42 protein-coding genes, 1 tRNA gene and 1 pseudogene (1 of these 44 cut by a window edge) are annotated in these 45,162 nt (G+C 59.5%); 19 read left to right on the forward strand and 25 right to left on the reverse strand.

The features are described from left to right. From GOX63_RS10790 to GOX63_RS10800, 3 genes are all read right to left on the reverse strand, one after another. Window positions 1-263: the start of a prephenate/arogenate dehydrogenase family protein gene (locus GOX63_RS10790; protein ID WP_170325968.1), read on the reverse strand. 658 nt of this gene lie to the left of the window's left edge; 263 of the gene's 921 nt are visible here — the first part of the coding sequence; the start codon lies at window positions 261-263; the stop codon falls past the left edge of the window. Next, window positions 260-1,345 carry a histidinol-phosphate transaminase gene (gene hisC / locus GOX63_RS10795; RefSeq protein ID WP_170325969.1) on the reverse strand — a complete coding sequence of 362 codons (1,086 nt, stop codon included), beginning with the start codon at window positions 1,343-1,345 and terminating at the stop codon, window positions 260-262. The genes GOX63_RS10790 and hisC overlap by 4 nt, the downstream gene beginning before the upstream one ends. Before the next feature lie 65 nt (window positions 1,346-1,410). Further along, complete coding sequence (locus GOX63_RS10800; RefSeq protein ID WP_170325970.1) at window positions 1,411-2,826, reverse strand: aminotransferase class V-fold PLP-dependent enzyme; 1,416 nt, start codon at window positions 2,824-2,826, stop codon at window positions 1,411-1,413. Between the two features lie 102 nt (window positions 2,827-2,928). Here GOX63_RS10800 and GOX63_RS10805 point away from each other — a divergent pair, with 102 nt between their 5' ends. Then, window positions 2,929-3,390 (forward strand): Lrp/AsnC family transcriptional regulator, encoded by a 462-nt coding sequence (locus GOX63_RS10805; protein WP_170545704.1) that lies wholly within the window; start codon window positions 2,929-2,931, stop codon window positions 3,388-3,390. A 3-nt stretch (window positions 3,391-3,393) separates the two neighbouring features. Here GOX63_RS10805 and GOX63_RS10810 read toward each other — a convergent pair whose 3' ends face one another. Continuing rightward, on the reverse strand, window positions 3,394-4,218 hold the full coding sequence (locus GOX63_RS10810; protein ID WP_170325972.1) for an SDR family oxidoreductase: 825 nt from the start codon (window positions 4,216-4,218) through the stop codon (window positions 3,394-3,396). Between the two features lie 162 nt (window positions 4,219-4,380). Here GOX63_RS10810 and GOX63_RS10815 point away from each other — a divergent pair, with 162 nt between their 5' ends. Further along, window positions 4,381-5,268 (forward strand): AraC family transcriptional regulator, encoded by an 888-nt coding sequence (locus tag GOX63_RS10815; RefSeq protein ID WP_170325973.1) that lies wholly within the window; start codon window positions 4,381-4,383, stop codon window positions 5,266-5,268. 54 nt (window positions 5,269-5,322) lie between these two features. Here the strand turns inward: GOX63_RS10815 and rpsD are convergent, their stop codons facing one another. The 3 genes from rpsD to GOX63_RS10830 all read right to left on the reverse strand — a co-directional run bounded on the left by rpsD (window position 5,323) and on the right by GOX63_RS10830 (window position 9,407). Further along, the gene (rpsD, locus tag GOX63_RS10820; RefSeq protein ID WP_170325974.1) at window positions 5,323-5,943 is read right to left on the reverse strand and encodes a 30S ribosomal protein S4; all 621 of its coding nucleotides are present in this window, start codon (window positions 5,941-5,943) and stop codon (window positions 5,323-5,325) included. A 194-nt stretch (window positions 5,944-6,137) separates the two neighbouring features. Next, window positions 6,138-6,569, reverse strand: a complete 432-nt coding sequence (locus tag GOX63_RS10825) for a hypothetical protein (RefSeq protein ID WP_170545706.1) — start codon at window positions 6,567-6,569, stop codon at window positions 6,138-6,140. 555 nt (window positions 6,570-7,124) lie between these two features. Beyond that, window positions 7,125-9,407: an adenosylcobalamin-dependent ribonucleoside-diphosphate reductase gene (locus GOX63_RS10830; protein ID WP_170545709.1), complete on the reverse strand. Its 2,283-nt coding sequence runs from the start codon at window positions 9,405-9,407 to the stop codon at window positions 7,125-7,127. 129 nt (window positions 9,408-9,536) lie between these two features. Here GOX63_RS10830 and GOX63_RS10835 point away from each other — a divergent pair, with 129 nt between their 5' ends. After that, window positions 9,537-9,968, forward strand: a complete 432-nt coding sequence (locus GOX63_RS10835) for a DUF1489 family protein (protein WP_170325977.1) — start codon at window positions 9,537-9,539, stop codon at window positions 9,966-9,968. Here GOX63_RS10835 and hisG read toward each other — a convergent pair. From hisG to hisS, 3 genes are read right to left on the reverse strand one after another with little or no spacing between them, the layout of a single operon-like run. Further along, window positions 9,965-10,654, reverse strand: a complete 690-nt coding sequence (gene hisG, locus GOX63_RS10840) for an ATP phosphoribosyltransferase (protein ID WP_170325978.1) — start codon at window positions 10,652-10,654, stop codon at window positions 9,965-9,967. The two genes, GOX63_RS10835 and hisG, sit on opposite strands and share 4 nt — an antisense overlap. Next, complete coding sequence (locus tag GOX63_RS10845; RefSeq protein WP_170325979.1) at window positions 10,651-11,739, reverse strand: ATP phosphoribosyltransferase regulatory subunit; 1,089 nt, start codon at window positions 11,737-11,739, stop codon at window positions 10,651-10,653. The genes hisG and GOX63_RS10845 overlap by 4 nt, the downstream gene beginning before the upstream one ends. 3 nt (window positions 11,740-11,742) lie before the next feature. Further along, entirely contained in the window at window positions 11,743-13,230 is a 1,488-nt protein-coding gene (hisS, locus tag GOX63_RS10850; RefSeq protein ID WP_170325980.1) for a histidine--tRNA ligase, read from the reverse strand. A 130-nt stretch (window positions 13,231-13,360) separates the two neighbouring features. On the opposite strand from hisS, the gene GOX63_RS10855 reads away from it, so the two are divergent. After that, a complete protein-coding gene (locus tag GOX63_RS10855; RefSeq protein ID WP_170325981.1) occupies window positions 13,361-13,555 on the forward strand; it encodes a SlyX family protein in 195 nt (64 codons plus the stop codon). A 10-nt stretch (window positions 13,556-13,565) separates the two neighbouring features. Continuing rightward, the gene (locus GOX63_RS10860; RefSeq protein ID WP_170545711.1) at window positions 13,566-14,252 is read left to right on the forward strand and encodes a hypothetical protein; all 687 of its coding nucleotides are present in this window, start codon (window positions 13,566-13,568) and stop codon (window positions 14,250-14,252) included. Between the two features lie 21 nt (window positions 14,253-14,273). Here the strand turns inward: GOX63_RS10860 and GOX63_RS10865 are convergent, their stop codons facing one another. From GOX63_RS10865 to dnaE, 3 genes are all read right to left on the reverse strand, one after another. Further along, window positions 14,274-14,642 carry a hypothetical protein gene (locus GOX63_RS10865; protein ID WP_170325983.1) on the reverse strand — a complete coding sequence of 123 codons (369 nt, stop codon included), beginning with the start codon at window positions 14,640-14,642 and terminating at the stop codon, window positions 14,274-14,276. Between the two features lie 14 nt (window positions 14,643-14,656). Next, window positions 14,657-14,881, reverse strand: a complete 225-nt coding sequence (locus tag GOX63_RS10870) for a hypothetical protein (RefSeq protein ID WP_170325984.1) — start codon at window positions 14,879-14,881, stop codon at window positions 14,657-14,659. An 85-nt stretch (window positions 14,882-14,966) separates the two neighbouring features. Further along, complete coding sequence (dnaE, locus tag GOX63_RS10875) at window positions 14,967-18,467, reverse strand: DNA polymerase III subunit alpha (protein ID WP_170545714.1); 3,501 nt, start codon at window positions 18,465-18,467, stop codon at window positions 14,967-14,969. 344 nt (window positions 18,468-18,811) lie between these two features. Between dnaE and xdhA the strand changes: the two genes are divergently transcribed. From xdhA to GOX63_RS10915, 8 genes are all read left to right on the forward strand, one after another. After that, the gene (xdhA, locus tag GOX63_RS10880; RefSeq protein ID WP_170325986.1) at window positions 18,812-20,170 is read left to right on the forward strand and encodes a xanthine dehydrogenase small subunit; all 1,359 of its coding nucleotides are present in this window, start codon (window positions 18,812-18,814) and stop codon (window positions 20,168-20,170) included. After that, the gene (xdhB, locus tag GOX63_RS10885; RefSeq protein WP_170325987.1) at window positions 20,167-22,569 is read left to right on the forward strand and encodes a xanthine dehydrogenase molybdopterin binding subunit; all 2,403 of its coding nucleotides are present in this window, start codon (window positions 20,167-20,169) and stop codon (window positions 22,567-22,569) included. The genes xdhA and xdhB overlap by 4 nt, the downstream gene beginning before the upstream one ends. After that, window positions 22,569-23,504 carry a xanthine dehydrogenase accessory protein XdhC gene (gene xdhC, locus GOX63_RS10890; RefSeq protein ID WP_170325988.1) on the forward strand — a complete coding sequence of 312 codons (936 nt, stop codon included), beginning with the start codon at window positions 22,569-22,571 and terminating at the stop codon, window positions 23,502-23,504. The genes xdhB and xdhC overlap by 1 nt, the downstream gene beginning before the upstream one ends. Beyond that, complete coding sequence (locus GOX63_RS10895; RefSeq protein ID WP_170325989.1) at window positions 23,501-25,018, forward strand: ABC transporter ATP-binding protein; 1,518 nt, start codon at window positions 23,501-23,503, stop codon at window positions 25,016-25,018. The genes xdhC and GOX63_RS10895 overlap by 4 nt, the downstream gene beginning before the upstream one ends. Window positions 25,019-25,053: 35 nt before the next feature. Next, complete coding sequence (locus GOX63_RS10900; RefSeq protein WP_170325990.1) at window positions 25,054-26,136, forward strand: ABC transporter permease; 1,083 nt, start codon at window positions 25,054-25,056, stop codon at window positions 26,134-26,136. 2 nt (window positions 26,137-26,138) lie between these two features. Beyond that, entirely contained in the window at window positions 26,139-27,059 is a 921-nt protein-coding gene (locus tag GOX63_RS10905; protein WP_170325991.1) for an ABC transporter permease, read from the forward strand. Between the two features lie 31 nt (window positions 27,060-27,090). Further along, window positions 27,091-28,164: a BMP family ABC transporter substrate-binding protein gene (locus GOX63_RS10910; protein WP_170325992.1), complete on the forward strand. Its 1,074-nt coding sequence runs from the start codon at window positions 27,091-27,093 to the stop codon at window positions 28,162-28,164. Between the two features lie 267 nt (window positions 28,165-28,431). After that, window positions 28,432-29,370, forward strand: coding sequence for a hypothetical protein (locus tag GOX63_RS10915; RefSeq protein ID WP_170325993.1), 939 nt, complete (start codon window positions 28,432-28,434; stop codon window positions 29,368-29,370). Between the two features lie 50 nt (window positions 29,371-29,420). On the opposite strand, the gene GOX63_RS10920 is transcribed toward GOX63_RS10915, so the two are convergent. Both GOX63_RS10920 and GOX63_RS10925 read right to left on the reverse strand, forming a co-directional pair. Beyond that, entirely contained in the window at window positions 29,421-30,653 is a 1,233-nt protein-coding gene (locus tag GOX63_RS10920) for an HlyD family secretion protein (RefSeq protein ID WP_170325994.1), read from the reverse strand. Window positions 30,654-30,656: 3 nt separating this feature from the next. Next, entirely contained in the window at window positions 30,657-31,061 is a 405-nt protein-coding gene (locus GOX63_RS10925; RefSeq protein ID WP_367646706.1) for a hypothetical protein, read from the reverse strand. A 119-nt stretch (window positions 31,062-31,180) separates the two neighbouring features. Between GOX63_RS10925 and GOX63_RS10930 the strand changes: the two genes are divergently transcribed. The 3 genes from GOX63_RS10930 (at window position 31,181) to GOX63_RS10940 (ending at window position 33,309) form a co-directional block, all read left to right on the forward strand. Further along, the gene (locus tag GOX63_RS10930; protein ID WP_170545716.1) at window positions 31,181-32,254 is read left to right on the forward strand and encodes an NAD(P)/FAD-dependent oxidoreductase; all 1,074 of its coding nucleotides are present in this window, start codon (window positions 31,181-31,183) and stop codon (window positions 32,252-32,254) included. Further along, entirely contained in the window at window positions 32,251-32,904 is a 654-nt protein-coding gene (locus tag GOX63_RS10935) for a DUF938 domain-containing protein (protein WP_170325996.1), read from the forward strand. Before GOX63_RS10930 ends, GOX63_RS10935 begins: the two co-directional genes overlap by 4 nt. A 69-nt stretch (window positions 32,905-32,973) precedes the next feature. After that, complete coding sequence (locus GOX63_RS10940; RefSeq protein WP_170325997.1) at window positions 32,974-33,309, forward strand: carboxymuconolactone decarboxylase family protein; 336 nt, start codon at window positions 32,974-32,976, stop codon at window positions 33,307-33,309. A gap of 45 nt (window positions 33,310-33,354) precedes the next feature. Here the strand turns inward: GOX63_RS10940 and GOX63_RS10945 are convergent, their stop codons facing one another. The 5 genes from GOX63_RS10945 to GOX63_RS10965 all read right to left on the reverse strand — a co-directional run bounded on the left by GOX63_RS10945 (window position 33,355) and on the right by GOX63_RS10965 (window position 41,663). Then, window positions 33,355-35,862: a GcvT family protein gene (locus tag GOX63_RS10945; protein ID WP_170545719.1), complete on the reverse strand. Its 2,508-nt coding sequence runs from the start codon at window positions 35,860-35,862 to the stop codon at window positions 33,355-33,357. 138 nt (window positions 35,863-36,000) lie between these two features. Next, window positions 36,001-37,287, reverse strand: coding sequence for a hypothetical protein (locus tag GOX63_RS10950; protein ID WP_254435923.1), 1,287 nt, complete (start codon window positions 37,285-37,287; stop codon window positions 36,001-36,003). 130 nt (window positions 37,288-37,417) lie between these two features. After that, on the reverse strand, window positions 37,418-38,824 hold the full coding sequence (locus GOX63_RS10955) for an FAD-binding oxidoreductase (protein WP_170326000.1): 1,407 nt from the start codon (window positions 38,822-38,824) through the stop codon (window positions 37,418-37,420). 12 nt (window positions 38,825-38,836) lie between these two features. Continuing rightward, window positions 38,837-40,630 carry a gamma-glutamyltransferase gene (gene ggt, locus GOX63_RS10960; protein WP_170326001.1) on the reverse strand — a complete coding sequence of 598 codons (1,794 nt, stop codon included), beginning with the start codon at window positions 40,628-40,630 and terminating at the stop codon, window positions 38,837-38,839. 46 nt (window positions 40,631-40,676) lie between these two features. Next, a complete protein-coding gene (locus tag GOX63_RS10965; RefSeq protein ID WP_170326002.1) occupies window positions 40,677-41,663 on the reverse strand; it encodes a 2-hydroxyacid dehydrogenase in 987 nt (328 codons plus the stop codon). A gap of 191 nt (window positions 41,664-41,854) precedes the next feature. Here GOX63_RS10965 and GOX63_RS10970 point away from each other — a divergent pair, with 191 nt between their 5' ends. Then, window positions 41,855-42,322, forward strand: a complete 468-nt coding sequence (locus GOX63_RS10970; RefSeq protein WP_254435936.1) for an SH3 domain-containing protein — start codon at window positions 41,855-41,857, stop codon at window positions 42,320-42,322. 38 nt (window positions 42,323-42,360) lie between these two features. Here GOX63_RS10970 and GOX63_RS10975 read toward each other — a convergent pair whose 3' ends face one another. Next, window positions 42,361-42,864: a ferritin gene (locus GOX63_RS10975; protein ID WP_170326003.1), complete on the reverse strand. Its 504-nt coding sequence runs from the start codon at window positions 42,862-42,864 to the stop codon at window positions 42,361-42,363. 420 nt (window positions 42,865-43,284) lie between these two features. Here GOX63_RS10975 and GOX63_RS10980 point away from each other — a divergent pair. Beyond that, window positions 43,285-43,359 (forward strand) — tRNA-Gln (locus GOX63_RS10980). A 161-nt stretch (window positions 43,360-43,520) separates the two neighbouring features. Next, window positions 43,521-43,700 carry a DUF6538 domain-containing protein gene (locus GOX63_RS24110; protein WP_367646708.1) on the forward strand — a complete coding sequence of 60 codons (180 nt, stop codon included), beginning with the start codon at window positions 43,521-43,523 and terminating at the stop codon, window positions 43,698-43,700. On the opposite strand, the pseudogene GOX63_RS10985 reads toward GOX63_RS24110, so the two are convergent. The 4 genes and pseudogenes from GOX63_RS10985 to GOX63_RS11000 form a co-directional block, all read right to left on the reverse strand. After that, a pseudogene (locus GOX63_RS10985) lies at window positions 43,637-43,957 on the reverse strand (NAD-dependent epimerase/dehydratase family protein); the annotation flags it as partial. The gene GOX63_RS24110 and the pseudogene GOX63_RS10985 sit on opposite strands and share 64 nt — an antisense overlap. Further along, a complete protein-coding gene (locus GOX63_RS10990; RefSeq protein WP_170326005.1) occupies window positions 43,941-44,420 on the reverse strand; it encodes an SRPBCC domain-containing protein in 480 nt (159 codons plus the stop codon). The pseudogene GOX63_RS10985 and the gene GOX63_RS10990, both read right to left, overlap by 17 nt. 21 nt (window positions 44,421-44,441) lie before the next feature. Then, window positions 44,442-44,885, reverse strand: a complete 444-nt coding sequence (locus tag GOX63_RS10995; RefSeq protein WP_170326006.1) for a hypothetical protein — start codon at window positions 44,883-44,885, stop codon at window positions 44,442-44,444. Window positions 44,886-44,906: 21 nt separating this feature from the next. After that, the coding region (locus GOX63_RS11000) for a hypothetical protein (RefSeq protein ID WP_217356195.1) at window positions 44,907-45,162 on the reverse strand (256 nt) is incomplete at its 5' end.

Raw genomic sequence — 45,162 nt, forward strand, 5'->3', positions numbered from 1 at the left:
ACCGGGGCGATATCTGTGGCCACGGCCTCCATCGCACCGACAGGGACACACAAAACCACAAGATCCGCGCCCTCGACCGCTTCACGCGCGGTATCGCACACACGGTCACATAGACCGATCCGGCGGGCTGCGTCGCGGGTCGCCTCGGACCGGGCATAGCCGGTGACTTCACCCGCAAGGCCCGAGCGCTTGATGGCCCAGAACATGGACGATGCGATCAGACCCAGCCCGATCAGCGCAATACGGTCGTAAACCTGGCTCATACGGCACCCCCTTTGAACGCGGTGATGGCCGCAACGACACGGCGGCAGGCGTCTTCGTCACCAACGGTGATCCGCAAAGCGTTGGGCAGGTTGTAGCCCGCGACACGGCGCACGATCAGACCCTGAGTTTTGAGGTAGTCGTCACAGGCCTCAGCCTCGGCCTGATCCGCAAACCGTGCGAGGATAAAGTTGGTGCAGGACGCATCCGACGGTACTCCGATCTTGGCCAGCTCATCAGACAGCCACACCCGCAGGCGCGCGTTTTCTGCCCGACAGAAGGTCAGGAACTCCACATCGTTCACCGCAGCCTCTGCGGCTGCCAAAGCGGTCAGCGACAGATTGAACGGCTGGCGAACCCGGTTCAGCACGTCGATGATCGACTGCGCGGCATAGCCCCAGCCAACCCGCATTCCGCCAAGACCGTAAACCTTCGAAAAGGTCCGGGTCATGATCACGTTCTCGAACCGATCCACCAAAGATGCGCCACCATCGAACCCATCGACGAATTCGGCATACGCCCCGTCGATCACCATCAGACAGGTCTGCGGCAGCGCCTCGGCCAGCCTAGCCAGTTCGGCCTCGGGGATCATGGTCGAGGTCGGGTTGCCCGGATTGGTCACGAATACGATCCGTGTCTGTTCGGTGACAGCGGAAAGGATGTTGTCCACATCCACATGCCGATCCCGCTCCGGCACCATCACCGGCATCGCACCGGCCATGCGGGCAATGATCGGGTACATGGAAAACCCGTGCTCGGTATAGATGACCTCATCCCCCGGCCCGGCATAGGCCTGAGCGATGAATTGCAGCACCTCGTCACTGCCCACGCCACACACAAGACGCGCCGGGTCCAGCCGGTGGCGCGCGCCGATGGCTTGCCGCAGGGGCGCGTGATCGGTGCTGGGGTAACGATGCAGGGTCGCGGCACTGTCGCGCGCCGCCTCAATCGCCTTGGGGCTAGGGCCAAACGGGTTTTCGTTCGAACTCAGCTTGATCACATGCTCGACCCCGGCCACATGCGACTGGCCGCCCTGATAGAGCGCGATGTCCATAATGCCGGGTTGAGGGGTGATCTTGTTCATAAGAGGCTCCGTTTATTGGAGCCCCTCATACCCGTCTCAACGCGTTGAGAAAAGCGGCAATTCCGTCACGCCGCTTTGAAGCGGGCCGTTGCCGGGTCAGCACAGTAATAGGGCGCGAATTCTTCGGTCCGGCGGGACAGGTCATTGACGCTGTCGATGATGAACTGAACCGTCTCTTCGCTCATCAGATACGAGAAGTTCAGGCGCACCCAACCGGGTTTCTTCATCTCTTCCCCGGCGGACAGAGCCGCGTGCAGCTCGTCCGAGGTTTCGCGGTCGATCCCCAGCAAACGGTGCGCATACGGCCCGGCACAGGCACAACCGCCCCGCGCCTGAATGCCGTAGATGTCGCTGAGCATCCGGGTGAACAATTGCTGATGCACAGGGCGCCCCACGTTGTCGCACACCAGGAAGGAATAGATCGGCAGACGATGCGGGTTGTCCGTGCCCAGCAAGGTCAGGTTCGGGTTATCACCCCACCCTTCCAGCGCCATGCGGTTGTATTTCTCTTCACGGCGGGCAATCTCATGGGTGCCAACCACATCTTTGACGATGAAGGCCAGCGCCGCGCGGATATCTCCGATCACGTTGGGCGTTCCGGCCTCTTCGCGGGTTGCCAGGTCCTCACTGTAGTCATGCCGCCACGGCGAGACGAAACTGACCGTGCCGCCACCGGGCCAACTGGGGCATGTGCGTTTCACAGTGTTCTGGTTGACGATCAGTACGCCCGACGCCCCCGGTCCGCCCGGAAACTTGTGCGGGGAAACGACGATAGCATCCTTGCGTGCATCCTCCGGCCCCATATCCATTGGCAAATACGGACCGCCGCCTGCGTAATCCCAAACCGACGCGGCCCCATGCGCCTTGAGCAACCGGGTGATCGGGTCCGGATCGGTGATGATGCCTGTGACATTCGATGCCGCCGAAAACGATCCGATGATCAGATCGGAACCGGCGTTGTCGACCAGGGCCTGCTCCAACGCAGCCAGATCAACGCCCCCCTCAGCAGCCTCGGGGATTTCAATCACCTGCGCTTTGCTTTCGCGCCAGGGCAGAATATTCGAGTGATGCTCATACGGCCCGATTAAAACAACCGGCCGGTCAGCCGCATCCACACCCAACAAACTGACCAACCGGTTGAGACCCGCAGTAGCGCCAGACCCGGTAAAGATCACCGCGTCTTCTCCCCTCGCACCTACGATGCGGGCAATCTCTGCGCGCGCTTCACGGCGCAGACGGGTCATATAGGACCCGCAATAGGAGGCCTCGGTATGGCTGTTGGCATAGAAGGGCAGCACCTCATGGGCGACAAAATCCTCAACCTGCCGCAGCGCACGGCCCGAGGCGACGTAGTCCGCGTATACCAGCGGCACGTCCCTATGCAGACCCGGGATCAGAACATTCTCTCCGATCAGCCCGTCGCGCAGAGTGGACTCGTGAGTGGCGGTTTGGATTTCTGCGCGAAATTTGGACAGGGTCATGGCAAAGGCTCCGTATTGCCTTTCCAATATGATTGGATCTTGCTGAGTAAACTTCACCTTTCTTTTGATAGATTTGTCATTTTTTGTGTCATATGATCAGATATGGCGGATAAAATAGATCAGATTGACAAACGCATCCTGCGTGAATTGCAAACCGACGCCACGCTGTCGCAACGTGAGCTGGCAGATCGGGTCGGTTTGTCACAAAACGCCTGCTGGCGGCGGCTGAAGGCACTGAACGAGAATGGCGTAATCACCGGTTCGACCGCCCGTATCGCGCGCGAGAAACTGGGGCTGAGCCTTGTGGTCTTTGTTATGCTGCGCACACGGCATCATTCGACAGATTGGCTGCAGGCCTTTCGCAGCCACGTCCTGACCATTCCCGAGGTGGTGGATTTTCACCGTATCGGCGGTGATTACGACTATCAGTTGAAAGTCGTGACCGAGGATATGGCGTCATATGACAAGGTCTATCAACGCCTGATCGAAAAGGTCGAATTGGACAGCGTGACCTCGTATTTCGCGATGGAAGCGATCGCCGAAGGGCGACCGCTGCCGATCTGAGTATCAGGCAAGCCCAAGCATCGTTTTCATGCCGCCGATAAAGGTAGCGTCATCCAAGGCCTTGCGGTTGTCCAGAAACTCAACCGCATCGGCCCCGGCCCGATAGCGCAGCGTGTCCGTCCCGTCCGTAACCGCGCTCCAGATTACATCGGCCACAACGCTGGGCGGCGAAGTGCGTTCGGCCATTTCCTCGGACCCCCAGGTGCCGAACAGGGCCTGCACCACGGGCTGGTATTCGGTCATGCTTTCATCATTGACGAAATCGAAGGACCGCCCGCCGAAATCCGTGGCTATCAGACCGGGTTCGACGATCTTGACCTTGATACCCGCGGCGGCGAGTTCGTAATGCAGCGACTCCGATATCCCTTCGACCGCGAATTTCGTACCGTGATACAGCGCCCCGAGCGGGAATGTGATCTGCCCGCCGATGGACGAGATATTCACGATGCAGCCCGAACCATTGGCTCGCATATGCGGTAGAACGGCTTTGGTCACGGCCAGCAGACCGATCACGTTGGTGTCGAATTGCCGCCGGATACGGTCCATCGGGAAAGCCTCGAGCGGACCGTAAGCGCCGTAACCTGCGTTGTTCAGCAAAACATCAATCTGCCCGAACCGCGCGAGCCCCTCGGCCACGGCTGCAGTGATCGTGGCCTCGTCAGTGACATCCAACCGCGTCACCAAGACATTCTCCAGCTGCGTCAGCTCGGTTTCTTTCTCGGGGCTACGCATGGTGGCGATGACGTTCCAGCCTTGCTTCTGAAACAGTTCCGCCGTGACTTTGCCGATGCCTGACGACGCGCCAGTGATGAGGATTGTCTGTACCATAGTCCATCTCCGCTATGAAAAGTCTGACTGTCAGATAGCCCCACGCGTTGCGGTTTGCCTGCCGGATTCTCCGCAAGTCCTGCCTAATTCTCTGAACCCTGGGATTTTCACTGGCTCGGATACATCCCGTTCAATATGCTCAACGAGACCGTGAGGCCCGATATGATACACTTCGACCTGATTGCTGAAATCTGCGAAACGGTGCGTGGAGAACCAGAGGATGCAGCCTATTACCCGACTGCCTTAGCGGGTTTCGGCCTGCTGCACGACATAAAAACTAAATCCATCGAGGCGCAGGTCTATGAACCCATTGCCTGCCTAGTTCTACAAGGAAAGAAAGAAACGCGTATCGGCGACCGGCTGGTTCACTTCGGGGCGGGCGATTGTTTGATCGTTAGCCATTCGATCCCGGTTCTGGCCGCAGTTACCGAAGCGAGCCGCCAGAAGCCTTATATCGGCCTCGTCTTCTCGCTCGATTTGTCCATACTGAGGGGCCTTTATGACGAGGCAGGATCTGCCACACCAAGCATAGAGGCGGCCCATAGCTTGACAGCATCCAAAGCCTCACCCGATCTGGTCGACGCCATGACACGTCTGTTTCGCGCCAGTCAGACCACGACAGACGCGCAGGTTTTGGCGCCGATGATCAGCCGCGAAATCCACTATCGGCTGCTGCAGTCCGATCACGGTGGAATGCTACGCCAGATGTTATGGCGTGACAGCACCGCCAGCCGGATCGCGCGGGTGATTGATGTCATCCGGGCGGATTTCCGAACCCCTCTGCCCGTGTCCGACCTTGCGCGGACCGCTGGCATGAGCGTTTCGGCCTTTCACGCACATTTCAAATCAGTGACCGCCAAGTCGCCGCTGCAATACCAGAAAGACCTCAGATTGCTGGAAGCACGCCGGCTTTTGTCCCACGGCATGCTCAGCGTGTCGCAGGCGGCCTTTGACGTGGGATATGAAAGCCCAACCCAGTTCAGCCGGGAGTATTCGCGCAAATTCGGGGTTTCCCCGCGACAGGACATCGGAACTCAAAGCGCGGCCTGAACAAAAAAGGCCGCGCAAATTGCGCGGCCTCGGAAAACTGTGTGTCGGCGAAGATTAGTTCTTCGCGTAGAATTCGACGACCAGGTTCGGTTCCATCATGACCGGGTAAGGCACATCGCTTAGGCCCGGTGCGCGCACGAAGGTCGCGGTCATTTTCGAGTGGTCGGCGTCGATGTAGTCAGGCACATCACGCTCGGCCAGAGCAACAGCTTCCAGAACAACAGCCAGTTGCTTGGACTTGTCACGCACTTCGATGACGTCGCCTTCTTTGACGCGGTAGGACGGGATGTTGACCCGCTTGCCGTTCACTTTGACGTGGCCGTGGTTCACGAACTGACGTGCAGCAAACACGGTCGGCACGAACTTGGCGCGGTAAACAACGGCGTCCAGGCGGCGCTCCAGCAGACCGATCAGGTTTTCACCGGTGTCGCCTTTGACACGCTCGGCTTCGGCGTAGATGCGGCGGAACTGCTTCTCGGTCAGGTCGCCGTAGTAGCCTTTCAGCTTCTGCTTGGCGCGCAGCTGCAGACCGAAGTCCGACAGTTTGCCCTTGCGGCGCTGACCGTGCTGGCCGGGGCCATATTCACGACGGTTGATCGGGGATTTCGGACGACCCCAGATGTTTTCGCCCATCCGGCGGTCGATTTTGTACTTGGCAGACGTGCGTTTGGTCACGGCTGATCTCCTTCGTTTAGGTCGAGGCCCTGCGGGCCACTATGAAGGGCGTTGTCCTCTTGAGGTTTCCCCCATGACAGGCATCCCCTTGCGGGGGCCACCAACACCAATGAAGCCGCGCTTATATCCGCGAAAACGGCAGAGTCAACACGCCCCACCATGCGGAAACAGGTTTTCCGCCAAAAAACTGAGAATTATTCAGCTCTGCGCCCTGCAGTAGCTGCAACCCGGAGGTCAGACCCGCCCATGTCCTGCTTGGGTCGAACCGGGAACGCCACAACCGTGCTTGCCATTCCTGACTTGCGGCTTTGGAGCCCGCCTTCTGTGATCTCGCTGATCCAGAATTCCTGATCCCGTTCGGGGCAGTCGCCTTCGAATACCAGCATCGGAACCGACTCTCCGGCCACGGGAAACATAGTTGCTGTGAAGGTTTGCGCGCCGTTGGTCAAAACAAGCAGTCCACTTGCTTCTTCCGACAGGTCCTCGACTAGAGCGCAATGATCAAGAGTTGCAGCCGCGCTGCCCAAGGCATGTCCGGTCCACTCAACCGCGTGGGCTGCTGTTTCAACCAGGTATCGCGCTTGTCCGCGCCATGACCATGCTGCTCCGACAGATAGAAAGGACAAAGGAGCTGCCTCAAGTCCATCGATTTCAGTCTGACTCCAAAATACTGCCGTTCGACCGTTTTTTCCGGCTCTCATTGTACCCGCCTGCACCTTCAACATTTCACTAACGATTAGGCACCTCTTATCAACGTAAAATAAGGCGGAAAAGAGACGTTAACGCAACATTAACGAAATTTTTACCACGGAGAATCGGTCGTTGACCGTGACAGCAAAGACACGTGCCAAACCGGTTTGATCGAGCGTGATTGCGATTGGTCGCCACAGCAGCACCAACCTAAAGACGCTTCGCTGTAAGATGGCATTATCGCATTGCATCTCAAGCCGTACTTAAACAAATCGCAAGCTCACCCAAACAGGCCAGTTGGCCAGTAGCAAAGATTGATTGAGGGGATCAAAATTGGAAAGCGCCCGATCCGTAAACCGGGCGCCTGCAAGCATTTGTAAAACCAAGGTATCACGAGTTTTGGGCGTCACAGCCCCACTAGATGGGGGCTGAGTTCTGCCGAACAGCTTCGCGTCACCTTGTAGTTCACAGCCAGTTTACGCCCCCGTGGGTCAGCCACATTTGGAGTGCCCACAACTACGGCAGGTCATGCAGCCTTCGATCATCACCATGTCGAACTGTCCGCAGGACGGGCACGCTTTGCCGCGGGGTGCATCCATGTTGACCACCTGCGCTTGCGGGTCAGATTTCAGCCCCATCCCTTCCCCTTCAAGGAAACCGATATTGATCAAGTGTTGCTCGATCACACCACCGATCGCGGCCAGGATCGAGGGGATGTACTTGCCTTGCACCCAGGCACCACCCCGCGGATCGAATACGGCCTTCAGTTCTTCGACCACGAAGGACACATCGCCCCCCCGACGGAACACGGCCGAGATCATCCGGGTCAACGCAAGCGTCCAGGCGTAGTGTTCCATGTTCTTCGAGTTGATGAACACCTCGAACGGACGGCGACGGCCACCGATGACGATATCGTTGATGGTCAGGTAGATTGCGTGCTCGCTGTCGGGCCATTTCAACTTGTAGGTCGAACCCTCCAGCGATTGCGGCCGGTCCAGCGGTTCGGACATATAGATGACGTCACCACCATCGACCTCGTGCGGAGCATCCGCGCTTTCGCCGGGCACCTTGTCATCGCTCTCCGAGACAGTCAGAACCGAACCGGTTACGTCATTCGGACGATAGGTCGTGCAGCCCTTACAGCCCTGATCCCAGGCCTGCATGTAGACATCCTTGAAGGCATCAAAGCTGATATCCTCAGGGCAGTTGATCGTCTTTGAAATCGAGCTGTCGATCCATTTCTGCGCCGCCGCCTGCATCTTGACGTGATCGGACGGGCTCAGCGTCTGCGCGTTTACGAAATAGTCCGGCAGCTCCTTGTCACCGAACTTGTCGCGCCACATCTGTACGGCGTAGTCCACGACCTCTTCTTCGGTGCGCGAGCCATCCTTCTGCAAAACCTTGCGGGTGTAGGCGTACGCAAAGACCGGTTCGATCCCCGATGAAACGTTGCCTGCATACAGGGAGATCGTGCCGGTCGGCGCGATCGAGGTCAGCAGAGCGTTGCGGATACCATGCTCGCGGATTGCATCACGCACGTCCTCGTCCATCTGCTGCATGGTGCCGCTGGCCAGATATTTCTCGGCATCGAACAGAGGGAACGCGCCTTTCTCCTTCGCCAAGTCCACCGACGCCAGATACGCGGCGCGGGCGATTGCTTTCAGCCAGCGCTCGGTCTGACGCGCCGCCTCGTCTGAGCCATAGCGCAGGCCCAACATCAGCAGCGCATCGGCCAGTCCGGTCACACCCAGCCCGATGCGGCGCTTGGCCTGTGCCTCGGCCGCTTGTTCCGGCAGCGGGAATTTCGACGCGTCGACCACGTTGTCCATCATCCGAACGGCGGTGGCGACCAGTTCCTGCAGCGCGGCCTCGTCCAGATGCGCCGCGTCCTCGAACGGCTCGGCCACGAGACGAGCCAAATTGATCGAGCCCAGCAGACAGGCGCCATAAGGCGGCAGGGGTTGCTCACCGCAGGGGTTCGTTGCCGCGATGGTCTCGACATAGCTCAGGTTGTTGGCCTGATTGATCCGGTCAATGAAGATCACGCCCGGCTCGGCATAGTCAAAGGTGGCCTGCATGATCTTGTTCCACAGATCACGCGCCTGAACGGTGTGATAGACCTTGTCGCCGAACACCAGCTCCCAAGGACCGTCGGCTTTAACGGCCTCCATGAACGGATCTGTCACCAGCACCGACATGTTGAACATGCGCAGGCGCGCCGGGTCAGACTTGGCGGTAATGAATTGTTCGATATCCGGATGGTCACAGCGCATAGTCGCCATCATTGCCCCACGGCGCGAGCCTGCGGACATGATCGTTCGGCACATCGCGTCCCACACATCCATGAACGACAGCGGCCCCGAAGCGTCTGCAGCCACCCCATGCACATCAGCACCACGCGGACGGATGGTCGAGAAATCGTAACCGATCCCCCCACCCTGCTGCATGGTCAAAGCGGCTTCTTTCAGCATATCGAAGATACCGCCCATGCTGTCGGGCACGGTGCCCATGACGAAACAGTTGAACAGGGTCACCTGGCGTGCGGTGCCTGCGCCTGCGGTGATACGGCCAGCGGGCAGGTATTTGAAATCTTCCAGCGCCTCAAAGAACTTTTCTTCCCAATGCGCCGGGTCTTTCTCCACCCGCGCAAGATCGCGGGCGATGCGTCGCCAACTATCCTCGACCGTCTGGTCGATGGGCGTGCCATCCGCCTTTTTGAAACGGTATTTCATGTCCCAGATCTGCTCGGCGATGGGGGCGGCAAAGCGGCTCATTGGTGATTCCCTGTACTGAAAGAGGCATCCAGACTACCCCAATTCACACCTCAACCACAACACCTTGATAGCAGCGAAGACCGAGCTACAATATAAAGACGGACCTCGGGACGACTCTGTGGGAAAGCTGTGGATAAGTACGTAAACCTCATAAAACTCTCGGTCGGATCAGAGAGCGTCGACTCGCTGATCGCTTGGCAGGACAGCCGTAGGCCGCTTTATGAGGACGGCTGCCCGCGCCACGTCACCCGCATGTGGCCCAAGCGCGACGCCGAGATTCTGAACGGCGGATCAATCTATTGGGTCATCAAGGGCGTAATCCAGTGCCGCCAACGCATCCTGCGGCTGGATGAGGTGCGAGGAGAAGACGGCATCCGCCGCTGCGCCATCGTGCTGGACCCCGAGGTGCACCGCACCCAGAACGCCCTGAAACGTCCCTTCCAGGGCTGGCGCTATCTGAAACCCGAGGACACGCCCGCCGACCTGCCCAAAGGGCGCGAACAGGACGATGCCCTGCCCGATGATCTCAACCGTGCGCTGGCGGAAATCGGAGTGCTTTAACGCAGCCGATCCAGAAGCTCGGCCAGAACAGCTTTTTCCTCCGCATCGCATTTCGCCACCCGGCTGCGCCACAGGGTCGCCTGCGATTGCAGGATCAGCCCGTCCGACAGGATTTTCAGGTGGTTTGCCCGCAAGGTTTCCCCGGTCGAGGTGATATCGGCAATCGCCTCGGCGGTTTCGTTCTTAACCGTGCCTTCGGTCGCGCCCTGGCTATCGACCAAAGTATAGTCGGCCACGCCCGCGTCAGTCAGGAACTCACGCACCAGACGGTGATACTTGGTGGCAATCCGCAGACGGTGGCCGTGGGTTTTCCGAAACGCAGCAGCCGCTGCATCCAGATCATCCAACGTGTCCACATCCACCCAGCAGGCAGGCGTGGCGATGATTAGATCAGCCTTGCCGAACCCAAGTTGCGAGACTTCCTGGACCTGCTGCTCCCATCGGGGCAACTTCTCGTGCACCAGATCGATGCCTGTGACGCCCATGTGAATGCGCCCCGCGGCCAGTTCGCGCGGGATTTCCCCGGCGGACAACAGGACCAGCGAAACGCCGTCTATACCCTCGACTTTGCCCGCATATTCCCGGTCCGATCCGCTGCGCGACAGGGTGATGCCGCGTTTTTCGAACCACGAGAAGGTCTTCTCCATCAACCGGCCCTTCGAGGGCACGCCCAGTTTCAGGCTCATTGCGCGTCCTCCTCAATCTCCAGCATCAGGTCGGGACGGATAACACCACCAACAGCGGGGATTTCGGTGCCGCTGCCCAGTTGCCGGGTCAGCGCGTCATAGCGCCCACCGGTGGCGATCGGCGGCAGGTCGGGGCGACCCTCGGCATAAAAACCAAAGACGAACCCGTCGTAATACTCCATCGAGGTCCGGCCATAGGCCGCCTCGAAATCCAACCGATCCACATCGACACCGCGCGCCTGCAGGGATGCGACCCGCGTCTCAAGCCGGTCCAGTGCCGGGGTGATCTGCGGCAGGTCCACTGCCACGTCGCGCAGTTGTTCCAGTGCAAAGGGCATGGTCTCGCGCACGTTCAGCAGTGTTTCCAGCCCAGCCAGTTCATTGTCGGAAATCGGCGGCGTATCGCGATCTTCGCGCAGGGCTTCGATCCGCGCCTCAACTTCGGACGCGCGGCGCTTGCCGATCATCGGGATGTCGTTGTCCAACGGGTTTTCCGCGTTCAACAGAGTGTCGCGCCCTTCCGGGCCGGGTTTGCGCCCGGCGAAACGATCCAGCAAAACCCGGAACCGACGCGGACGCCACAGGTGCCGCATCAACGCGGCTTTGCGACGGTCCGTCGTGCGCAGGCCCTGAACGGCTGCGGTCAGGATACCGATATCCCCGGTCGCGGCACGCAAGGGCAACCCGCGCAATTGCAGCGCGATCAGCGAAAACACTTCGGCATCGGCTCCAGACGGATCATCGCGGTCGAAGACCTCATACCCGACCTGAATGTACTCGTTCGACCGATCCGGGTCGTGCTCCTGGCGGCGGAACACTTCACCGGAATAGGTGTAGCGCGCGGGCTCGGCACCCCCGCTCATGTGCATCTGCACCACAGGCAGAGTGAAATCGGGGCGCATCATCTGCTCACCGCGCAGCGCATCCGTGGTCACGTAAGCGCGCGCGCGGATATCCTCGCCATAGAGATCAAGCAGTGTTTCAGCCGGTTGCAGCAAGGGCGGGTCGACGACTTGCGCGCCTGCGGCCTCGAACCGGACGCGCATCATCGCGGCGCGGGCCTGTATCTGGGAACGGTTGGGCATGGCTCAGTCCTGACTGTCCAGAATTTCACGCACCTTGGCGACCAGATCGCCGCGCGGCACTTCAAACTGGCTGGGGCGTTCTTTCCATTCCTCCAGCGTAGCGCTTTCGGCGATCTTGGCACCCAGGATCAGGTCCTTGATCTGCACGATGCCATTTGCCTTTTCGTCACCGCCCTCGATCACTGCAATCGGAGAATTGCGCTTGTCCGCATATTTCAGTTGGTTGCCGAAGTTCTTGGGATTACCCAGATAGACCTCGGCCCGGATACCGGCATTGCGCAGCTCGGCCACCATCGCCTGATAATCAGCCATGCGGTCGCGATCCATGACGGTGACGACCACGGGGCCCGTGGCCTGCGCAGCGATCCGGCCCTTTTCGCGCAGTGCGGCCAGCAGACGGTCAACGCCGATAGACACGCCGGTCGCAGGCACTTCCTGCCCGGTGAAGCGCTTGACCAGATCATCGTAACGACCACCGCCCGAGACCGAGCCGAACTGCCGCTTGCGGCCCTTCTCGTCGAAAATCTCAAAGGTCAGTTCGGCCTCATAAACAGGCCCGGTATAATAGCCCAAACCGCGCACCACCGAAGGATCGATCTCGATCCGGTCCGCGCCATAGCTGCCCGCATCCAGCAGCGCGCCAATCTGTTCCAACTCGGCAATCCCGTCCGCACCGATCTTGCTGTCGCCAACAGCAGCGCGCAGGTTCGCCAACGTCCCGGCCGTATCCGCAGCCTTGGAGGTCAGGAAGGCAATCACCGGCTCTGCCTGATCGTCGCTGAGACCAACACCATCGATGAACGCGCCGGACGCATCCAGACGGCCCTTGGTCAGCAGCTCGCGCACACCGGCCTCACCCACCTTGTCGAACTTGTCGATGGTGCGCAGGACGTTATCGCGGGCGGCGGCGTCTTCACCAAGGCCCATTGCCTCAAGCACGCCATTCAGAACCTTGCGGTTATTGACCCGCACCAGATAGTCGCCGCGCGGAATGCCGACGGTCTCCAGCGTATCAGACAGCATGGCGCAAATCTCGGCGTCCGCGGCCATCGAGGCCGTGCCAACCGTATCCGCATCGCACTGATAGAATTGACGATAGCGCCCCGGCCCCGGCTTTTCGTTGCGCCAGACCGGACCCATCGCATAACGGCGATAAGGCGTCGGCAGATCGTTGCGGTGCTGCGCGTAGACACGCGCCAAAGGCGCGGTCAGGTCATAGCGCAGGGCCATCCAGTCGCCCTTGTCGTTTTCGTCGACTTCCTGCCAAGCAAACACGCCCTCGTTCGGACGGTCCACATCAGGCAGGAACTTACCCAGCGCCTCGACGGTTTCGACCGCACTGCTTTCTAGCGCATCAAATCCGTAACGATGATAGACCTCCGCTATTGCCCGCAGCATCTCGGTGCGCTGCGAGACTTCCTGGCCGAAATAGTCGCGGAACCCTTTGGGCGTAATTGCCTTGGGGCGGGGCTGTTTCTTGGGCTTGGCCATGTGGGGCGTCCTTGGGATTTTCATGTTCCGCGCGCGGTCTATCCCATGGCCCGCATCGGGGCAAGGCGCGCTTTCGCTGGCCTTGGCGTCACAGGGTCGCTATGACCATCGCAGGAACAGGAGTTCACCCATGCAGCATCTGGAAGAACAGATCGCCCATCTGACCCGCACCGTCGAAGAGCTGAACACGGTCGTCACCCGCCAGCAATCCGAGATCGACCGCCTCACCCGCCGAGTCGAGATGCTGTTGCAGCGCGAGGCCGAACGGGCGCAGGAAGGATCAGGCGTGGTCGTCTTCGGAGACGAACGCCCGCCGCATTATTGAGGTTTGACTGATGGCGAGCGGCGCGAGCGTTGAACCCTGTGCGTGGGTTTCTACGACAGTCAACAACATCAATGCTGTGCAGGCTGTACTCCGGAAAGAGTACAGCGACTGGCGCTTGAATCAATCTCCAGAAGTAGTCGAATGGTCCAGTAGGATGATTGACGAATCCGGTGGCTGGAAGCGCGGGGAGATCCTGACCAAAGAGCAAGTTGGCGAACTTTGGTATTTCAACGCACATCCCGAATTTATTCCCCCTCCGTTCATCTCAGGAGGTGGCTACCCATTGGTTTCGGAAACTGCAAAAGCTGTTCTTGAGCGGTTCGAACTGGGAGAAACAGTTTTTCACCCGCTCACAATCATGGATTCAGAAGAAACGCGATTAACGACGCCCGAGCCGTACTACCTTCTGAATGTCGGCAACAAACGGTCGATGGGTAACTACGAGGCGCTTGGGCCTGAGGGCGGACCCGCCAGCGCGCCCCTGAACTGCCGAGGCGGCGGCATTCGATACCTTCCGAGAAGTGGCAAGGAAGACCGCCTCATAATAGTCCCCGAAGCCCTCAACGGCCCGGATATCTGGCTGGACCCGAAAGTCCCCTCTCTGCTGCTCCTGTCCGACCGCCTTGTCACCGGCCTCAAATCCGCCGGGATGGACAAAGGCTGGGGACTAGTCCGCTGCGCGGTGGGCACGCTCTAACACGCCCAGACCACAGGTTGATTACAACCCCAGCGTCGTCTTCACGGCGTTATCGACCACGCCACCCAGCAGGGCATTCTCATCCCCAGCGCACCCTTCGGTCAGGGCGGCCAGAAATGTCTCGCGCAGGGCGGCCTTGTCCTCGTCCGTGCTCGCGTGGTCTTCGATATTGACCTGACGGTTGTACAGGGACAGGGCCGTCATCTTGCCGACCACCTCCAGAACGTACTCATCATTCCCGTTCGCCTCTTCGATGACAGAGGCGCAGGTGTGGTACATGACTGGCAGCGCCTCTTTCATCATTTGTTCGGCTTCTTCGTCTGCCAGTGCGATACCTGGAGCTGCGAACAACGCGGCAGAGGCGATTATGTGAACTGGATTGAAACGCATCACTTGACCTCCGTTCACTTGGCATTGGCGCCGATCAGCGCGCCTACCACCGCCCCTGCGGCAGCTCCTTTGCCGTCACCGACAAGTGCCCCGACACCCGCGCCGATCAACGCGCCTTCGATCGTTTTTTTCTTTTTGTCATCCTTGTCATCCGCCAAACCCGCCGATGCCGAGACCATTGCCAGCGACGCCGCAGCCGCAAAGGTCAGAGTTCTTAATCCAATAGTAGAAATTGCCATTCCGGTGCCCTCCCGTGACACGCCCCAAATGAGGCAATGATCACAGCCTAGCCGCGCAAAAACGTTGTGGCAACAAATGGCTGGCTCAGATTTCCTCGACGTCGGTGACGCCGTCCAGCGACTTGATCGCGCCCTTGATCTGCGGATTGATCGGGAAGTCCTGCCCCAGATCCATCTCGACATCGCCGGGCAGGCCCGGGTCCATCAAAAAGATATGGATCGGCCCTTTTGATGCCCGCTTGGCTGCACTGGCCGCATCCTCAAGCACTTTGGCGACGGTCGCCAGCACTCCCGGCTGATCCACGAAAATCCGCAGCCCGGTCGCGCCAGCCTCGGCCACAACGGTATCCACCGGCCCGACCGAGCGGCCCAGCAGTTTCAGTTGATCGGATTCCATCGTCGCCTCGGCGGTCAAAACCACCTGCGCACCGGTTTCCAGAAACTCGCGCGATTTCTCCAACGTTTCCGAGAACAGAGTGACCTCGTAGGCCCCTGTCGGGTCCGAAAGCTGGGCAAAGGCGAACCGGTTGCCGCGTGCGGATTTCCGTTCCTGCCGCCCGGCCACGACGCCCGCCATCTTGGCGATGAACGGACCCGAACGCGCCTTTTCGGTCACTTCGTCAAGTGTCAGCACCTGCTTGCGTTTGAGCGCGGGCATATAGTCGTCCAGCGGGTGGCCGGAAAGGTAAAAGCCGATGGCCTTGTATTCTTCGCTCAGACGTTCGGCAGGCAGCCAGTCGGGCGTGGGCGACAGGCGCGGTTCAGGAAGATCGTCACCTGCCTCTCCAAACAGCGATACCTGGTTCGAGTTCTTCTGATCGTGGATCGCTGCCGAATACTGCACCAACGGATCGAGGCTTTCGAAGACACGGCGGCGGTTCTTGTCGAGTTGATCGAACGCCCCGGCCCGGGCCAGCATTTCCAACGGGCGCTTGCCGACCTTCTTCAGATCGACCCGACGGGCGAAATCGAACAAGTTGACGTACGGTTTGTCGCCGCGCCCCTCGACCACAAGGTTCATCGCCTCGACACCGACGTTTTTCAATGCGCCCAGCGCATAGACCAGACGGCCTTCGACCACGTCAAACGTCGCCAGAGAGCGGTTCACACAGGGCGGCACATAGGGCAGCTCCAGCCCCTTGCGGACCTCTTCAAAATAAACGGCCAGCTTGTCGGTCAGGTGGATATCGCAGTTCATGACCCCCGCCATGAACTCGACCGGGTGGTTCGCCTTCAGCCAGCCGGTTTGATAGCTGACCACTGCATAGGCAGCCGCGTGGGACTTGTTGAAACCGTAGTTGGCGAACTTTTCAAGCAGGTCGAAAACCTCGCTGGCCTTCTTGGCATCCACGCCATTCTCACCCGCGCCCTTTTCGAATTTCGGGCGCTCGGCGTCCATCGCCTCTTTGATCTTCTTACCCATCGCGCGGCGCAACAGGTCGGCGCCACCAAGCGAATACCCAGCCATGACCTGAGCGATCTGCATCACCTGTTCCTGGTAAACGATGATACCCTGCGTTTCCTCAAGGATATGATCGATCAGCGGGTGAACCGAGGTGATCTCGCGCTGGCCGTTCTTGACCTCACAATAGGTCGGGATGTTCTCCATCGGGCCGGGGCGATACAGCGCCACGAGCGCCACGATATCCTCAATACAAGTCGGCTTCATGCGCTTGAGCGCATCCATCATGCCCGAGGATTCCACTTGGAACACCGCAACCGTTTTGGCCGCAGAATAAAGCTTGTATGTCGCCTCATCATCCAACGGGATGGCGTTGATCTGGTTCTCGGCCCCCTCAGCAGGTTCATAAAGTTCGGTACCATCGGCTGCCACATGCAGAGGTCGACCGGACTTGAAGATGATGTCCATCGCGTTCTGGATCACGGTCAGGGTTTTCAGACCCAGAAAGTCGAACTTCACCAGCCCGGCCTGTTCGACCCATTTCATATTGAACTGGGTTGCGGGCATATCGGACCGCGGGTCCTGATAGAGCGGCACCAGCGTGTCCAAAGGACGATCCCCGATCACCACCCCCGCCGCGTGGGTCGAGGCGTTTCGCAGCAGCCCTTCGACCTGCTGACCGTAGGTGAGCAGGCGGTCAACAACCTCTTCATTGCGCGCCTCTTCGCGCAGGCGCGGTTCGTCTTTCAACGCCTTTTCGATGGAGACGGGTTTGACGCCCTCGACCGGGATCATCTTCGACAGGCGATCCACCTGCCCGTAGGGCATTTGCAGCACCCGCCCGATATCGCGCACGGCGGCCTTTGACAGCAAAGCACCGAAGGTGATGATCTGCCCCACCTTGTCGCGCCCGTATTTATGCTGCACGTAGCGGATCACCTCTTCGCGGCGATCCATGCAGAAGTCGATGTCGAAGTCGGGCATCGAGACCCGTTCCGGGTTCAGGAACCGTTCGAACAGCAAGGAATAGCGCAGCGGATCAAGGTCGGTGATCGTCAGCGCGTAAGCCACAAGCGAACCCGCACCCGAGCCCCGCCCCGGCCCAACCGGGATGTCGTGATCCTTGGCCCATTGGATAAAGTCAGCAACGATCAGGAAGTAGCCGGGAAAGCCCATCCCTTCGATAATCCCCAACTCGAAATCCAGCCGCTCCTGATACTCCTCGGGTGTTACCGCATGGGGGATCACGGCCAGACGTTTTTGCAAACCTTCGTTCGCGATACGACGCAGTTCGGCGACCTCGTCATCCGCAAATTTCGGCAGGATCGGGTCGCGGCGATAGGCCATGAAAGCGCAGCGTTTGGCGATCTCGACGGTATTCTCAATCGCCTCAGGCAGATCGGCGAACAGGGTCACCATCTCTTGCTGTGACTTGAAGTAGTGTTGCGCGGTCAGGCGACGGCGGCCCTCCTGCTGGTCAACATAGGCACCCTCAGCGATACAGATCAGCGCGTCATGCGCCTCGTACATGTCCGTCGTCGGGAAATAGACGTCGTTCGTAGCAACCAATGGCAGGTTTTTGGCATAGGCCATCTCGACATGACCACGCTCGGTCAGACGTTCGGCCTCAGGCTGACCGTCTTCACCCGGATGGCGCTGAAGTTCGATGTAAAGGCGATCCGGGAACATCCCCGCCAGCCGATCCACCAAAGCCTCGGCCGCCGGGCGCTGCCCTTGCTGCAGCAGCATTCCAACCGGCCCATCCGGCCCACCCGTCAAACAGATCAAACCGTCCGAACGATCCGCAAGTTCCTCCACCGTGACCTGCGGCAGTTGCCCGCCCTTGTCCACATAGAGGCACGAGCTCAGCTTCATCAGGTTCTCATAGCCCACCTCGGACTGCGCAAGCAGCACCAGCGGTGCGGGCGCTTTGGGTTTCTCGCCGGGTTGTGCCTGCAGATAGGTCAGGTCCACCTGACAGCCCATGATCGGCTGTACTCCGGCCCCGCTGGCGGTGACCGAGAATTCCAAAGCCGAGAACATCGAATTGGTGTCTGTCACCGCGACCGCGGGCATCTCCATCTTCTCGCAAAGAGCGGGCAGCTTTTTCAGCCGCACGGCGCCTTCCAGCAGGGAATATTCGGTGTGAACGCGGAGGTGAATGAATCGAGGAGTACTGCTCATACCGCCTACGCTATCCCAGCCAGAGGCCCGGCAAAAGCGGGAACCGACGCTTTGGAATGCCTAAAAAATCAGCTGGGATTATTCGGCTTTTTCAGAAGGTGCTTCGGGATTGACTGGACGCCGTCTGCAAAAAGCGCTTTATTTACAAGCGACTGCCTTTTAAACAAACGCGACATTCACACGCTGTGCCGGTCTAATGGTGCATAATATAGGCAGTTTTTCTTGCCAGAGAACCTGCCCTGTTTCTAACATCTAATGGCAAGCTATCCGCCCGCCACTCTTTCTACGTCGCATCGAAGGAGGGCACCAAAGGGCGCAACCGGGTAAGGCGACGGGTTTCTCGAATGAATATCACGTTTCTTCTGAACGGAGAGACCGTGGAGCTGGCAGATGTCGATCCGACAGCGACCCTGCTGGATTGGCTGCGCGAGGATCGCGGCCTGACAGGCACCAAGGAAGGCTGCAACGAAGGCGATTGCGGGGCCTGCACCGTCATGGTGACGGATGAGGGCGGCGCCAAAGCGCTGAACTCGTGCATCCTGTTCCTACCGCAATTGCATGGCAAAGCAGTCCGCACCGTAGAAGGGGCAAGCGGCCCGGACGGCGAGGCGCACCCAGTGCAACAGGCGATGGTGGACTTGCACGGCTCGCAATGCGGCTTCTGCACGCCCGGTTTTGTCATGTCGATGGTCGCCAGCCATGCGAACGGCGCGACGGACCACGACACCCAGCTTGCTGGTAACCTGTGCCGCTGCACCGGATACGCGCCGATCATTCGCGCCGCGAAAGCAGCAGAAGAACACCCCGTGCCGGTTTGGGTCAAAGACAAACCGGTCGCTGTGAAGGCATCGCCGATGGTGCCCGGCTCGTCCGACGAGTTGGCGACGGTTTACGCCGATAACCCGGATGCCACTCTGGTCGCCGGAGCGACCGATGTGGGGCTTTGGGTCACCAAGCAGCTGCGCGATCTGGACCCGGTGATCTTCCTCAACCGCTGCGAGGACCTGAAACAGATCACCATAACCAAGGACGAAGTCCGTTTCGGCGCGATGGTCGATATGAATCGCATGGGCGAAGCGTTGGCCGACCTGCACCCCTCTTACGCGGAAATGATCCGCCGTTACGCCAGTGTTCAGGTCCGCCACGCGGCCACCGTGGGCGGCAACATCGCCAATGGCTCCCCTATCGGAGATAACCCGCCCGCCCTGATCGCGTTGGACGCCACCCTGCATCTGCGTAAGGATGAAGCACGCCGGTCTATTCCTTTGGAGGAGTTCTTCCTCGACTATGGCAAGCAAGACCGCGCACCGGGTGAGTTCGTCGAAGCCGTCAGTTTCCCCCGTCAAGCGGATCGCTTGAAAGCCTACAAACTCAGCAAACGGTTCGATCAGGATATCTCGGCTGTCTGCGGATGTTTCAATATTACCGTTTCGGACGGCACCGTCACGCAAGCGCGCATCGCGTTCGGCGGCATGGCCGGCATCCCGAAACGGGCAACCCATGTCGAGGCCGCACTGATCGGCAAACCTTGGACGCGCGCAACCATTGACGCTGCGCTACCAGCATTTGCCGACGACTATTCACCACTCACGGACATGCGCGCCTCGGCCACTTATCGTCTGGAAACCGCCAAGGCGATGCTTGAGAGGTATTACCTTGAGGATCAGGGCGAAGTGACCAATGTGCTGGAGGTGTCGGCATGAGCGTGACCAAACCCCTGCCCCACGACGCAGCGCCTCTTCATGTGTCCGGTTCGGCGCGATACGTGGACGACATTCCGACGCCCAAGGGCTCTCTGCATTTAGCCTTTGGCCTCAGCCCGATTGCCAAAGGCAAGATCACCGCGATGGACCTGTCGGCCGTGAAGGCCACTGAGGGCGTAGTGATGGTGATTACGGCGGATGACCTGCCTTTCGCTAATGACGTCTCGCCCTCGATCCATGATGAGCCGCTGCTGTCGGACGGCACCGTTCACTATATCGGTCAGCCGGTGTTTCTGGTCGTCGCCACCAGTCATCTGGCCGCCCGCAAGGCCGCCCGTCTGGGCAAAGTCGACTATGCCGAAGAAACACCCATTCTGACCGTTGAAGAGGCGCTGGCCGCCGACAGCCGGTTCGAGGACGGCCCCCGCATCTATGCCAAGGGTGACGCGGACGCGGCTATCGCCAACGCGACCCATGTGATCGAAGGCTCCTTTGAACTTGGCGGGCAGGAACATTTCTATCTGGAAGGTCAGGCCGCCCTCGCCGTGCCGAATGAAGGCGCGGACATGCTGGTGCACAGCTCGACCCAGCACCCGACCGAAATTCAGCACAAGGTGGCCGACGCTTTGGGCGTGCCCATGCACGCGGTCCGGGTTGAGACCCGCCGTATGGGTGGCGGCTTTGGCGGCAAGGAAAGTCAGGGGAACGCTCTGGCCGTGGCATGTGCAGTGGCCGCACGGACGACCGGCAAGGCCTGCAAGATGCGCTATGACCGGGACGATGACATGATCATCACCGGCAAGCGCCATGCGTTCCGCATCTCGTACAAGGCCGGATTTGATGAGCATGGCTATATTCAAGGCGTCTCGTTCCTGCACCACGCCATCTGCGGTTGGGCGCAGGACCTGTCCCTACCCGTAGCCGACCGCGCGATGCTGCATTCGGACAACGCCTATCTGTTGCCCAATGCGCGGATCGAAAGTCACCGGCTGAAGACGAACACCCAATCCGCCACCGCCTATCGTGGGTTCGGAGGCCCGCAGGGCATGGTCGGGATCGAACGGGTGATGGATCACGCAGCCTACGTATTGGGACTGGACCCGGTCGAGCTGCGCCGACGGAATTACTATGAACCCGCGCACAAGGTGGCGGAGGTAGAACCGACAGAGAAACCACTGGGTCACCCCGACCCGCATGAGGACCTGACCAGCCGGGGCGCGGTTGAAACCGGAAGCGCACCAGTGCGCCCTCTGCCCGCTGGCGGCAACACCACACCCTATGGTATGGAGGTTGGCGATTTCGAGCTGCATGGCATGACCGAAGCGTTGCTGAAATCCAGCGAATACGCTGCACGCAAGGCTGCCATTGAGAAATGGAACTCCGAAAACAGCGTGATCAAGAAGGGCATCGCCTTTTCTCCGGTCAAGTTCGGGATTTCCTTCACGCTGACCCACCTCAACCAGGCGGGTGCGCTGGTGCATGTGTATCAGGACGGATCGGTCCACCTGAACCACGGTGGCACCGAAATGGGTCAGGGGCTGTTCCAGAAGGTTGCACAGGTCGCCGCGTCGCGCTTTGGCATCCCGCTGGAAATGGTGAAGATCACCGCCACCGACACGGCCAAGGTGCCGAACACCTCGGCCACAGCGGCATCCTCTGGCAGTGACCTGAACGGAATGGCCGTGAAAGCGGCCTGCGACACGATCCGCGACCGAATGGCCGAGTATCTGGCCGAGCGGCATCAGGCCGATCCGTCGACAGTCACCTTCTCTGACGGCCAGGTTTCGATTGGCGAGGAAAGCTACACCTTCGCCGAAGCCGCCGCGCTGGCCTATCAGGGACGCATAAGCCTGTCGGCAACCGGCTTCTATAAAACGCCAAAAATTGAATGGGACCGGATCGCAGGACGTGGACGTCCATTCTTCTACTTCGCCTACGGAGCTTCGATCACCGAGGTTGCCGTGGACACTCTGACCGGCGAAAACCGCATCTTGCGCACCGATATCCTGCATGACGCAGGCGCGTCGCTGAACCCGGCGCTGGACATCGGACAAGTCGAAGGTGGTTACGTGCAAGGCGCGGGCTGGCTGACGACCGAGGAACTGGTCTGGGACGGCAAGGGCAATCTGCGCACACACGCGCCCTCGACCTACAAGATCCCGGCCTGTTCGGACCGACCCGACATCTTCAACGTCTCGCTGTGGGATGGAAAAAATTGCGAGGACACGATCTATCGCTCGAAGGCTGTGGGTGAGCCGCCATTCATGCTGGGTATCTCAGCCTGGTTGGCGCTGTCCAACGCGGTGGCCGCCTGTGGCGACAGCTACCCGGCACTGGATGCACCCGCCACAGCCGAGGAAATCTGGCACGGCGTCCAAAGGGTAAAGGGAGGAACCTGATGGGATTTGATCGAGAGGCTTTGAGGGAGGCGGTCAAAACCCACGGGAAAGTCACCCGGGTGGTCATCGCTGCGATCAAGGGGTCATCCCCGCGCGAGGTCGGTGCTGCAATGCTGGTTTGGGAGGACGGGCAAAGCGGTACAATCGGTGGCGGCACACTGGAGTTTCAGGCGGCTGAGGCCGCCCGGGCGCAGACGATGCCAACCCGCCTGACACAACACGCGCTTGGCCCGGACATGGGCCAGTGCTGCGGCGGCGCGGTATCATTGCTGAGTGAGGTCTATGACCAAGCGTCCGAAGACGCGCTGGACGATATCGTGATCGCACGGTCTCCGTCGGGTGGCGACATGCCCCTGTCGGTCAAACGTCTGCTGGCGGCCGCGCGCGGTCAGGGGATTGCCCCCGAACCGCAACTGATCGACGGCTGGATGATTGAGCCGGTACACAAACCCACCCGCAATCTGTGGATCTGGGGCGCAGGTCATGTGGGCCGCGCGTTGGTAGACGTTCTGTCCCCCCTGCCCGACATCGCGATCACCTGGGTCGACACCGGGCCCGAGCGCTTTCCGGCCTCGGTTCCATCAGGTGTCACCGCAGTTCCAGCCGCAAAACCGGCCGAGCTGGTGCGCCATGCACCAGCCAACGCCGAGCATCTTGTGCTGACTTATTCACACAATCTGGATTTAGAGCTGTGCAACCGGCTGCTTTCGCACGATTTCCGCTTTGCTGGCCTGATCGGCTCGGCTACCAAATGGGCGCGATTCCGGTCACGGCTGGCCGCCCTCGGACATTCGCCCGAGCGGATCAGCCGGATCACCTGTCCAATCGGTGATCCCGACTTGGGCAAACACCCGCAGATGATCGCCGTTGGCGTCGCAGCGCAACTCTTGCGCCCGGCCCGACAGAACGAGTTGAAGAAGGACCTGAGCGCGTGACCACTCCACTTTTAAGCTTGCAAGGGCTGACCAAAGCCTATCCCGGCGTTGTGGCCAATGATCAGGTGTCCTTTGACATCGGTGAAGGCGAAGTTCACGCCCTGCTGGGTGAAAACGGCGCAGGTAAATCCACGCTGGTGAAAATGATCTATGGGCTGGTGAAACCCGACAGCGGCACGATGCTGCTGCGCGGGCAGCCCTTTGCACCGCCCGAACCCCGTGCTGCACGGGCTGACGGGATCGCGATGGTGTTCCAGCACTTCTCGCTTTTCGATGCGTTAAACGTGGCCGAAAACATCGCGCTGGGGATGGAGAACCCGCCTCCGATGGGTGATCTGGCTTCGCGTATCCGCGAAGTGTCCGAGACCTACGGCCTGCCGCTGGACCCCTTCCGCACTGTTGGCGACTTGTCCGCAGGTGAGCGTCAACGGGTCGAGATCATTCGCTGTCTGCTGCAGGACCCCAAGCTATTGATCATGGATGAACCGACCTCGGTTCTGACCCCGCAAGAGGTCGACATCCTATTCGAAACGCTGAATAAATTGCGCTCCGAGGGCACCTCGATCCTGTATATCTCGCACAAGCTGGAGGAAATCCGGACCCTGTGCGACCACGCCACGATCCTGCGTCTGGGCAAAAATGTGGGTGAATGTGTTCCGTCCGAAACCTCGGCTCGCGACATGGCCGAGATGATGGTGGGCTCGACGCTGCAAACACCAGAGCGTTCGGGTCGCGAGTTCGGTGAGGTCGCGCTGGATGTCAGCGGGTTGTCGGTGCCCTCACCGTCGGAGTTCGGCACGGCCTTACGCAATGTTCACATGAGAGTCCGCAAGGGTGAGGTTCTAGGGATCGGTGGCGTCGCCGGTAACGGGCAAGACGAATTGTTGGGCGTGCTGTCAGGCGAAATCCTGACAACTGCCGATGCGATCAAATTCAACGGTCAGAAGATCGGCAAGCTTGGCCCTACCGCTCGGCGGAAGCTGGGCGTGCTGACCGCGCCCGAGGAACGGCTGGGTCATGCGGCGGCCCCGGATATGAGCCTGACCGAAAACGCCCTGCTGACCGGATCAGTTCGTGAAGGTCTGGAAAGCAACGGCTTCCTCAAATGGGCCGAGACCAAGAGCTTTGCCGAAAAGATCATCAGCGCCTTCGACGTACGCACGCCGGGGCCGGAGAACGCAGCGCGCTCGCTGTCGGGCGGCAACCTGCAAAAATTCGTGATCGGTCGCGAAGTCCTGCAGAACCCGGACATTCTGGTGGTGAACCAACCGACATGGGGTGTGGATGCGGCGGCGGCAGCCTCGATCCGGCAGGCCATTCTGGATCTGGCGGCCAAAGGTACGGCGGTCATCTGCATCAGCCAGGACTTAGACGAATTGATGGAAATCTCGGACAGCTTCGCGGCCCTGAACGAAGGCCGCCTGAGCGCCCCGCGCCCGACCACGGGCCTGACGGTCGATGAAATCGGTCTGATGATGGGTGGCGCGCACGGCATGGAGGTGGCCCATGTCTGACACAATACAAGAAATGAAAACGGGGGTGTGAGCAGATGATAGTGTTGGAGAAACGGCCACAGCCGTCCAAGGCGTGGTCTTATGCCACCCCTCTGGTCGCGGTACTGGCAACGATGGTGTTTGGCGGCGTTCTGTTCGCCATTCTTGGCAAAAACCCGGTCGAGGCCATCGGAACCATTTTCTGGGAACCTCTGTTCGGTGAGTTCGCGTTTTATTACCGCCCGCAATTGCTGGTAAAGGGCGCGCCACTGGTGTTGATCGCCATCGGCCTGTCGTTGGGCTTCCGAGCGGGCATCTGGAATATTGGGGCTGAGGGTCAGTACATCATGGGCGCGATTTTCGGCGCGGGGGCAGGTCTCGCCTTCTATCCGCTGGATGCGTTCTACATCTTTCCGATCATGGTGATCGCAGGGGCGTTCGGCGGCTGGCTATGGGCGATGATCCCGGCTTTCCTCAAGGTTCGCTTTGGCACCAACGAGATCCTCGTCTCGCTGATGCTGGTCTATGTGGCCGAGCAGATGCTGGCCTCGGTCTCGCTTGGTCTGCTGAAGAACCCTGAGGGGTTCGGCTTTCCCGGCTCGCGCAACCTGCAATCTTATGACAGTGCCCACAACGCCGAGCTGATCGCCGGATCGGGGATGCACTGGGGCGTCGTGACCGCGCTGATCGCGGTGATCTTTGCCTATGTCCTGCTGAACCGGCACATGCTGGGCTTCCACATCCGCCTGACCGGTGAAGCACCCCGCGCGGCCAAGTTCGCAGGTGTGAACCCTGCGCGTCTGATCCTGTTCTGCCTCGGCCTGTCCGGCGCGCTTGCGGGCCTCGCAGGTATGTTCGAAGTCTCCGGCCCTTCGGGCGTGGTCAGCATCGACTTTAACGTCGGCTACGGCTTTACCGCGATCATCGTGGCCTTTCTGGGCCGCCTGCATCCGGTGGGTATCCTGCTGGCCGGTGGCCTGATGGCGCTGACCTATATCGGCGGTGAAATCGCGCAGTCTCAGCTGGGTCTGCCCGCCGCGGCCATTCAGGTGTTCCAGGGAATGCTGTTGTTCTTCCTGCTGGCATTCGACCTTCTGACAAACTACCGCATCCGTGCGGCCCGTAGCGAGGTGGCGTAACCATGGACCTTGGTGAAATTAATCCCGTACTTCTGGTCGCCTCGCTTATGGTGGCCGCAACCCCCCTGCTGTTGGCCGCGATCGGAGAGTTGGTCGTCGAAAAGGCAGGCGTTCTGAACCTCGGCGTTGAGGGTATGATGATCGTCGGCGCAATCAGCGGATTTGCGATCTCGGTCGAGACCGGCTCGCCCTGGCTGGGCTTTGTCGCGGCGGCCATTGGTGGCGCGGTGCTATCCCTGCTGTTCGTGCTGCTGACGCAGTTTGCACTGGCCAATCAGGTCGCCAGTGGCCTTGCCCTGACCCTGTTCGGGCTCGGATTCAGTGCGCTCATGGGGCAAAGCTATGTGGGCGTCAAACCGCCCGACATGGGCGAAATCCACATCCCCGTGATCAGCGATATCCCGGTGATCGGCCCGATCCTGTTCCAGCATGACCCGATCCTCTATGTCGGCATCGCTCTGACGGCCGCTGTCTGGGCCACACTGAAATACACCCGCGTCGGCCTGATCCTGCGTGCGGTGGGCGAAAACCACGATGCTGCGCACGCGCTTGGCTATAAGGTCATCAAAATCCGCATCATGGCGATCCTGTTCGGTGGAGCCTGCGCGGGCCTTGGTGGGGCTTACATCAGCCTGATCCGCGTCCCCCAATGGACCGAGGGCATGACTGCCGGTGTCGGCTGGATCGCTCTGGCCTTGGTGGTGTTCGCCAGCTGGAAGCCGTGGCGGGCCCTGCTGGGTGCATATTTGTTCGGCGGTATCACCGTGTTGCAGCTTAATTTGCAGGCAGCGGGCGTTGCCATTCCAGTCGAGTATCTGGCAATGTCGCCCTATATCATCACGATCCTTGTGCTTGTGATCCTTTCGGCCGACAAGAGCAGCGCACCTGCCGCACTAGGCCGGACCTTCCATGCCTCGCACTAGGGGCCAACTGAACCAACTTGGGGAGTAACACATGAAAATCACTACACTTCTGGCAAGCGCTGCCATGGCGCTTGGTCTGGCCTCGGGGGCCATGGCCGAAGACAAAACTAAGGTCGGCTTCGTCTATGTCGGCCCGGTTGGTGACGGCGGCTGGACCTATGAACACAACAAGGGCCGTCTGGCCGTTGAAGAGCACTTTGGCGACAACGTCGAAACCGTATTCGTCGAATCCGTTCCGGAAGGCCCGGACGCAGAACGCGTGATGACCCAGATGGCGCTGGAAGGCGCAGACCTGATCTTCACCACGTCGTTCGGCTACATGGACCCGACCATCAACGTCGCCAAGAAATTCCCTAACGTGAAATTCGAGCACGCGACCGGCTATAAAACCGCCGACAACGTCTCGGTCTATTCGGCCCGCTTCTACGAAGGTCGCGCCGTTCAGGGTCACATCGCGGGCAAGATGACCAAGTCGAACATCATCGGCTATATCGGGTCCTACCCGATCCCCGAAGTGATCCGTGGCATCAACTCGGCCTATATCCACGCCAAGAAAGTGAACCCGGATGTCGAGTTCAAGATCGTCTGGGCCTACACTTGGTTCGACCCAGCCAAAGAAGCTGACGCCGCCACGGTTCTGATCGAACAGGGCGCGGACGTGATCCTGCAGCACACCGACTCGACCGCACCGCAAGCGGCCGCGCAAGAAGCGGGCAACGTGGTGACCTTCGGTCAGGCTTCGGACATGAGCGAATACGCTCCGTTCCCGCGCGTGTCGTCGATCATCGACAACTGGGCGCCCTACTACATCGCGCGCACCCAGGCCGTCATGGATGGTTCGTGGGCAACCGTGAACACCTGGGACGGCATCAAGGAAGGCATGGTTGAGATCGGCGAGATTTCGGACGCAGTTCCGGCTGACGTCAAGGAAGAGGCACTGGCCCTCAAAGCTGCCATGGCTGCCGGTGAATACCACCCCTTCACAGGTCCGCTGAAAAAGCAGGGCGGCAGCGACTGGCTGGGCGAGGGCGAAACCGCCGATGACGGCACACTGGCGGGCATGAACTTCTATGTCGAAGGACTGGAAGGCGAAATCCCGCAGTAAACTGCCAATCACCGAGACTTAGAAGGGCCAGCCTTTTGGCGGGCCCTTTTTTATTGCCCTTGATTAAGAGGCCAACAGGGCAGAGACGCACGAGGTTACTAAGTTCAACCCTTCGCTTGCGCGTGCCCGGTAACCTCCGTGGATTGCTGGTCGCTGATCAGTCGCCACCACAAGCACTCTCGCCCAAAAGGCGACTAAGTGCGCCCCTTTTCGCCGAATTTGGCGGGAAATGGCACCTGTGCAATCCTAGCGGAGTATTTAACAAAAGTGATCATTTGGGTTGAGATTATGGAGCCCGCCCCACAATACACATTGAACGATCCGAACAGTTTTACTGAGATGGAATTCAAGCTCAAAGACCTGAAAGCCGGTGGGTTCGACCCCAGAGGCCGAGAGGTTCTAGACATCCTCTGGGCAGTCAATGAGTTCAAAATCTACAAGACGCGCTCCGGTATTTCTCCGTTCTTTTGCGATGACCCGGAGCAGGCACGGCACCAAAAAATGGCGTATCTGAAACTGGGGTCCGGAATTGCCGAGTTCAATCACCTCATCCAAATCCTGACACGGTTCCGCGCGTGGCGTTCGGAACGGCCTATGCCCGCCAGAAAAGCAGAGAACCTAGTTTTCTACGAACGCGAACTGGCCAGGTGCATTGCGCAGGCCCTTCTGGGCCAGGAAGAAACTGCGAAGACATCGCTTGACGGGCTTCGCGACCGGTTGGCATCCCGGCTCAGCAATCGGGGGCGTGTCATACATCTTTTTGTGAATATCGTCATGGTTGTGCTGATAATTTTTGGGAGCTTCTTGCTGGCTTGCCTGGGAGCTTTTTCCGCTTTTGAATTCGACTCAGAGGAGATCAGACTTGCTTTGGTGATGGGCAGCATCGGCGCGCTGTTCTCGACCACCGTCAGACTGCAAAGCATGAAGGTGGACCCAGGCGTTGTTTGGTATATGCATTTGGTCTATGCGTTTCAGCGTGTCGCTGTCGGGGCTCTTGGTGCTTTGATCCTGTATTTCGGAATAAAGGCCGGAATTCTGCAGGGTTTGTTCTCTGGCTCGGGTGCCTCAGGGCAAACCGAGATTATACCTGCCCCCTACTGGCTGTCATTTGTCTGCATTCTGGCCGGGTTCAGCGAACGGCTGGTGCCGAACCTGCTGGAAGCAAAGAGCAATGAGGCAATCAGCTCACAGGACGAAACCAAATGAAAACGCCCCGCTAAGGCGAGGCGTTTTCGTCGTTTCTGCTGGCAGAAGGATCAATGCCCGGTCAGAACCAGCGTGTTCACCGGCATCAGGATCAGGCGCAGGCGAAGGCCTGCTGCGTGGACCACACCGATCGTGTCGATCACGTGCAGGGTCGCGGATTGCCAAAATCCCAGATCCTCGTGCTCCAGCCGTTCGTGATTGTCGGTATAGACATTGGCCAGACAGTTGCTGCCCGGCGGGATGTCATCGGCCATGCCTTTATAGAGCGGCTCCATATACACCAGGATCGACCCAGGGTTATTGTTGGCCTGCACATCCCGCAGCTCATCCGTGGGGCGGATTTGCCCAGATGGAATCACGTCCTGAACCTCGACTACGACCATCGGGATTACGGTGAAGGGCTTGGTCATGCAGCCCAGCTCGCCGACCATACCTGGTTTGATGACCTGCGCCGACATCTGGTTGAATGCGGCCTGGAACCGGTCATGGCCCGAACTTGACGGAACCAGAATGCCGGCCGGGCGCAATAGCGGGCTGACATAGTCACCGACCTGCAGGCCGAATTGTTCAACCCGGCCCGTTACACCAGCGCTGATCACGGTCTTGTCCAGCTCGGTCAACGCGGCATCTAGTTGCGCATTGGCGCTGACCAGTTGCGCGGGAATCAACTCCTCGATCTGTTGAACGACAGCGGCACGCTGCGCCTCTGCAGCCCTCAGTTGCGCTTCACGTTCCGCCACCAGGTTTTCCAGTCGGTCAATCTCGGCCAGTCTTACGGCGCTGGACCCTTCGTCGCGCAGTGTGGTGTTGCGCTCCAAATCCTCAAGCGACTGATCCAGCGAGGCGCGAGCCCCAGCAATCCCGGCTTCGGCTTCGGCCAGATCGGTTTCCGCCACTTTCAACGAGGCCTGAACTTGTGCGATCTGGGCATGGGCAGCCTCGACCATGGCGGTCTGGGTGAAATCCTCGATCCGAAAGATCGGCTGGCCTGCCACGACCTGCTGGTTGTTGGAGACATACACCTCGGACACACGGCCACCCAGTTGCGGCAGGATGGTCACCGTCCGGAAATAGGATGCCGCGGTCTTACTGGCCGGGTGGAAATAAAACAGAGTGGTGATCACCGTCAGCGCCAGAATGGCACAGGTGGTCAGGCCCCAGCGCAGCTCGTACCACATGGTAAACAGCGTGATTTCATGACCGATCCGTTTGCCTTGAACAAAGCGGCGGAACAGATAGTCGGGCAGCACCGTTACCAGCGCGCACATCAAAGTCTCAAGCATATCTTACTGCTCCTGCTGCGCGGCGGGTTCGGTCGGCTGGGCCGGGGCGGACTCGGGCGGGTCCTGTTTGCCCAACGATCGGATCGCGTCGGCGATGGCCCTCAGCGGGGCGGCAACATCGGGGAACTGGAACCCAGCGACCAGAATGGCGGCAACCCAGAACAGGCCGTTATGGGTAAACAGCGCCAAAAGGGCCAGAATGCCGACCAACTGAAACTGAGGGTGATTGGATTCATGCGCGATCTTTTCGGGGATCGAGTGCAGGGTGAAATATCCCACGCCGATCAGAATGATGACGACAACGGTAAAAACAAACATGAACGTCAAAAGAAAATCACTGCCGTCCGCCTGGGTCACGTAGGACGGAATATGTCCCGTGGCCATCGGGTGTAAATCTGCGGTACTCACCCTGCCCTCCTGTTTCTGTTTGATCCTTGTTTGGATGGGTTGATGCATAAATTCAAGCCTGCTTAATGTTTGCAAGCGTTTACGTCCCTAGCACACAGTAGGTGACCGGAAGGATGAACATGATTGATTTTCTGATTGTCGGCGGCGGCATCGCGGGTCTCAGTACTGGGGCGCGGCTGTCGCAGCACGGGAAGGTGACCGTGCTCGAGGCCGAAGATGCGCTGGGTTATCACGCCTCGGGCCGTTCGGCCGCGTTGTTCGAAGAAAGCTATGGGCCGCCGTCGGTTGTAGCGCTGAACAAGGCCAGCTCCGAATTCATGCACACCGAAAACGGTGGGTATCTGACTCCGCGTGGATTGATGCTGGTGGGGCACAAGGGTCAGGGTGAAGCATTCGAACAGGACGTGGCAGATCTGAACATGCAGGTCATCTCCACGGACGACGCGCAGGTCCGCGTGCCGATCCTGAACCCTGAGACGCTGGGTTTTGCCGCGATCAGCAACGCAGCGTACGACATCGACACGGACAGGTTGCTGCAGGACTTCGCCCGCGTCATTCGCGGCAATGGCGGCGAGGTTCTGACCAAGGCCAGAGTCACTGCCATTCGCAAGGACCCCCACTGGATTGTCGAGGCCGGAGGCAATTACGAAGCCCGCACTCTGATCAATGCCGCAGGTGCCTGGGTGGACGAGATTGCCGGAATGGCCGGAATCAACCCGATTGGGATCATTCCGAAACGTAGGTCGATGGCGCGCCTGCCTGCGCCGGGCGGGCATGACGTTCGGGGATGGCCCATGATGCTGGGCGTGGGTGAGACGTGGTATGCCAAGCCTGATGCGGGCAAGCTGCTGGTCTCTCCGTCCGAGGCCGAGCCGGTGTCACCGCATGATGCTTATGCCGACGATATGGTTCTGGCCGAAGGTCTGGCCCGGTACGAAGAGATGGTCACCGAGCCCGTCACGCGGGTCGAAACGAACTGGGCGGGGTTGCGCAGCTTTGCGCCCGATGGAACCCTTGTACTGGGGCCGGACCCGGCTGATCCGACATTTATCTGGGCCGCAGGTCAGGGCGGGTACGGGTTCCAGTCCTCTCCCGCCGCGTCGCAACTGGTGGCGGACCTCGTGATCGGTGCGACGCCGGAACTGGATGCAGAAACGATTGCAGCCCTCAGCCCGGAAAGGTTGCGCCTATGACCAAACGATCCCTGCCGTCCAATGCCAGCGTCGCTACCGAAGGACAGAACGGACGACTGGTTGCACCCGCAGCGACCCGCAACGCCGAGGCGCTGTGTGACCTGCTTGCGCAATGGGCCCCAACGACCGGTCAGGCGCTTGAGATTGCCAGCGGAACCGGCCAGCATGTCAGCGCCTTTGCCCGCGCCTTGCCCGGCGTGAATTGGCAACCGACTGAGGTGGAACCCGACCGGCGCGCCAGCATCGACGCTTATGCCGCCGACCTGCCCAACGTCGCCGACGCCGTCGCGCTGGACGCAACGGCGCAAGGCTGGCATGAGGCATTCACCGGCCAGAACCTGATCATCCTGATCAATCTGGTGCATCTGATCAGCTGGGCGGAAACTCAGGTGCTGATTGCCGAAGCCGCACAGGCGCTGACTGCTGGGGGAAGGTTCATCCTCTACGGGCCGTTCAAACGCTCGGGCCAGCTGACAAGCGATGGCGACCAGAGGTTCCATGACGCGCTGGTCCAGCAGGACGCCGAAATCGGCTACAAGAATGACGAAGATATCGCCGCCTGGATGGCCGCCCAGAACCTGACCGTCCTTAAGATTGTCGAGATGCCCGCCAACAATCTGGCATTCGTCGCGGAATATTCCAGCACCTGATCAAAATCAAGGCTAGGCTGAGCGCTCTACAACATATTCCATTTATCTAATGTTAAATGGAATAATGACATGAGCTGGCAGAACAAGATCAAAGACACGCGCAATGGTCTGCGCAACCTCAACGGCGCGATACCCGATGCCGCCCGTGCCTTCGGCGCGCTGAGCGCTGCGGTCAAACAGGGTGGAACGCTGGACTACAAGACCAAGGAGTTCATCGCCTTAGGCATGTCCATCGCGATCCGGTGCGAACCCTGCATCACGCTTCACACCGAAGCGCTGGTCAAAGCGGGCGCAACGCGAGAGGAGTTTTCCGATGTGCTGGCAATGGCCGTGCAGATGGGTGGCGGCCCGTCGATGATGTATGCCGCCAAGGCGTTGGAATGCTACGACGAACTGAACGCCTGATCCTAAAAGCAAAAGGCCCCGGACTGTTCCGGGGCCTTTGTTTGTTTAGCCGTCCTTACGGATGGTTTCGTTCTTCGGATCGTAGGGGCTGTCGCAGGTGACGACCGCGTCCCACAGTTTATCCTGAATCTTGACCTGCAGCTTGGTGCCTTCGACCGCCAGCTCAGGCTTCACATAGCCCATGCCGATGGATTTCTCGAAGGCAACCGAATAGCCGCCCGAGGTCAGACGACCCACACGTTCACCTTCCGGTGTGTACAGCGCTTCGCGGCCCCACGGATCGGCATCGTCCGGTCCGTCGATCAGCAGAGTGCAGCACTTCACGCGCACACCGGTCTCTTCCAGCTTGGCCTTGCCGTAGAAGTCTTTCGACAGGTCGACAAAGCGCGGCAGGTCGGCTTCCAGCGGGGTTGCGTCGCGGCCCAGCTCGGTGCCGAAGGCGCGATAGGATTTCTCCTGACGCAGCCAGTTCTGGGCACGTGCACCGACAAGCTTCATGCCGTGCTTCTCACCGGCTTTTTCCAGCAGGTCGAACAGGTAGTTCTGCATCTCGATCGGGTGGTGCAGTTCCCAGCCCAGCTCACCGGTATAGGCCACGCGGATCGCGTTGACCGGGCACATACCCAGTTCGATCTGACGGGCCGACAGCCACGGGAAGCGCTTGTTGGACAGCGCGGTTTCCGGATCGGCGTCGTTGATGACCTCTTTCAGAACGTCACGCGATTTGGGTCCGGCGATGGCAAAAACGCCCCACTGGGTGGTCACGTCCTGGATCTCGATGTAGCCGAACTCCTCCATCTTGTCCTCGGCCGCCTTACGCAGGTAGTCGGCGTCGTACTCGGTCCAGGCACCAGCAGAGACGATGTAGTAGTTGTTCTCGCCATTGCGGACGATGGTGTATTCGGTGCGAGTGGTGCCGTTCGATGTCAGCGCGTAGGTCAGGTTGATACGACCGACCTTGGGCAGCTTGTTGCAGGTGAACCAATCCAGGAACTGGGTTGCACCGGGGCCTTTGACGACATGCTTGGTGAAGGCCGACGCGTCGATCAGGCCAACGCCTTCGCGGATCGCTTTGGCTTCTTCGACGGCGTACTGCCACCAGTTACCACGGCGGAAGGAACGGCTTTCCTCGTCGAAGTTCTCAGGCGCATCGATCGGGCCAAAGTAGTTGGGGCGTTCCCAACCGTTAACCCAACCAAACTGTGCGCCGCGCGCTTTCTGACGGTCATAAGCCGGAACGGTCCGCAGCGGACGGCAAGCTGCGCGCTCTTCATCCGGGTGGTGCAGGATGTAGACGTGCTCATAGCACTCTTCGTTCTTGCGCGCCGCGAACTCGGTGGTCATCCAGTTGCTGCTGTAGCGTTTGGGGTCCAGCGAGGCCATGTCGATCTCGGCTTCGCCATCGACCATCATCTGGGCCAGATAGTAACCGGTGCCGCCTGCGGCGGTGATGCCGAACGAGAAGCCTTCGGCCAGCCACATGTTGCGCAGGCCCGGAGCCGGACCAACCAGCGGGTTGCCGTCGGGGGTATAGCAGATCGGGCCGTTGAAATCGTCTTTCAGGCCGGATTCGGCGCAGGACGGCACACGCTCTGCCATCGCCATGTATTGATCGGCAATCCGGTCCAGATCCAGCGGGAACAGGTCCGCGCGGAAGCTGTCCGGCACGCCGTGTTCGAACTGCGCGGGCGCGCCGTGTTCGTAGATACCCAGAATCCAGCCGCCACGCTCTTCACGTGCATAAGATTCGTTGTCAGCGTCACGCACAACGGGGTGCTCGGGGTTGCCCGCTTCACGCCATTTGACCAGCTCGGGGTCTTTGTCCATGACGATAAAGGTGTGCTCAACCGGGATCGCGGGCATTTTGATGCCCAGCATCTTGGCGGTGCGCTGCGCATGGTTGCCCGATGCGGTCACGACATGCTCGGCGGTGATAACCACCTGCTCATCTGACGGAACGAGGTTGCCGCCCTTCTCGACCATCTTGGTGCAGGTGACTTCCCAATGGGTGCCGTTCCAGTGGAAGGCATCGGCCTGCATCTTGCGGACGATGTCTACGCCACGCTGGCGGGCACCCTTGGCCATCGCCTGCGTCACGTCGGCAGGGTTAATGTAGCCATCTTCGGTGTGGTAGATAGCACCCTTCAGGTCCGAGGTTTCGATCAGCGGCCAGCGTTCCTTGATCTGCTCAGGCGTCAGCCATTCATAGGCCACGTCACAGGTCTCGGCTGTGGACGCATACAGCATGTATTCGTCCATACGTTCTTGCGTCTGCGCCATACGCAGGTTGCCAACCACGGCGAAACCCGCGTTCAGGCCGGTCTCTTCCTCAAGCGTCTTGTAGAAGTCGACCGAGTATTTGTGGATGTGGGTTGTCGCATAGGACATGTTGAACAGCGGCAACAGGCCCGCTGCGTGCCAGGTGGACCCGGACGTCAGCTCGTCCCGTTCGATCAACATCACATCGTCCCAGCCCGCTTTGGCCAGGTGATAGGCAATCGAGGTCCCGACGGCGCCGCCGCCAACGACCAGTGCTTTGACTTGGGTTTTCATAACCGGACGTCTCTCCTTGGAATCTGTTGGAACCATATGGCGCAATAGATACCATCGGCGCGACATTCATCCGACCAGTGAGAGAAGGAAAACGACCCCGCTGCCGCTGATGACCACCGGATTCGTCGTTTTTTGCCCCTATTGCCCGGTGACCGAACACCGCTTGATGCTGCCGACCTTGGCACAACCGCTACCCACCCCGCCTTTGTGCACGCGCACCGGCTGATTGTTTGTTGCAGGTTTTGCAGCGGCCGGCTTGGGTTCCGACGCATCAAAAGCCGGCAGCTTGTCTTTCAGCCGATCGAAAAAGCCCGGCGCGTCCTGTTCGGCGGCTTCATCCTTTGCTGCGACATCCAGTTCGATCGCGTCATTCACGAGCGCGGTGTCCGTTTCAGCCCCGTACTCCAACGCCGCACGACGTATATCCGCGTCCAGCAGCAACTTCTGCGCCCGGCCATAACCGATTTGCAGGACGTCCTGATTTTCGAAGACCTCTCCGCCGGTGATGTCCATCAGGCCTTCGCTGTTGAACCCCGATGCTGTCATCGTGTTCACCATCACTGCGGCGAAATCCAGATTCTTCAGCTTTTCGTTGGTTGTCTTTTCCTGAACTATCTTCATTTTGGAATACAGACGGTCCATTTTCTCGGCGACCTCCGGCTGTCTGGCCAGTGTCACCGATATCCCCTGCCCGACGACAGGAGAAGGATAAGTCAGCAAAGCGTTGAGGGCCGCATAGTCTACCGCACCCAAGAGCTCCCGGATCGAGGCGTCGCTGGCATTGGTGTGCAACCGGAGCACAACCTCTTCATCGATCCCGATCCGCCCAGTGATCTTACGGTATGCGAGCGCACCGGTCGGAGATGTCGTGTCCTGGGTAACTTCAATGAACGCGACACCATCGATAACGGCGAACCCTTTCTTGATCACGGCATGATCCATGAAATTCTGCTGACGGGACAGAGCAATTCCGGCCAGCGTATTGCGCGCCGATTCCGGTTTGAGGCTGATATCGAACCAGGCGATTTCCTCACCTTGTCCATAGACTGCACCCGTCTTGCTGAGTTTGCGCAGAATGCCGTCTTTGCCACTGTTGGTCAGGCTTATCAGCTCTGCCGTGTTCGAAATGGAACTAACCAGAGGCGTCATGGCATATTTTGAGATCGCAGTCGCAACGGCTTCGTTATCCGTATCCGTCAACTCGAACCGGGACCATCTTTTGGTGGAGGCGGGAAGATAGGGTTTTGCGCCCGCTTTCCACAGCTTCTCGCGTTCCCGCTCGGCGGCTTTGGCATCACGCTCGACCTGCTGTTTCGCGAAGCGATGCTTGATCGTGTCCACATAGCCATTGGCGGACAAGGTGCCTTCGTGTTTTTTGTCCTGTTGATAATAGTCCAGACCGATGATGACCAAGACTATGATCATCACAAACCCCAAAACCCGCAAACCGTCCATCTGAATATCCGAAATCAATCACTGCTCGTTTTCGCGAAAGATAGAACCAAATTGGGGCGGTCTTATGGCTGAGGCGCCGGAAATTCGGCGTGAACCATAGCTATTCGGACGGCAGAATTTTCCCCGGATTCATGATGTTATCCGGGTCCAATGCCATCTTTATCGCCCCCATAAAGCTGACTGCTGGCCCCAGTTCCTTGACCAGATAGGGCCGCTTGCCCTGCCCGATTCCGTGTTCACCGGTACAGGTCCCCTCCATCGAGATCGCCAGATCGTTCAACCAGCCGACAAAACCGTCGGCCTTGGCGACCTCATCCGCGTTTTCCATGTCAATCAGCAGCAGAGTGTGAAAGTTTCCGTCCCCCACATGCCCGACAATCGGAGCCAGCAGGCCAAGATCCTGCGTCTTTTGCTGCGCGGTCGCAACGCACTCCGCCAAACGCGAGATGGGAACGCAGACATCGGTGGAAATACCACGCGCGCCGGGACGCAGTTGCAAGCTGGCCCAGTACATGTCGTGCCGGGCCTGCCACAGTTTGTTGCGCTCTTCCGTGGTCGAGGTGGCGGCAAAATCCGCGCCACCGAATTCTTCGGCGATCTGACCGAAGGTCTCGGCCTGCTCGACCGCACCGACCTCAGACCCGTGGAATTCCAGCAGCAGCAGCGGCGTTTCCGGCAGGTCCAGCCCGGAATAGGCGTTGGCGGCTTTGACCGACAGTTCATCCAACAGTTCGATCCGCGCCACGGGCACGCCGTATTGGATCGTCATCATCACCGCCTGACAGGCGGCATCGACCGTTGGAAAGGAACAGCGGGCTGAGGTGATCGCCTCGGGGATGCCCTGCAGGCGCAGGGTGAGCTCTGTGATGATACCCAGCGTGCCCTCGGCCCCGATCAGCAGGCGGGTCAGGTCGTACCCGGCCGAGGATTTCTTGGCCCGGTGCCCGGTGCGGATGACCTGCCCGTCCGGCATCACGGCCTCAAGACTGAGGATATTGTCCTTCATCGTGCCATAGCGCACTGCATTGGTGCCCGAGGCCCGCGTCGCCGCCATTCCACCCAGCGAGGCATTGGCACCGGGGTCGATGGGAAAGAACAGGCCCTGATCGCGTAGATGGGTGTTCAGGTCCTCGCGCGTAACACCGGGCTGAACGACGCAATCCAGATCGCCTGCATGGACGGCCAGCACCTTGTTCATCTGGGTCAGGTCCACCGAGATCCCACCGGCCGGAGCGTTCACATGCCCTTCCAGCGAGGTGCCGGTTCCGAAGGGGATCACCGGCACCTTGTGCTGGGCACAGGTCTTGACAATTTCGGACACTTCTGCAGTTGTATGAGGGTACACCACCGCGTCCGGAGACTGGTTTTCGATCCATGTGGTCGTGTGGCCGTGCTGTTCGCGGATCGCCTGACCGGTCTGCAGACGATCACCGAACTTCTGCTTCAAAATGCCGACAGTTGTCTCAATCCCGGCATCGTTTCGGGGCAACGTTACTGCCTGCACCATGAAGAACCCCTCTTATTCGCCCAGCGCGATGCCTTCGCGGCGCGGGTCTGCGCCACCGATCAGAACATCCCCGATTTCAATCGCATGCAGGCCCGAGGTCAGATGGCGCAGCTTGACCTCGAACCCCAGGCCGATCAGCGCATCGGCATACCCCTCGGCGGCTGTGCCCTTTTCCACATCATAAGTGCCAAAGCGGTTCACGAGATGGGGCAAAGACAGCGCTTGTTGCACATCCATATCCCAATCGGCCCAAGCGATAATCGATTTGGCCACATAGCCGATGATCCGGCTGCCGCCCGGAGAACCAATCGCCAGCACCGGCGCGCCGTCCTGCATCACGATGGTCGGGCTCATGGACGAGCGCGGACGCTTGCCCGGCTCCAAACGGTTGGCAATCGGCACACCATCGCTGTGGGTTTTGAACGAGAAATCGGTCAGTTCGTTGTTCAGCAGAAACCCGTTGGTCATCAGCCGCGAACCCAACCCGTTCTCGATGGTCGTCGTCATCGACAACACGTTGCCATACTGATCGACAATCGAGATATGCGAGGTCGAGGGCAGTTCCAGCGACACGTCATCCGCCCAGTTCGACGCGTGGTCGAATTCCGGGTTGCCGGGCGCGACGTCGGTCAGCGCGCCTTCGCCGCTCAGCAGTTGCCCGCGTTCGTTGAGGTAATCGGGGTCCACCAGACCTTGCGTCGGCATCGGGACAAAATCATGATCGGCCATGTATCGACCACGATCCGCAAAGGCCAAACGCGACGCGTCCCCGATCAGACGCCACGAATGCACATCCTCGGGCCCCATGGCCGCCAGATCATACCCTTCGAGCATCCCCAGGATCTGCCCGACCGTCAGCGCCCCGGACGAAGGCGGTCCCATGCCGCAGACTTCATAGGCGCGATAGGCGGTGCAGACCGGCTCGCGCTCGATCACCTGATACAGGGCCAGATCGACACCGGACAGTACACCGGGATTGCCTGGCGCGCCGCGCACCGTGCTGACGATCCCGGCCGCGATTTCACCACCATAGAACCCCGCCGATCCTTCGCTGGCCAGGACCCGCAGCGTTTCGGCATAGTCCGGGTTCATCAGCCGCTGACCCTGCTGCAATGGCTCTCCGCCCGGCAGGAAATACTCAGCGGTCACCGGGAACCGCGACAGACGCTCGGCATCAGCTTCGACCAACGTGGCGAGACGAGGCGAAACTAGGAAGCCCTCATCGGCCAGTTTTATGCCATCCTGAAACAGGCTGGGCCACGGGCTGCGGCCCCAGCGCCGGTGCGCCTCCTCCAACAATGCCGGGGTGCCCGGGGTGCCGACTGAAAGGCCTCCGACAACTGCATCGTAAAACTTCAGCGGTTCACCGTTTTCGTCGTGGAATAGCCGGTGGTTGGCCTCAAGCGGAGCCGTCTCGCGCCCATCCAGCGTGGTCAGCTTACCGGTTGCAGCGTCATACCAGACCAAAAACGCGCCGCCACCAAGGCCTGAAGATTGCGGCTCGACCAGCCCCAGCACGACCTGCACGGCGACCATCGCATCAGCGGCCGACCCACCGGCCCGAAGCACCTTGGCCCCGGCCTCAACGGCCAGAGGGTTCGCAGCCGCAACCATCCAGTTCTGCGACGTCACTGGTTGACCGGCCAGCTTGGCCTCAAGCGCGGCGATGACCTCTTCAGTCAGGCCCTGAACCTGCCCGTCCGAGGCCCCCTCGGGGGCTACTGCATCCGCAGTCTCCTGCGCGAACGCCGCGCCACCCAGCGTCAACGCCGCCAAAAACAATCCCGAAATCAGACTTCGTTTCATCGTTTCCTCCTGAAAATTCGTTTGTCGTCCTTGCGGCGCAAACGCGTCACAACATGGATGGCACAACCTGATCCGGCGGTCGGTGCCCGTCTTCGAAGGTCTTGATATTGATAATGACCTTCTCGCCCATCTCTATCCGCCCTTCAAGCGTGGCCGACCCCATGTGAGGCAACAAGACGACGTTCGGCAATTGTCGCAGGCGCGGGTTCACATGCGTACCATGCTCGTACACATCCAACCCCGCCCCGGCGATCTCGCCTCCGCGAATCTGACGGGTCAGCGCGTTTTCATCGATCACCTCGCCCCGCGACGTATTCACGATCACGGCCGATGGCTTCAACAGCTTCAGCCGCCGCGCATTCATCAGGTGAAAGGTCGACGGTGTAGACGGGCAATGAATCGAGATTACGTCCATCCGCGCCACCATCTGGTCGAGGCTTTCCCAATAGGTCGCCTCAAGCTCTTGCTCAATCTCGGAGCGCAACCGGCGACGGTTGTGATAATGTACCTGCATCCCGAAAGCCGAGGCACGGCGGGCCACGGCCTGGCCGATCCGCCCCATGCCCAGGATACCCAGACGGCGCCCGCCGATCCGGCCACCCAGCAACGCGGTCGGGGCCCAGCCTTCCCAGTCACCTTTTTGCATGACCGACAGCCCCTCGGGGATTCGGCGAGTGACCGAGAGGATCAGCGCCATGGTCATGTCCGCGGTATCATCGGTCAGCACACCCGGCGTGTTCGAGACCAGAATGCCCCGCTGCCGGGCCGTGGCGACATCGATATTGTCGACCCCGGCCCCGTAATTGGCAATCAGGCGCAGCTTGTCCCCCGCCTGCCCCAGCAACCCGCCATCAATGGCATCCGTCACCGTGGGCACAAGGACATCCGCGCTTTGCACGGCTGCGACCAATTCTTCACGCGTCATGGGCGTGTCATCGTCGCGCAACTGCACATCGAACAACTCGCTCAGCCTGGTTTCCACCGCCTCGGGCAACCGTCGCGTAACGACAACACTCAGACGTTCTCTTGGCACCTTCGCCCTCCCATCGCTTTGCAATCACTCGCGCGCCATGGCATCGTGGCTCAGGATAAGGCGGGGCACAAGAACCCCAACGCATTGAGACGACCTTTTTTCGAAACCCGATCAACAGGTACAAGAGCAGACAGTCAGTGAGTGGTTTTCTACCAGTAAAACGCCGCCTTCTGGCGGTCACCTCCGCATTTCTGGTCGTGCTGAGCACTCTGACCGCCAGCGCAGAGGACAAGCGCGGCCCCGTCACCAACCTGCCCCTGCCGCGATATGTTTCGATGAAGGCCGCCGAGGGCAACGTACGCCGCGGTCCGTCGCTGACCCATCGAATCGACTGGGTGTTCAAACGGCGCGGAATGCCGCTGCAGATCACGGCTGAATACGGCAACTGGCGCCGGGTTCAGGACCGCGACGGAGCCGGTGGCTGGGTCCATTATGCCCTGCTGTCCGGTGCGCGCACGGTGCTGATCGAATCTGAACTGCTGTCCGTCTATACCAGCCCCGACTCCAATTCTCAGGTCAGTGCGAAATTCGAATCCGGCGTGGTAGCCCGCCTGGGCAGTTGCAGCCTGGATTGGTGCCACATCTCGGCCGGTGGTTACCGTGGTTGGGCGCAGAAATCGAACCTCTGGGGCGTTGATCCCGCCGAGGTTCGCGAATAGCGGGACGTTCCTGCCGCCCCGCCTGAACAATATGATTGTTATGCACTCTCGGCAGTGCGCGTGCCCATTTCCTTGTCCAGCAACAGCAGGTTCCAGCGATCGCCGTTGGCCGCTTTGGTCTGGTCGAGGATTTTGCTAAACAGGTCTTCTTCCTCGTTCTGTTCGGCCAGGAACCAATTCAACATGTTCTGAGTGCTGTATTCCTTGACCTCATGCGCCAGCTCGAACAGCGCATTGATCTGGCCGGTCACCGTAACCTCGTTCGCCAGCGCGTATTCCAGCGCTTCAACCGGTGAGGCGTAATCCGTCTTGGGTTTGGAAATCCCGTCAATTTCGATTCTCCCACCACGCTGGGCCACAAAGTCGAAAATGCGCATGGCATGCGTGCCCTCTTCGGCCGAGTGACCACGAAACCACTGCGCGAAACCGGGCAGGTCCTCGGATTCGAAATATGCGGCCATAGCAAGATACGTATAGGATGCGTGAAGTTCATTGTTGATCTGACGGTTCAACGCTTCTGCGACATTCGGGTTCAACTTCATCTTCATCTCCTGTTTCAAGGGGGTGCCGGGGTCAATCATACAGCTAAGTTTCCCTAACAACTGGCGCAACCGCTGGTCTTAAATTTTTTGAATATTTTTCAGTATATTACCCGGACCCTCTGCAAGTGAAAGTCACTTTCAACACCGGATGGTTTGCACGCGCCCACGCAATCCGCCGCCAAATCCCTGGTAGCCGTAAAGAACAAGCGGTTGACGCCTCGACCTACCCGGCCAAGACCTTACCCAGTTGTGGCCATTCGCGCCAACAATACGTCAAATCGTACAGTTGACCGGCGGGCGTAAATTCGGAGCTTCGGGCCATCAGGAACTCGGTCCAAATAATTTTTGCTCCAAGCTGAAGTTTTTCACTCAAAGCCTCTTGAACCCTCCGAACAACAATCGTAGATAGCCGCTCACCGTTGGGGTGTAGCCAAGTGGTAAGGCAGCGGTTTTTGGTACCGTGTATCGTAGGTTCGAATCCTACCACCCCAGCCACCTTTTCCAGAAAAGCCAGGAAAATAAGGGGCGACAGAGCCTCCGGAAAACCCTATGTGTCACAGCATTCGGAAACTGTGACACATGCTGTGACACAGCCGACCAGTAACCGACCCGGCGGTCGGTTGCGCACACCCCGTTACCATGCCGGCCCCTACCTCATGCGCCGCGGCCGTATTTTCTATTTCCGAAAACGCCTGCCAAAAAAAATATCAAACCAGGTCCCAGACCAGTTTCTTTGCCTGTCGCTGCGAACCGACCTCCCGCAGGCCGCCAGAATAGCGCGCAACCAATCGACTGTAATTTCTTCGTATTCCAATCGGCTTACTCGCGTGGAATAGGTGGCAAGGCAATGGAAAACGTTGTCGATACCATTGACATAGGGCTCGATGGATTGGGTTTCGCCGAATGCTGTAATCCTCGCATCGATCAGCCTTGGGTGATCAATACCGGACGGCCTGCGGCCAAGCGATAAAACCTCGCGCGCAGTTTTTTCGCTCAGCAATGCCGCAAGTACCGAGGTACCCACCATCCCAGTCGCACCGGTCAGCAGGACGCGCCCAAGTGGTCGTATTGTCTTGTCAGGCGGATTGAGCACGGCGCTCTGCCTCGACTTTCAAGCCGCGATTGAAAGCTTGGTAACCTTCCACATACATCTTTGCCAATCGCCCGCCCATCAGGAAAGTGATGCCCCCCATGATTTCATCGGATTGTACGAAGCGAGTTTTGCCACCCTCCAACGGCTCAACACAAAAGTGGTGGTTATCGCGAATGCCACCCGGCCCCTTCTCAGCCCAGAAAAACTCCGTCCCCTCCACGACCGAGATCGTGTGATCCAAGGTGGTCAGTTTCTCCTTTGCTGAATCAAGCTGAAAGTCGACGGTGATTGTCGATCCATCCTTGATCTCTCCCTTGATACCCACAAGGAACACAGCCCAGTCCTTGTAGTTTGCCGTGTCGGTCAGAACCGACCAGACCAGGTCCGCCGGCGCATCGATCACAATTTCGGTGTGGATTTTGTGATGTGAGAGGTTCACTTTTTCCGATGATCCGGTTTCCATGACTGTCCTTCCGTTGCGGCCTCAGGCGCTCAATAGTGATGCGCGATCACCGCCCTCAATTGTGATCCGCCCGAAACGATCCCGCATGCGCTTGGATCGAAAAAGGTAGATCGAGATGATGATGTAATTGACGCATTCCTGGGCGAAGTTCCGGTAGCGATCCGGATTTTCCAACATGTCGAAGGTTTGCACAGCACACATCGTGGCAAGCGCGGTGAACATGACCAGCATGGCAATCGGAGTGAAGCTCCAGCGCAGGACGTATCCAGCCAGATAGGTGGCACCCGATGCGGTGATCAGTATCCAATGGAGCGTTTGCATGCCCGGCGGGAAGGCCGCGTTTTGCAATCGCATGAGTGGAGCCAACCCAGTGAAGTATTCAAGAGACCCAAGTAGCCCCCAGCCCAGCATAATAACCGAGGCGAGCACGATCAGATACTCGAACCCCCGCGAGAGGCGCTGCATGAACCTGTTCATCCCCGTCCCTCAGATCGCGAATGTCTGACCGGTCATCTCTTCCGAGAGACGCCACAAACGCTTGGCCAATTCGTGGTCGTTGCAAATTGGATTGCGGATCGCGACACCGGTCTTGCCGCTCATCTCTTCGGGGCCTGTAGGACCGTAGTATTCGCCGCCTTTGACCTGATCAGACAAAGCGGCGAACAGAGATGGCTTCGCAGCGTCTTCATTGGAGTGCAGCAGTTGTTCGACTTGTGCCTTCATATTAGCGTGCGTTGCTTCG

It is taken from the genome of Ruegeria arenilitoris (genome assembly GCF_013031355.1).
GTDB classification, from domain to species: domain Bacteria; phylum Pseudomonadota; class Alphaproteobacteria; order Rhodobacterales; family Rhodobacteraceae; genus Ruegeria; species Ruegeria arenilitoris_C.

Bases quoted from the DNA above. Each gene is read 5' to 3' on its own strand.
- hisC (WP_170325969.1), bottom strand. From the start codon at position 1,345: ATGAACAAGATCACCCCTCAACCCGGCATTATGGACATCGCGCTCTAT.
- GOX63_RS10800 (WP_170325970.1), bottom strand. From the start codon at position 2,826: ATGACCCTGTCCAAATTTCGCGCAGAAATCCAAACCGCCACTCACGAG.
- GOX63_RS10805 (WP_170545704.1), top strand. From the start codon at position 2,929: ATGGCGGATAAAATAGATCAGATTGACAAACGCATCCTGCGTGAATTG.
- GOX63_RS10810 (WP_170325972.1), bottom strand. From the start codon at position 4,218: ATGGTACAGACAATCCTCATCACTGGCGCGTCGTCAGGCATCGGCAAA.
- GOX63_RS10815 (WP_170325973.1), top strand. From the start codon at position 4,381: ATGATACACTTCGACCTGATTGCTGAAATCTGCGAAACGGTGCGTGGA.
- GOX63_RS10830 (WP_170545709.1), bottom strand. From the start codon at position 9,407: ATGAGCCGCTTTGCCGCCCCCATCGCCGAGCAGATCTGGGACATGAAA.
- hisG (WP_170325978.1), bottom strand. From the start codon at position 10,654: ATGAGCCTGAAACTGGGCGTGCCCTCGAAGGGCCGGTTGATGGAGAAG.
- GOX63_RS10845 (WP_170325979.1), bottom strand. From the start codon at position 11,739: ATGCCCAACCGTTCCCAGATACAGGCCCGCGCCGCGATGATGCGCGTC.
- hisS (WP_170325980.1), bottom strand. From the start codon at position 13,230: ATGGCCAAGCCCAAGAAACAGCCCCGCCCCAAGGCAATTACGCCCAAA.
- GOX63_RS10855 (WP_170325981.1), top strand. From the start codon at position 13,361: ATGCAGCATCTGGAAGAACAGATCGCCCATCTGACCCGCACCGTCGAA.
- GOX63_RS10860 (WP_170545711.1), top strand. From the start codon at position 13,566: ATGGCGAGCGGCGCGAGCGTTGAACCCTGTGCGTGGGTTTCTACGACA.
- GOX63_RS10865 (WP_170325983.1), bottom strand. From the start codon at position 14,642: ATGCGTTTCAATCCAGTTCACATAATCGCCTCTGCCGCGTTGTTCGCA.
- GOX63_RS10870 (WP_170325984.1), bottom strand. From the start codon at position 14,881: ATGGCAATTTCTACTATTGGATTAAGAACTCTGACCTTTGCGGCTGCG.
- dnaE (WP_170545714.1), bottom strand. From the start codon at position 18,467: ATGAGCAGTACTCCTCGATTCATTCACCTCCGCGTTCACACCGAATAT.
- xdhA (WP_170325986.1), top strand. From the start codon at position 18,812: ATGAATATCACGTTTCTTCTGAACGGAGAGACCGTGGAGCTGGCAGAT.
- xdhB (WP_170325987.1), top strand. From the start codon at position 20,167: ATGAGCGTGACCAAACCCCTGCCCCACGACGCAGCGCCTCTTCATGTG.
- xdhC (WP_170325988.1), top strand. From the start codon at position 22,569: ATGGGATTTGATCGAGAGGCTTTGAGGGAGGCGGTCAAAACCCACGGG.
- GOX63_RS10900 (WP_170325990.1), top strand. From the start codon at position 25,054: ATGATAGTGTTGGAGAAACGGCCACAGCCGTCCAAGGCGTGGTCTTAT.
- GOX63_RS10905 (WP_170325991.1), top strand. From the start codon at position 26,139: ATGGACCTTGGTGAAATTAATCCCGTACTTCTGGTCGCCTCGCTTATG.
- GOX63_RS10910 (WP_170325992.1), top strand. From the start codon at position 27,091: ATGAAAATCACTACACTTCTGGCAAGCGCTGCCATGGCGCTTGGTCTG.
- GOX63_RS10920 (WP_170325994.1), bottom strand. From the start codon at position 30,653: ATGCTTGAGACTTTGATGTGCGCGCTGGTAACGGTGCTGCCCGACTAT.
- GOX63_RS10930 (WP_170545716.1), top strand. From the start codon at position 31,181: ATGATTGATTTTCTGATTGTCGGCGGCGGCATCGCGGGTCTCAGTACT.
- GOX63_RS10935 (WP_170325996.1), top strand. From the start codon at position 32,251: ATGACCAAACGATCCCTGCCGTCCAATGCCAGCGTCGCTACCGAAGGA.
- GOX63_RS10940 (WP_170325997.1), top strand. From the start codon at position 32,974: ATGAGCTGGCAGAACAAGATCAAAGACACGCGCAATGGTCTGCGCAAC.
- GOX63_RS10945 (WP_170545719.1), bottom strand. From the start codon at position 35,862: ATGAAAACCCAAGTCAAAGCACTGGTCGTTGGCGGCGGCGCCGTCGGG.
- GOX63_RS10950 (WP_254435923.1), bottom strand. From the start codon at position 37,287: ATGATCATAGTCTTGGTCATCATCGGTCTGGACTATTATCAACAGGAC.
- GOX63_RS10955 (WP_170326000.1), bottom strand. From the start codon at position 38,824: ATGGTGCAGGCAGTAACGTTGCCCCGAAACGATGCCGGGATTGAGACA.
- ggt (WP_170326001.1), bottom strand. From the start codon at position 40,630: ATGAAACGAAGTCTGATTTCGGGATTGTTTTTGGCGGCGTTGACGCTG.
- GOX63_RS10975 (WP_170326003.1), bottom strand. From the start codon at position 42,864: ATGAAGTTGAACCCGAATGTCGCAGAAGCGTTGAACCGTCAGATCAAC.
- GOX63_RS24110 (WP_367646708.1), top strand. From the start codon at position 43,521: ATGCGCCGCGGCCGTATTTTCTATTTCCGAAAACGCCTGCCAAAAAAA.
- GOX63_RS10990 (WP_170326005.1), bottom strand. From the start codon at position 44,420: ATGGAAACCGGATCATCGGAAAAAGTGAACCTCTCACATCACAAAATC.
- GOX63_RS10995 (WP_170326006.1), bottom strand. From the start codon at position 44,885: ATGCAGCGCCTCTCGCGGGGGTTCGAGTATCTGATCGTGCTCGCCTCG.